General features: G+C 71.9%; 60 protein-coding genes and 2 tRNA genes (2 of these 62 only partly in view). 29 read left to right on the top strand and 33 right to left on the bottom strand.

The genetic code is table 11. From position 1 onward, the window contains the following. The 6 genes from AAME72_RS15520 to AAME72_RS15495 form a co-directional block, all read right to left on the bottom strand. Window positions 1-1,505, bottom strand: partial view of an Ig-like domain-containing protein gene (locus tag AAME72_RS15520; protein ID WP_348787451.1) — the beginning only. Its footprint begins 3,766 nt before the window's first position; only the first 1,505 of its 5,271 coding nucleotides appear in the window; the start codon lies at window positions 1,503-1,505; its stop codon lies off the left edge, out of view. A 115-nt stretch (window positions 1,506-1,620) separates the two neighbouring features. Next, the gene (locus AAME72_RS15515; RefSeq protein ID WP_348787450.1) at window positions 1,621-2,355 is read right to left on the bottom strand and encodes a hypothetical protein; all 735 of its coding nucleotides are present in this window, start codon (window positions 2,353-2,355) and stop codon (window positions 1,621-1,623) included. Next, the gene (locus AAME72_RS15510; protein WP_348787449.1) at window positions 2,343-3,971 is read right to left on the bottom strand and encodes a serine/threonine-protein kinase; all 1,629 of its coding nucleotides are present in this window, start codon (window positions 3,969-3,971) and stop codon (window positions 2,343-2,345) included. Before AAME72_RS15510 ends, AAME72_RS15515 begins: the two co-directional genes overlap by 13 nt. A 5-nt stretch (window positions 3,972-3,976) precedes the next feature. Then, window positions 3,977-5,269: an FHA domain-containing protein gene (locus tag AAME72_RS15505; RefSeq protein WP_348787448.1), complete on the bottom strand. Its 1,293-nt coding sequence runs from the start codon at window positions 5,267-5,269 to the stop codon at window positions 3,977-3,979. 7 nt (window positions 5,270-5,276) lie between these two features. Then, the gene (locus tag AAME72_RS15500; protein WP_348787447.1) at window positions 5,277-6,086 is read right to left on the bottom strand and encodes a protein phosphatase 2C domain-containing protein; all 810 of its coding nucleotides are present in this window, start codon (window positions 6,084-6,086) and stop codon (window positions 5,277-5,279) included. Further along, window positions 6,083-7,183, bottom strand: coding sequence for a TerC family protein (locus tag AAME72_RS15495; RefSeq protein ID WP_348787446.1), 1,101 nt, complete (start codon window positions 7,181-7,183; stop codon window positions 6,083-6,085). Before AAME72_RS15495 ends, AAME72_RS15500 begins: the two co-directional genes overlap by 4 nt. A gap of 183 nt (window positions 7,184-7,366) precedes the next feature. Between AAME72_RS15495 and AAME72_RS15490 the strand changes: the two genes are divergently transcribed. Next, window positions 7,367-7,588 (top strand): KTSC domain-containing protein, encoded by a 222-nt coding sequence (locus tag AAME72_RS15490; RefSeq protein ID WP_348787445.1) that lies wholly within the window; start codon window positions 7,367-7,369, stop codon window positions 7,586-7,588. Window positions 7,589-7,600: 12 nt separating this feature from the next. On the opposite strand, the gene AAME72_RS15485 is transcribed toward AAME72_RS15490, so the two are convergent. After that, on the bottom strand, window positions 7,601-8,257 hold the full coding sequence (locus AAME72_RS15485) for a TetR family transcriptional regulator (RefSeq protein WP_348787444.1): 657 nt from the start codon (window positions 8,255-8,257) through the stop codon (window positions 7,601-7,603). Window positions 8,258-8,327: 70 nt separating this feature from the next. Here AAME72_RS15485 and AAME72_RS15480 point away from each other — a divergent pair, with 70 nt between their 5' ends. After that, window positions 8,328-9,635: a nucleotide disphospho-sugar-binding domain-containing protein gene (locus AAME72_RS15480; protein WP_348787443.1), complete on the top strand. Its 1,308-nt coding sequence runs from the start codon at window positions 8,328-8,330 to the stop codon at window positions 9,633-9,635. Between the two features lie 137 nt (window positions 9,636-9,772). On the opposite strand, the gene AAME72_RS15475 is transcribed toward AAME72_RS15480, so the two are convergent. From AAME72_RS15475 to AAME72_RS15465, 3 genes are all read right to left on the bottom strand, one after another. Next, entirely contained in the window at window positions 9,773-10,303 is a 531-nt protein-coding gene (locus AAME72_RS15475) for a barstar family protein (RefSeq protein WP_348787442.1), read from the bottom strand. Window positions 10,304-10,480: 177 nt separating this feature from the next. After that, window positions 10,481-10,556 (bottom strand) — tRNA-Glu (locus AAME72_RS15470). Between the two features lie 106 nt (window positions 10,557-10,662). Continuing rightward, the gene (locus AAME72_RS15465; RefSeq protein WP_348787441.1) at window positions 10,663-11,583 is read right to left on the bottom strand and encodes a diacylglycerol kinase family protein; all 921 of its coding nucleotides are present in this window, start codon (window positions 11,581-11,583) and stop codon (window positions 10,663-10,665) included. A gap of 164 nt (window positions 11,584-11,747) precedes the next feature. On the opposite strand from AAME72_RS15465, the gene AAME72_RS15460 reads away from it, so the two are divergent. Together AAME72_RS15460 and AAME72_RS15455 are read left to right on the top strand one after the other, a co-directional pair. Further along, window positions 11,748-12,386: an MBL fold metallo-hydrolase gene (locus AAME72_RS15460; RefSeq protein ID WP_348787440.1), complete on the top strand. Its 639-nt coding sequence runs from the start codon at window positions 11,748-11,750 to the stop codon at window positions 12,384-12,386. Window positions 12,387-12,396: 10 nt separating this feature from the next. After that, a complete protein-coding gene (locus tag AAME72_RS15455) occupies window positions 12,397-13,788 on the top strand; it encodes a deoxyribodipyrimidine photo-lyase (protein ID WP_348787439.1) in 1,392 nt (463 codons plus the stop codon). Window positions 13,789-13,813: 25 nt separating this feature from the next. Here AAME72_RS15455 and AAME72_RS15450 read toward each other — a convergent pair whose 3' ends face one another. Next, window positions 13,814-14,077, bottom strand: coding sequence for a hypothetical protein (locus tag AAME72_RS15450; RefSeq protein WP_348787438.1), 264 nt, complete (start codon window positions 14,075-14,077; stop codon window positions 13,814-13,816). A gap of 80 nt (window positions 14,078-14,157) precedes the next feature. Between AAME72_RS15450 and AAME72_RS15445 the strand changes: the two genes are divergently transcribed. Both AAME72_RS15445 and AAME72_RS15440 read left to right on the top strand, forming a co-directional pair. Continuing rightward, window positions 14,158-14,352, top strand: coding sequence for a hypothetical protein (locus AAME72_RS15445; protein WP_348787437.1), 195 nt, complete (start codon window positions 14,158-14,160; stop codon window positions 14,350-14,352). Between the two features lie 64 nt (window positions 14,353-14,416). Next, window positions 14,417-15,193, top strand: coding sequence for a nuclease-related domain-containing protein (locus AAME72_RS15440; RefSeq protein WP_348787436.1), 777 nt, complete (start codon window positions 14,417-14,419; stop codon window positions 15,191-15,193). A gap of 15 nt (window positions 15,194-15,208) precedes the next feature. Here AAME72_RS15440 and AAME72_RS15435 read toward each other — a convergent pair whose 3' ends face one another. The 3 genes from AAME72_RS15435 to AAME72_RS15425 are packed head-to-tail and all read right to left on the bottom strand — an operon-like array spanning window position 15,209 to window position 19,132. Further along, on the bottom strand, window positions 15,209-16,087 hold the full coding sequence (locus AAME72_RS15435) for a metal-dependent hydrolase (RefSeq protein WP_348787435.1): 879 nt from the start codon (window positions 16,085-16,087) through the stop codon (window positions 15,209-15,211). A gap of 40 nt (window positions 16,088-16,127) precedes the next feature. Next, window positions 16,128-17,840 (bottom strand): ABC transporter permease/substrate binding protein, encoded by a 1,713-nt coding sequence (locus AAME72_RS15430; RefSeq protein ID WP_348787434.1) that lies wholly within the window; start codon window positions 17,838-17,840, stop codon window positions 16,128-16,130. Continuing rightward, window positions 17,837-19,132 (bottom strand): glycine betaine/L-proline ABC transporter ATP-binding protein, encoded by a 1,296-nt coding sequence (locus AAME72_RS15425; protein WP_348787433.1) that lies wholly within the window; start codon window positions 19,130-19,132, stop codon window positions 17,837-17,839. The genes AAME72_RS15430 and AAME72_RS15425 overlap by 4 nt, the downstream gene beginning before the upstream one ends. A gap of 361 nt (window positions 19,133-19,493) precedes the next feature. On the opposite strand from AAME72_RS15425, the gene AAME72_RS15420 reads away from it, so the two are divergent. After that, window positions 19,494-20,462 carry a Dyp-type peroxidase gene (locus tag AAME72_RS15420; protein ID WP_348787432.1) on the top strand — a complete coding sequence of 323 codons (969 nt, stop codon included), beginning with the start codon at window positions 19,494-19,496 and terminating at the stop codon, window positions 20,460-20,462. Here the strand turns inward: AAME72_RS15420 and AAME72_RS15415 are convergent. Then, window positions 20,372-21,283, bottom strand: coding sequence for an EamA family transporter (locus AAME72_RS15415; RefSeq protein WP_348787431.1), 912 nt, complete (start codon window positions 21,281-21,283; stop codon window positions 20,372-20,374). The two genes, AAME72_RS15420 and AAME72_RS15415, sit on opposite strands and share 91 nt — an antisense overlap. Here AAME72_RS15415 and AAME72_RS15410 point away from each other — a divergent pair. The 5 genes from AAME72_RS15410 (at window position 21,282) to AAME72_RS15390 (ending at window position 24,712) form a co-directional block, all read left to right on the top strand. Further along, window positions 21,282-21,818 carry a MarR family transcriptional regulator gene (locus tag AAME72_RS15410; protein ID WP_348790148.1) on the top strand — a complete coding sequence of 179 codons (537 nt, stop codon included), beginning with the start codon at window positions 21,282-21,284 and terminating at the stop codon, window positions 21,816-21,818. The genes AAME72_RS15415 and AAME72_RS15410 overlap by 2 nt on opposite strands. A 59-nt stretch (window positions 21,819-21,877) precedes the next feature. Continuing rightward, on the top strand, window positions 21,878-22,735 hold the full coding sequence (locus AAME72_RS15405; protein WP_348787430.1) for an ABC transporter substrate-binding protein: 858 nt from the start codon (window positions 21,878-21,880) through the stop codon (window positions 22,733-22,735). A 16-nt stretch (window positions 22,736-22,751) separates the two neighbouring features. After that, window positions 22,752-23,612, top strand: a complete 861-nt coding sequence (locus AAME72_RS15400) for an amino acid ABC transporter permease (protein ID WP_348787429.1) — start codon at window positions 22,752-22,754, stop codon at window positions 23,610-23,612. Beyond that, complete coding sequence (locus AAME72_RS15395) at window positions 23,609-24,355, top strand: amino acid ABC transporter ATP-binding protein (protein WP_348787428.1); 747 nt, start codon at window positions 23,609-23,611, stop codon at window positions 24,353-24,355. The genes AAME72_RS15400 and AAME72_RS15395 overlap by 4 nt, the downstream gene beginning before the upstream one ends. Before the next feature lie 75 nt (window positions 24,356-24,430). After that, entirely contained in the window at window positions 24,431-24,712 is a 282-nt protein-coding gene (locus AAME72_RS15390; RefSeq protein WP_348787427.1) for a hypothetical protein, read from the top strand. Window positions 24,713-24,719: 7 nt separating this feature from the next. Here AAME72_RS15390 and sufU read toward each other — a convergent pair whose 3' ends face one another. Beyond that, on the bottom strand, window positions 24,720-25,160 hold the full coding sequence (gene sufU / locus AAME72_RS15385; RefSeq protein WP_348787426.1) for a Fe-S cluster assembly sulfur transfer protein SufU: 441 nt from the start codon (window positions 25,158-25,160) through the stop codon (window positions 24,720-24,722). Further along, complete coding sequence (locus AAME72_RS15380; protein ID WP_348787425.1) at window positions 25,157-26,437, bottom strand: SufS family cysteine desulfurase; 1,281 nt, start codon at window positions 26,435-26,437, stop codon at window positions 25,157-25,159. Before AAME72_RS15380 ends, sufU begins: the two co-directional genes overlap by 4 nt. Window positions 26,438-26,567: 130 nt before the next feature. Here AAME72_RS15380 and AAME72_RS15375 point away from each other — a divergent pair, with 130 nt between their 5' ends. The 6 genes from AAME72_RS15375 (at window position 26,568) to AAME72_RS15350 (ending at window position 30,506) form a co-directional block, all read left to right on the top strand. Further along, on the top strand, window positions 26,568-28,244 hold the full coding sequence (locus tag AAME72_RS15375; RefSeq protein WP_348787424.1) for an HAD family acid phosphatase: 1,677 nt from the start codon (window positions 26,568-26,570) through the stop codon (window positions 28,242-28,244). Window positions 28,245-28,349: 105 nt separating this feature from the next. Then, complete coding sequence (locus AAME72_RS15370; protein WP_348787423.1) at window positions 28,350-28,547, top strand: hypothetical protein; 198 nt, start codon at window positions 28,350-28,352, stop codon at window positions 28,545-28,547. Between the two features lie 53 nt (window positions 28,548-28,600). Continuing rightward, on the top strand, window positions 28,601-28,939 hold the full coding sequence (locus tag AAME72_RS15365; protein ID WP_348787422.1) for a metalloregulator ArsR/SmtB family transcription factor: 339 nt from the start codon (window positions 28,601-28,603) through the stop codon (window positions 28,937-28,939). After that, window positions 28,936-29,460 (top strand): SRPBCC domain-containing protein, encoded by a 525-nt coding sequence (locus AAME72_RS15360; protein ID WP_348787421.1) that lies wholly within the window; start codon window positions 28,936-28,938, stop codon window positions 29,458-29,460. The genes AAME72_RS15365 and AAME72_RS15360 overlap by 4 nt, the downstream gene beginning before the upstream one ends. A 26-nt stretch (window positions 29,461-29,486) precedes the next feature. Then, a complete protein-coding gene (locus AAME72_RS15355; RefSeq protein WP_348787420.1) occupies window positions 29,487-30,278 on the top strand; it encodes an alpha/beta fold hydrolase in 792 nt (263 codons plus the stop codon). Between the two features lie 90 nt (window positions 30,279-30,368). Beyond that, window positions 30,369-30,506: a hypothetical protein gene (locus tag AAME72_RS15350; protein ID WP_348787419.1), complete on the top strand. Its 138-nt coding sequence runs from the start codon at window positions 30,369-30,371 to the stop codon at window positions 30,504-30,506. 57 nt (window positions 30,507-30,563) lie between these two features. Here the strand turns inward: AAME72_RS15350 and AAME72_RS15345 are convergent, their stop codons facing one another. Next, window positions 30,564-31,010, bottom strand: a complete 447-nt coding sequence (locus tag AAME72_RS15345) for a hypothetical protein (protein ID WP_348787418.1) — start codon at window positions 31,008-31,010, stop codon at window positions 30,564-30,566. Window positions 31,011-31,074: 64 nt separating this feature from the next. Then, on the bottom strand, window positions 31,075-31,914 hold the full coding sequence (locus tag AAME72_RS15340) for an HAD hydrolase family protein (protein ID WP_348787417.1): 840 nt from the start codon (window positions 31,912-31,914) through the stop codon (window positions 31,075-31,077). A 180-nt stretch (window positions 31,915-32,094) separates the two neighbouring features. On the opposite strand from AAME72_RS15340, the gene AAME72_RS15335 reads away from it, so the two are divergent. The 9 genes from AAME72_RS15335 (at window position 32,095) to AAME72_RS15295 (ending at window position 39,051) form a co-directional block, all read left to right on the top strand. Beyond that, complete coding sequence (locus tag AAME72_RS15335; RefSeq protein WP_348787416.1) at window positions 32,095-32,928, top strand: hypothetical protein; 834 nt, start codon at window positions 32,095-32,097, stop codon at window positions 32,926-32,928. After that, window positions 32,925-33,341 (top strand): phage holin family protein, encoded by a 417-nt coding sequence (locus AAME72_RS15330; protein WP_348787415.1) that lies wholly within the window; start codon window positions 32,925-32,927, stop codon window positions 33,339-33,341. The genes AAME72_RS15335 and AAME72_RS15330 overlap by 4 nt, the downstream gene beginning before the upstream one ends. Then, window positions 33,338-33,928 (top strand): DUF3618 domain-containing protein, encoded by a 591-nt coding sequence (locus AAME72_RS15325; protein WP_348787414.1) that lies wholly within the window; start codon window positions 33,338-33,340, stop codon window positions 33,926-33,928. The genes AAME72_RS15330 and AAME72_RS15325 overlap by 4 nt, the downstream gene beginning before the upstream one ends. Before the next feature lie 106 nt (window positions 33,929-34,034). Next, on the top strand, window positions 34,035-35,132 hold the full coding sequence (locus AAME72_RS15320; RefSeq protein WP_348787413.1) for a YihY/virulence factor BrkB family protein: 1,098 nt from the start codon (window positions 34,035-34,037) through the stop codon (window positions 35,130-35,132). 120 nt (window positions 35,133-35,252) lie between these two features. Continuing rightward, window positions 35,253-36,086 (top strand): hypothetical protein, encoded by an 834-nt coding sequence (locus AAME72_RS15315; protein WP_348787412.1) that lies wholly within the window; start codon window positions 35,253-35,255, stop codon window positions 36,084-36,086. A 92-nt stretch (window positions 36,087-36,178) separates the two neighbouring features. Beyond that, window positions 36,179-36,760, top strand: coding sequence for a sigma-70 family RNA polymerase sigma factor (locus tag AAME72_RS15310; protein ID WP_348787411.1), 582 nt, complete (start codon window positions 36,179-36,181; stop codon window positions 36,758-36,760). An 11-nt stretch (window positions 36,761-36,771) separates the two neighbouring features. Further along, a complete protein-coding gene (locus AAME72_RS15305) occupies window positions 36,772-37,518 on the top strand; it encodes a hypothetical protein (protein WP_348787410.1) in 747 nt (248 codons plus the stop codon). A gap of 69 nt (window positions 37,519-37,587) precedes the next feature. Continuing rightward, window positions 37,588-38,034: a hypothetical protein gene (locus tag AAME72_RS15300; protein WP_348787409.1), complete on the top strand. Its 447-nt coding sequence runs from the start codon at window positions 37,588-37,590 to the stop codon at window positions 38,032-38,034. A 141-nt stretch (window positions 38,035-38,175) separates the two neighbouring features. Next, entirely contained in the window at window positions 38,176-39,051 is an 876-nt protein-coding gene (locus AAME72_RS15295) for a hypothetical protein (protein WP_348787408.1), read from the top strand. Window positions 39,052-39,064: 13 nt separating this feature from the next. On the opposite strand, the gene AAME72_RS15290 is transcribed toward AAME72_RS15295, so the two are convergent. From AAME72_RS15290 to AAME72_RS15260, 7 genes are all read right to left on the bottom strand, one after another. Beyond that, window positions 39,065-39,502, bottom strand: a complete 438-nt coding sequence (locus AAME72_RS15290; protein ID WP_348787407.1) for a hypothetical protein — start codon at window positions 39,500-39,502, stop codon at window positions 39,065-39,067. Between the two features lie 98 nt (window positions 39,503-39,600). Further along, window positions 39,601-39,672, bottom strand: a tRNA-Gln gene (locus tag AAME72_RS15285). A gap of 58 nt (window positions 39,673-39,730) precedes the next feature. Beyond that, a complete protein-coding gene (locus AAME72_RS15280; protein ID WP_348787406.1) occupies window positions 39,731-40,669 on the bottom strand; it encodes an NAD(P)/FAD-dependent oxidoreductase in 939 nt (312 codons plus the stop codon). A 6-nt stretch (window positions 40,670-40,675) separates the two neighbouring features. Further along, on the bottom strand, window positions 40,676-42,193 hold the full coding sequence (gltX, locus tag AAME72_RS15275; protein ID WP_348787405.1) for a glutamate--tRNA ligase: 1,518 nt from the start codon (window positions 42,191-42,193) through the stop codon (window positions 40,676-40,678). Between the two features lie 13 nt (window positions 42,194-42,206). Continuing rightward, a complete protein-coding gene (locus AAME72_RS15270) occupies window positions 42,207-42,974 on the bottom strand; it encodes a fumarylacetoacetate hydrolase family protein (RefSeq protein WP_348787404.1) in 768 nt (255 codons plus the stop codon). 119 nt (window positions 42,975-43,093) lie between these two features. After that, a complete protein-coding gene (locus tag AAME72_RS15265; protein WP_348787403.1) occupies window positions 43,094-43,969 on the bottom strand; it encodes a 2-dehydropantoate 2-reductase in 876 nt (291 codons plus the stop codon). A 20-nt stretch (window positions 43,970-43,989) separates the two neighbouring features. Then, on the bottom strand, window positions 43,990-44,931 hold the full coding sequence (locus AAME72_RS15260) for a LysR family transcriptional regulator (RefSeq protein ID WP_348787402.1): 942 nt from the start codon (window positions 44,929-44,931) through the stop codon (window positions 43,990-43,992). A gap of 82 nt (window positions 44,932-45,013) precedes the next feature. On the opposite strand from AAME72_RS15260, the gene AAME72_RS15255 reads away from it, so the two are divergent. Beyond that, entirely contained in the window at window positions 45,014-46,072 is a 1,059-nt protein-coding gene (locus AAME72_RS15255; protein WP_348787401.1) for an aminotransferase class V-fold PLP-dependent enzyme, read from the top strand. Window positions 46,073-46,075: 3 nt separating this feature from the next. On the opposite strand, the gene AAME72_RS15250 is transcribed toward AAME72_RS15255, so the two are convergent. The 3 genes from AAME72_RS15250 to AAME72_RS15240 all read right to left on the bottom strand — a co-directional run bounded on the left by AAME72_RS15250 (window position 46,076) and on the right by AAME72_RS15240 (window position 49,896). Then, a complete protein-coding gene (locus AAME72_RS15250) occupies window positions 46,076-47,206 on the bottom strand; it encodes a branched-chain amino acid aminotransferase (RefSeq protein WP_348787400.1) in 1,131 nt (376 codons plus the stop codon). 22 nt (window positions 47,207-47,228) lie between these two features. Next, on the bottom strand, window positions 47,229-48,284 hold the full coding sequence (locus AAME72_RS15245; protein WP_348787399.1) for a 3-isopropylmalate dehydrogenase: 1,056 nt from the start codon (window positions 48,282-48,284) through the stop codon (window positions 47,229-47,231). A 76-nt stretch (window positions 48,285-48,360) separates the two neighbouring features. Next, entirely contained in the window at window positions 48,361-49,896 is a 1,536-nt protein-coding gene (locus AAME72_RS15240) for an MFS transporter (RefSeq protein WP_348787398.1), read from the bottom strand. Between the two features lie 186 nt (window positions 49,897-50,082). Between AAME72_RS15240 and AAME72_RS15235 the strand changes: the two genes are divergently transcribed. Then, window positions 50,083-50,649: a helix-turn-helix domain-containing protein gene (locus tag AAME72_RS15235; protein WP_348787397.1), complete on the top strand. Its 567-nt coding sequence runs from the start codon at window positions 50,083-50,085 to the stop codon at window positions 50,647-50,649. A 28-nt stretch (window positions 50,650-50,677) separates the two neighbouring features. On the opposite strand, the gene AAME72_RS15230 is transcribed toward AAME72_RS15235, so the two are convergent. The 4 genes from AAME72_RS15230 to AAME72_RS15215 all read right to left on the bottom strand — a co-directional run. Then, complete coding sequence (locus AAME72_RS15230) at window positions 50,678-51,907, bottom strand: sigma-70 family RNA polymerase sigma factor (RefSeq protein ID WP_348787396.1); 1,230 nt, start codon at window positions 51,905-51,907, stop codon at window positions 50,678-50,680. Then, window positions 51,908-52,273: a YciI family protein gene (locus tag AAME72_RS15225; RefSeq protein ID WP_348787395.1), complete on the bottom strand. Its 366-nt coding sequence runs from the start codon at window positions 52,271-52,273 to the stop codon at window positions 51,908-51,910. 100 nt (window positions 52,274-52,373) lie between these two features. Further along, window positions 52,374-53,966, bottom strand: coding sequence for a phosphoglycerate dehydrogenase (gene serA / locus AAME72_RS15220; protein WP_348787394.1), 1,593 nt, complete (start codon window positions 53,964-53,966; stop codon window positions 52,374-52,376). 203 nt (window positions 53,967-54,169) lie between these two features. Next, window positions 54,170-54,703: the 3' portion of a copper homeostasis protein CutC gene (locus AAME72_RS15215; protein WP_348787393.1), read on the bottom strand. Its footprint extends 210 nt past the window's final position; 534 of the gene's 744 nt are visible here — the last part of the coding sequence; the start codon falls outside the window, past its right edge — the gene reads right to left on this strand; the stop codon is at window positions 54,170-54,172.

The following is a 54,703-nucleotide window of genomic DNA, read 5'->3' as shown; positions in this document are numbered from 1 at the left end:
GTCTGAGCGGTGCTCGGACGGGTGGCGGCGGGCGGATCGTTCTGGGCGGGCTGGCGCAGCGTCGCATCCACCTGCGCCGACGATGTGCCGCCGCGGCCGTCGTCGATCGAGTAGCGGAAGCTGATGGTGCCGCTGAGGCCCTCCTTCGGCGTGAACTGGATGGCGCGGCCGCCCTCGACGAGTGTCAACCGCCCCTGGTCGGCCGGCAGGGCGGACACCTCGGTGATGCCGAGCACATCCCCGTCCGGGTCCGTGTCGTTGGAGAGCACGTGCAGCACCGTCGACCGGCCCGGCCGGACGCCGAAGCTGTCGTTCACGGCGGTCGGCGGCCTGTTGACGTCGGTGCGCTGGGCGAGCGTGTCCGCGAAGGACTGCACGACAGGCTTCTCCTCGCCGGTCTCGCCCTCGACGGTGGTGTCGTTCGGCTTCAGCTGCGCCCAGTTCTGCACCAGCCGCATCGTGGACGACACGACCCACGCGTTCCCGTCGCGCAGGTTGTTGAGCGCGATCACGCCGTGGTTGACGCGGAACTCCAGGTCGTCGCCGGCGACCGGCTGGTCGATGTCCTGGGCGATCGGCTTCGCGCCGTCGCAGGAGTAGAGGTAGCGGGCGGAGCCGGCCCACGCCGCGTACGAGCAGGTCCCGAGCCGCACCGGCGCCGAGACCTGCTTCGCGTCGGACGTCCCATCGCCTCCGGCGGCCGTCGCCGCCACCGTGCCGCCGCCCAACGGGACCGACAGCAGGCTGTTCCCCGTGGCCACCAGCGCCTCCGGCGCATCCGGTCCTGGCTGCTGCAGCCGGAGGCCCTTCGCCGGCAGGTCGACCGACTTCCCGTCGCCGGCGACCACCCGATTGGCCTGGGTGTCGAGCAGGACGGCCTCGTCGCCGACCGCCGAGAGCTGGAACGCCCCGGGGACCGGGAACGACGCGGTGGTCGGGGACGCCCCCGCGTGCTCCACCGTCACCAGCTTCTTGCCCTTCGGCGTGGCGACGAACGTCTTCCCACTCTTCGCCACGGCGAGCTCGGCGCCCGCGCCGACCTTCGCGGCCGGCTTGGTCTTCGTCTTGTCGAAGTCGAGACGGCCCGTGGCGTCGAGCACCCACAGAGCGCCGTCGGGCGAGAGCACCGAGAGCGTGTTTCCGCCGTAGCCGACCTGCGATCCCTCCGGCACCTGGATGCGACCGCCGAGCGAGACGAAGGCGGGGTCGATCCTGTCGATCGTGCCGTGCGGGAGGTCGGTCAGGAAATAGGACTGGCCGTCCTGGAGCACGTCGAGGTCGGCGGAGGATCCGGTGACCGCCGCATCCAGCTCGTCGATCTGGTGGTTCAGCCGGCCGCCCAGCAGCCGCTCGCCGTTGGTCACCCACACATCGCGGGTGTCGAGCTCGACCGCGTTCACCGGGAAGCCCTTGTGCAGCACGGCGATGGTGAGGGGGACACCGGCGACGACCGCGACGGCGGTTGCGATGGCGAGCGTCTTGCGCTCACGGAACCACGTGCTCAACGATGCCAAGACTCTGCTAATCCCCCGGGTGCGGAAACGGCTCCTACGCTAACACGACCCCCGAACGGGAGCGGAATGGGGAGGACTCCCCATCCCTGACGGTGACGCGCCGGGATCAGTCATCGACAGAATCCGCCGGGCCAGCGGATTCGTCAAGGTTCGCGTCCAGAAGCGGCAGGTCCTCGACGCCCACCAGCCGGGTGGTGACGGCGTACTCCACGAGCCGTGCGCGCCGATTGGTGGCGAGCTTCCCGCGGCCGCCGCGGAGCCCGGCGACGCCGAGCTTGTCGAGCTTGTCGCAGACGTTGTCGAGCTTCCGGTTGAAGGTGGTCATGCTCCAGCCCAGGCGCTGAGCGGCCTCCGCCGAGCTCGGGATGGTGCCCCGGCCGGGCACGGTCTGGGTGAGGACGCCCTCCGCGAGGGCGACGATGAGCTGCCGCTGGCTGGTGGTCAGCGTCACGGGAAGCACCGTGGTCGAGCCGCCCGAACCCTCGACGACAACCGAGGTGTTGAAGTAGTCGGCGTCGCTCGAGATGGTGAAGTCGTAGGTGGTCGCTCCCGCGCTGAACATCACGTGCAGCGTCTGGAAGACGATCGGCAGCTTCGCGCCGGGTGCGAGCCAGGCCTGCATGGTGCCGGAGGCGTCGGTGACGGTCGCGGTCAGCAGCGTCCCGACGTTGTTCAGCCACCACATCCCGAAGTCGTTCGTGATGGTCAGGAACCGGCGGTGCAGGTACGGGTTGTCGTCGAGCGAGAGGTCCGCCTCCCTGCCGATGCCGAACTCCGCCCCGTCGGCGATGGCGTACTCCTCGCCGCAGAACTCCACCGTCGGCGGCTTCACGATGCGCACGCCTTCAACGGCTCGGACGTGCGGCCGGAGCGGATGGTCGTCACGTCGATGCAGACCGGCGTCCCGGGGGTCAGGCCGGAGACGGTCACCTGCGGCCGGGTGGTGACCGCGGGGGCGTCCGTCGTGCCCTCGCGCACCCAGCTGTACTGGTCGCCCTCCTTCGGCGACGCGGTCTTCCAGACGATCGTGGCGGAGGCGCCGTCCGCACTGCGCTTCGCGGAGACCAGCACCGGCGCGGGGACGACCGTGACGGCGATGCTGCCGTCGTCCCCTCCGCCCTGTCTCGGGCTCGACGGGCTCCCCGGCGTGAGCGCGCCCGCGATCACCGCGGCGCCGATGCCGAGGACGACGACGGCGGCGGCGCCCGCGGCGATCCAGGCGGTGAGCCGGCGGCGGGTGGACGCGGGGGCGGGCTCGTCCGCGTCGGGGGCGTCGTCGTCGCCGTCCTGGACGCTGCTCGCGACGGCCGGGCGCAGCAGCGTGTGCTCGACCGGCTCCGAGTCGGCCGGCCGCGCGGAGACCGGGGCGACGCCGCGGATGCGCGTGGACTCGGGGGCGGCCTGCGAGTTCTCCGGCGCCGGCGGGTGCTCCTCCTTCGGCCGCGGCGCCGGCTGGGCGACGATCGTGGACACCGAGCGCGCGCGGGTGGCGTCCACGCCATCCTCCGCGGTGTGATCGGCCGAGCGGTCCTCGGTGACGTGCAGGTTGGGGACGTCGATGCTCGTCGGCGCGAGCCCGAGCTCCAGCTCGACGCGCTGCAGCGCTCGGGCGAACTCGACGGCGGAGCCGTAGCGGTCGTCGCGCCGCACCGCCATGCCCTTGCGCAGCGCCGCGGTGAGCGACGGCGGCAGGTCGGGACGGTCGAGTGGGGTGATCATGCCGCGCTCGATCCTGCCGATGAGGTCAAGCGTGCCGTTCGAGCGACCCGGGATCTCGAACGGCGTGCGTCCGGCGAGCAGCGTGTGCAGCGTCGCGGCCAGCGAGAAGATGTCGCTGCGCACATCCGGGTCGGGGTCGTCGGAGAACATCTCCGGCGGCGACCAGGGCACGCTGAGCCCGACCGAGCGGCTGCCCGTCGCCGTGTCGCTTCCCGCGCTGCGCAGCTCGGACAGCGACGTCGTGTGCACCGGGAGCTCCTCGAGAGCGGAGGCGATGCCGAAGTCGGTCAGCGCCGGCCAGCCGAACGCGTTGGTCAGCACGTTCGCCGGCTTGATGTCGCGGTGCAGGATCCCTGCACCGTGCGCGGTGGCGACCGCGCTGGAGAGCCGCACGCCGGTGCGAAGCGCGTCCTCGACAGGAATGCGTTCCCGCTTCAGCCGGTCGGCGAGCGACGGGCCCGAGCAGTACTCCATGACCAGATACGGGCGCTCGTCGCCGGACACGCCTGCATGGAAGATCGTCGCGATGAACGGGTGCGCGGAGAGCCGCGCCATCACGTTCGCCTCGGTGACGAACCGGCTGCGTGCGGCCTCGTCGACGCTGTCGGTGAGCAGCACCTTCACGGCGACGCTGCGCTTGGGCAGTTCCTGCTCGTACAGGAAGACGTCGGAGAAGCCGCCGGAGCCGAGCAGCCGGATGAAGTGGAAGCCGTCGAGCTCGGGAGGCGTCGACGCCATCCGCCTCATGCGCCGGCCTCGACGGTCAGCGTCGCTCCACTGCCCAGGTCCACGATGGTGCCGGCGACGACCGTGGTCGGCTCACCGGCCCGCAGCTTCTGCGGGGTCTTGCCGGGGAGCAGGACCATCGTGCCGTTGCGGGAGTGCAGGTCCGTGACCACGACCGTGTCGCCCTCGACGGCGATCGCCACGTGCGAGCGCGAGATGTCGTCCTCCGCGCCGGTCAGCGTGACCGGACGAGCGCCGCGCAGCGCGGGGAAGGCTCCGGCGCTCGGGGCGCGGCCGACGATCACGGGCGCGGCCAGCTCCTCGGTGCGGCCGTCCGAGAGGGAGAGCCGGTAGCGGATGGGCGCATCCACCACGGCGGGCGTCGCGCCGGGCTCGGTCGGTCGCCGCGGCGGGAGGTCTCCGCTGAACACCGTGAGGCCGTCGTGGTCGCCGACGGCGGACGGCGACGGGAACGAGTCGGTGATGAACCCGGGCAGGTCGATCCGTCCGGACTCCTGCCCCGCATCCTCGTCGGCGGCATCGGGGCGCACGGCGGCCTCCTCGATGCCGCGCATCATCGTCGCGCCGAAGAGGTGGTCGTAGCCGGGGTCGTGCTCCTCGGGCGCGTCGCGCTCGGGCGCCTCGGCGATCGTCGACTCCGGGATGCGCGTCGGCGCGTCCACGGCGGTCGCCTCCCCGGCGCCGACGGAGACCGGCTCGACCGAGACCGCGATCTGCGCGGGCACGTCGGCGGGCGTCGGATCTGCGGCGGCTGCGTGCTCGAGCGCCGGCTCGTCGTCCTTCGGCGCGTCGTCCTCGAACGCCTCCGCCTCCAGCAGCACCGGCTCGGTGATCCGGGTCTGCGTCGCGGGCGCCGGCGCGGGATCGGCCGCCTCCACCCGCCAGGCGACACCGTTCGCGCGCACGACGCCGTCGGCGAGCGGGAGGCCATCGCCGTCGATCGCGTCGCCGAGCGTGACCGACGCCGCTCGGTCGACCGGCGTCTCGAGCCACGACGACACGGTGGATGCGCGGAGCTCGCGCTCCCCCTCGGGCTCGCCGACGCGCGCGTGGACGGTCCCGCGGACCGCCAGCAGCGCGCCGGCACCGTTCGTCTCGAGGAGGCCGAACGCGGGCGTCCTGCTCAGTCCGTCCGCGACCAGCGCGTCCAAGGTCTCGGCGAAGCCGGTGCGCACGGCGCGGTGGAAGCGCACGAGTGCCGCGCGGTCCGTCGTCGCGACGAGCAGCGCCCGCCCTCCGGCGGCGACGACCGCCCACTCCCCGGCTGTCGCCTGCTGCACCTCGAACACGTGCGGACTACTCCCTCGGCTGCGTGTCGTCGAACGCCCGGCCGGTCGGCCTGTCGAGCGTGTCGGCAGGAGTCCGGGCGTCTTCCCCGGTCTCCGATTCAACCACGATCACGGTGACGTTGTCGTGGCCGCCGGCCTCCACGGCCGCATCGACCAGCGTCTGCGCCGGGTCGTCGGGGTGCTCGGCGAGGATCGCGCCGATGCGGGCGTTGCTCAGCTCCCTGGTCAGGCCGTCGGAGCAGATCAGGAACACCTGGCGGCCCGAGACCGGCAGGAACGTACTGTCCGTGTCGACGAAGTCCTCCGCTCCGAGGGCGCGCGTGATCACGTTGCGCTCGGGATGCACCGCCGCCTGTTCCTCGGTGATGAGCCCCGCGTCCACCAGCTCCTGCACCGCCGAGTGGTCGACGGTGAGCTGTCGCAGGTCGCGGCCGTCCCACTCGTAGACGCGGGAGTCGCCGACGTTGACGACCATCCACTCCTCGCTCGCGCGCTCGGGCACGCGGACGCGGACAACGCCGGTGAGCGTCGTGCCTGCGACCGCCGCGCCGGACTCGTCGGCGCTCGAGAGCGCCCGGACCGCGGCGTTCGCCTCGTCGACCGCGGCGATCACCTCGTCCGGCGTTGGCACGGTGCCCGACGACAGGGTCCTCGCCAGGCTCTCGACTGCGGTGCGGCTCGCAAGGTCGCCCCTGGCGTGCCCGCCCATGCCGTCGGCCACCACGAAGACGGGGTCCTCCGCCAGCATGCTGTCCTCGTTGACGTGCCTGACCGCCCCGGTGTCGCTGCGGCTGCTCACGCCGACGAGAGATGTCATGTGCTGGGGTCCTCCGGGGTGTGCTGCCGGGAGCGCTCCGCCTCCGGTCCCGTCGATCCGGTCCCGGCCGCAGCGCCGCCGTCGTCGTCGCTGCCGTCGCCGTGGATGGCCTCGGCGACGGTGGTTCCGCTGAGACGCAGCTTCACCAGACTTGCAATGGTAGCGACAACCATCGAGCCCACGATGACCGCGAGCGAGGTCCAGGTGTCGATGTCCGGCGCCCACTCGATGTGGTGACCGCCGTTGATGAAGGGCAGCTCGTTCTCGTGCATCGCGTGGAAGACCAGCTTGACCCCGATGAACGCCAGGATGAACGCGATGCCGTACTTGAGGTACACCAGCTTGTCGAGCAGGTGGCCGAGCAGGAAGTACAGCTGACGCAGACCCATCAGCGCGAAAACGTTCGCCGTGAACACGATGAACGGACTCTGGGTGATGCCGAAGATGGCAGGGATGGAGTCGAGGGCGAAGAGCAGGTCGGTCGTCCCGAGCGCGAGGAACACGATGATCAGCGGAGTGAACATCCGGCGCCCGTTGACGGTCGTGCGCAGCTTGTTGCCCTCGTACTGGTCGGACACCTTCAGGCGCTTGCGGCTGAACCGGACGAACCAGCTGTCCTTCGCACCCTCGTCGTCGTGGTCGCCGAACGCCTGGTTGAACGCGGTCCAGAGCAGGAACGCCCCGAACAGGTAGAAGATCGCGCTGAAGCTGGCGATCAGGCCCGCGCCGAGCAGGATGAACACGCCGCGGAACACCAGCGCCAGGATGATGCCCACCATGAGCACCTCCTGCTGGTACTTCCTCGGCACCGCGAACCTGCCCATGATGATGACGAAGACGAACAGGTTGTCGATGCTCAGGCTGTACTCGGTGAGCCAGCCGGCGAGGAACTGCCCGGCGTGCTCCGCGTCGCCGACCAGCAGCATGAGCAGCGCGAACACCAGGGCGAGGCCGACGTAGAACGCCACCCAGATCGCCGACTCCTTCGGGCTCGGGATATGCGGCCGCTTGTAGACGTAGAGCAGGTCGAACGCGAGCACGAGCAGGAGAACGACGAAGCTGCCGATCTCGAACCAGGCGGGGAGGGCGAGTTCCATGCGATGGAGCCTTTCGGAAGGGTCGGTGGACGAACCCGAAAGTCTCTCCCACGCCGCCGGCGCCGCTGTGCCCGGGTCGTGGAGACCGTGATGACGTACACAGCGCGGGCCCTGTCGGACCCTTCGGGATACTCCCCTTCGCGAGAGGCCAGTCTACCGGACGCGCGGGGGTATCGTCGCCGTGTGCACAGGGTGGCTTTCGACAGCTCGGCGATCGTCTCGGCCGGCTACGACACGGACACGAGCACCCTGGAGGTGGAGTTCACCTCTGGCGGCATCTACTGCTACCGGCTGGTGCCCGCGCGGGTGTGGCGCGAGCTGCGCGAGGCGCCGTCGCCCGGCCGCTACTTCTCGGAGCGGATCCGGGACGTGTACCCGGAGGAGTGGCTGCCGCACGCGACGTGACCCGGCGGCCGCTCAGTCCGTTCCGGCCGCGGCGACGAGCGTCCGGACCGCGTCGAGCAGCCAGTCGGTGTAGGCGCGGTGACTCCAGCCGCTCTCTCCGACGAGCTGCTGATGCCCCTCGGGGGACATGACGAACGAGAGCGCGTCGGCGAGTCGTCGCCTGTCTGCGGGCTTCAGCGCGGCCGCGCCCGCCATGCCGCGCTCGGCGAGCAGGTCGACCATGCGCCCGTAGTCGGCGTGCCGACGCTCCAGGAGCCCGGAGAGCGCGGCGCCCACCTCCGCGTCGTCCCGCGCCGCGGCCGTGAACGTCGCCCACAGACCGCTGGTGCGGGCGTTCGCATCGGCGATCACGGGCACCAGTGCCGCCAGCATCCCTTCCGGATCGAGGATGGCCGCGATCTCGGCGATCTCCGGACGCTCGGTGAGGGACGCCTCCCCCGCCTCGCCCCCGAAGGACAGCTCGAAGGAGGCGAGCAGCAGTGCCCGTTTCGGCCCGTGCACCTTCACGCTCTCCACCGAGACGCCGGCGGCGGCGGCGATGTCGGCGAGGGAGGCGCTCGCATAGCCGCGCGCGGAGAACACCTCGCCCGCCGCCTCGAGGATGCGCCGCCGGGTCTGCTGCGCCTGCTCCTGACGGAGCGAGGACCGGTAGGGACGGGTCGCTGCCACTATTGACTACCTTTCGCGTGTAGTGAATACTGTTGACGTTTATTCGACTCTACCCGAAAGAGGTCCGACCATGACCAGACGCCTCCGAATCCTCGTGTGCAGCACCCCCGTCCACGGCCACGTCACCCCGCTCCTCGCGGTGAGCAGGGCCCTCGTCGAGCGCGGCCACGACGTCCACTTCCTCACCGGCGCGCGCTACCTGAGCCGTGCGGCGGCCACCGGCGCCCGCGTCCAGCCGCTGCCGCCGGCGGCGGACTACGACGACACCGACATCGACGCCGCGTTCCCCGGCCGGGTCGGCCTCACCGGGCCAGCCGGCATCCGCTACGACATGACCGAGATCTTCCTGCGGCCCGCCCTGGCACAGCTGGAGGCGGTGGATGCGGCCGTGCGCGGCCTCGGCATCGACGTCGTGCTCGCCGAGAGCCTGTTCCTCGGCGCCGCCTTCCTCACGGCCCGGCCGCGCGACTCCCGCCCCGCCGTCCTGAACCTCGGAATCGTGCCGCTCGGCCTGAAGAGCCGCGACACCGCACCGTTCGGCCTCGGCATCCCGCCGCGCCCCGGCCCGCTCGGACGGACGCGCAACGCCGCGCTCACGGTGGTCGCCGAGCGCGTGGTGTTCGCGCCGGTGCAGCGCGCGGCACGGCGGGTCGGGGCGGAGGCCGGCACCGGCCTGGACGGGTTCGTGCTCGACTGGCCGTCCCACGCGGACGGCGTCGTGCAGTTCACCGTCCCGGAGTTCGAGTACCCGCGGATGGACGTCCGCGTCCCGCTGCACTTCGTCGGACCGGTCTCCCGCACCCAGGCGTCGGATGCGCCGCTCCCCGCGTGGTGGGGCGACCTCGACGACGGCCGCCCGATCGTCCACGTGACCCAGGGTACGGTCGCGAACCGGGACTTCGGCGAGCTCGTGCTGCCGACCATCCGCGCGCTCGCCGGCGAAGACGTGTGGGTCGTCGCGAGCACCGGCGGCAGGGAGGTGTCCGTTCTGGACGCGGACCTGCCCGCGAACGCGCGGGTCGCGCCGTACCTGCCGTACGACCGGCTGCTCCCCCGCACCTCCGCCTACGTGACGAACGGCGGCTACGGCGGCATCCACTACGCGATGGAGCACGGCGTGCCGATCGTGGTCGCCGGCACCACCGAGGACAAGACCGAGGTCTCCGCGCGCGTCGCGTGGTCGGGCGTCGGTGTCGCGCTCGGCACCAACCACCCGCAGCCGGCACAGATCGCCACGGCGGTGCGGACGGTGCTCGGTTCCCCCGCCTACGCCGAGCGATCGGCCGCGATCGGCGCGGCCATCCGGTCCGCGTCCGGCCTCGACGGCCTGGAGCGCGCGGTGCTGGAGGCGGCGGGGGCGCGGGTCACGGTCGGCTGAGCGGCGCCGCTACGCGGCGACCGCTGCGACCGTCCTCGTCCGGTACGACTGCCCCCGCTCGAACAAGGTCGAGTCGTTCCGAACCGGCACAGTCGCGAGAACGGCGACGTCAGGCGGGAGCATGCGTTCCGGCGGCGCTACGCGTCCGGCGACCGGCGCGAGCGCAGCCACTCGGCCGGGTTCCACTGCACGGCTCGGCCGCCGACAGGCGCGAGCTTGATGTCGGGATCATCGGAGTGGACGAGGCACAGGAGCCGATTGCCGAACAGCGCCGCACGGCGACCCGCGTCCTCCACCATGTCGAGAATCGCGCCCGCGGTCGCCGCGTCGGCCAGCTGGAAGGCGTCGAAGCGGTCGAGGACCAGCACCAGACCCCGGTCGGCGGCCGTCCAGCCGTACGCGAGTTCCGCCACGTCACCCAGGCAGTCGTTGAGCGCGTCCAGGTTGCGTCCGTAATAGCCGGGGAAGTCGAGGCCGGCGGCGACGTCGTCGTGAAGGACTCGAGGATCCACCCACCCCGCCGCGTCGAACCGGACGATCCGATCACCGCTCTGGGCCAGCCACGCAACGGCCTCATCGAGGACGGTGCGGCGATGGAACGCCGAGCAGAAGCCGTTCTGCGCGAGCTGCCAGTCGAGTCCGCTCTCACTCGTCGCCCACACCGCCATGGCGTGAGGCTACCGGACAGACTCCCGGCGGACCGCGCGACGCGTACCGCTCGCGCGCGCGACACAGCGTCCGCCCGTGCGTGTCACGTCTGCGGAACCAACGGGCTGCACACGGGAAGCGGAACCGGGCATGAAAAAAGCCCGCTTCCCTCGACGAATCGAAGGGAAGCGGGCTGTTGGTGACCCCAGCGGGATTTGAACCCGCGTTACCGCCGTGAGAGGGCGACGTCCTAGGCCGCTAGACGATGGGGCCGTTTTGCAACTCAATGATCATGCCACAGGTGGCCCGGTTGGACCAAAACGAGAGGGCTATCCCGGGTGTGTCGCAGGAGTCTCCCAGGTGCGAGCGAGTCGGCGGGTCAGGCGAGGACGCGTAGCGCGCCGGGCATGACCGTCACCTCGACCGGCAGCGGGCCGATGCGCTCGCCGTCCGCGTAGGCGACGACGCCGTCGGCCTCGATGCGGACCGATCGCAGCGCGCGGAACGAGACCTCCTCGAGGCCGGTGTGCTCGCCGCGGAACACCTTCGGGAACATCCGCAGGAACCGCGGCCGCGACATCCGGGTCACCACGAACAGGTCGAGCTCACCGTCGGCGAGGTCCGCGTGCGGGACGATGCGCATCCCTCCGCCGAGCGACCGGTTGTTGGCGACCGACACGAGCATGGCGTCGGTGCGGATGGTCTCGCCGTCGGCGACGATCGTGTAGGGCCGTGGGCGCAGCGTCGCGAGCTCGAAGAGCAGTGCGAACACGTAGCGGCTCGGGCCCTTCGGCCGCGTCATGTGGTTGGCCCGCTCGTTGACCGTCGCGTCGAACCCCGCCGACAACACCGCGCCGAACCACGTGCTCAGCCCGCCGTGCCGGATGAGGCCGGCGTCGATCCGTCGCGGCTCACCGGCCAGCGCACCGAGCAGCGCGTCCACCGCGGCCTCCGTGTCGCCGACGGGGATGCCGAGGCCGTCGGCGAGGTCGTTGCCCGTCCCGCTCGGCACGATCCCGAGCGGAACCTCGGTGCCGGCGACGATGTTGATGCCGAGGTTCGCCATCCCGTCGCCGCCGACGACCACGAGGGCGTCGGCGCCCTGCTCCACCGCCAGAGCGGCCTCACGGCGGAGCAGCTCGATGTTGGGGGCGCCGATGTCGACGACCGTGTGGCCAGCCGCCCGCAGCCGCTCGACGACCCGCGGACCGACCTCGCGGCGGCGGCCGAACGACGCCATGGGGTTGACGGCGACGACGATGGTGCGCGAGGGGGCGGACGCGGCGGATGGTTCGGACACAGTGCTGACGACTATGACACACGGGGACACGGTCGGACGGTCGGTCGGAGACGACAGCACCGATTCCGGTACCCGCAGGGGTATTCACCCGCACCCCGTTTCCCGGATTCGATGGTGTCGGCCCGGCTACGGGACCCGCCGGCGCATGGGAGAGGATTACCGCTATGAGACTGACCAAGTTCGAACACTCCGCTCTGCTTCTCGAGGACTCCGGGAAGAAGCTGTTCGTCGACCCGGGGAACTTCACCTCGCCGCTCACCGACACCGCCAACACCGTCGCCGTGGTGATCACCCACGAGCACGCCGATCACTGGACCCCGGAGCAGCTGAAGCGCATCCTCGACCTCAACTCCGACGTGCCGATCTTCGCGCCGGAGGGCGTCGCCACCGCGGCGACCGACTTCGACGTGACCGTCGTGCACGCCGGTGACAGCGTCGAGGCGGGGCCGTTCACCCTCCGGTTCTTCGGCGGCACGCACGCCGTCATCCACGAGAGCATCCCCGTCGTCGACAACCTGGGTGTGCTGATCAACGACCAGCTGTACTACGCGGGCGACTCGTTCGTCGTGCCCGAGGGCGTCGAGGTCGACGTGCTCGCGGCCCCCGCCGGGGCGCCGTGGATGAAGATGGCCGAGACGATGGACTACGTGCTCGCGGTGAAGCCGAAACGCAGCTTCGCCACACACGAGATGGTGCTCTCCCGCGCGGGCAAGGACCTCGCCGGCTCCCGGATCCAGTGGGCGACCGAGCAGAACGGCGGAGAGTACCTGGCGCTCGAACCCGGCGATTCGATCGACCTGTGACGGCCGGCCTGTGACCGCGGCGGGCGGCGGCGCGACCGACCGGAGGCCCGTGGTCGTCTGGTTCAGGGACGACCTGCGGATGGCCGACAACCCGGCGCTGCGTGCCGCGGCCGACTCCGGCCGCCCCGTGCTGTGCGTCTACGTCTGGGACGCCGAGTCCGCCGGGGTCCGGCCGCCGGGTGCCGCGGCCCGCTGGTGGCTACACCACAGCCTCGCCTCGCTCGCCGCCGACCTGGAGGACGCCGGCGCCGGTCTGCTGCTGCGCAGCGGGCCGGCCGAGCACGTGGTCCGGGACCTGCTCGCGGAGGTCGACGCCGCCGCCGTCTACTGGAACCGGCGCTACGGGGGCGCCGAACGCCGCATCGATGAAGCGGTCAAGACGGCCGCCCGTGCGTCCGGCATCGAGGCGACGAGCTTCGCAGCGTCGCTACTCCACGAGCCGTGGACGATCCGCACCGGCTCCGGCACCGCGTTCTCGGTCTACACGCCGTTCTGGCGCGCGTGCCTGGCGGCGCCCGAACCCCGGCGACCGCTCCCGCGGCCTCGCGAGCTCGCCCCCGCCGCCCTGCCGCAGGGCGTCGAGCTGGACGCGCTCGGCCTGCTGCCGACGCATCCCGACTGGGCCGGGGGCCTGCGCGAGACGTGGACGCCAGGGGAGGCGGAGGCGCATCGGGACCTCGACGCGTTCCTGGCCGACGGCGTCGCCGACTACCGCAGGGACAGGGACGTGCCCGGGATCGCCGCGACCTCGCGCCTCTCCCCCCGCCTGCGCTGGGGAGAACTGAGCCCGCACCAGGTGTGGCACGCGACGGCGCAGGCGAGGCGGGGCGTGCCGGGCGACGGCCCCGCCACCTTCCTCTCCGAGCTCGGCTGGCGCGAGTTCGCCTATCACACGCTCTTCGAGCACCCCGACCTTGCGACCGTGAACATCCATCGCGAGTACGACTCCTTCCCGTGGCCCCGCCTGCATCCGGCGTCGTTGCGGGCCTGGCAGCAGGGTCGCACGGGCATCCCGCTCGTCGACGCCGGGATGCGGGAACTGTGGAGAACCGGAACCATGCACAACCGCGTGCGGATGGTCACCGCGTCCTTCCTCGTCAAGAACCTGCTCATCGACTGGCGCCGCGGCGAACAGTGGTTCTGGGACACGCTGGTGGACGCCGACCCGGCGAGCAACCCGTTCAACTGGCAGTGGATCGCCGGCTCGGGAGCGGACGCTGCGCCCTACTTCCGCGTCTTCAACCCGGAGCTGCAGCGCGAGAAGTTCGACCGGAACGGCGACTATGTGCGGCGGTGGGTGCCCGAGTGGGACACGCAGGAGTACCCCGAGCCGATCGTGGACCTCGGCGAGACCCGGCGGGCGGCTCTCGCCGCCTACGACGTCGTCAAGCGCTCGCGCTGAGCGCCCATCGCCGGCGGCGCACCGGTCAGCGACCGTGCTCGGCCAGGATCTGGTCCACGTCGATACGCTGCAGCAGCTCGGGCCAGTCGATGGCCCGCGCCTCGGCCGCCCGCTCCTCGTCGGCGAGCACGCGCCCGCTGCGCTCCACCACGATGCCGGAGGGCAGCATCCGGTTGAGTTCCGCGAGGATCGCGTCGTCCACCGCCTCGGTGTCGAAGTCGGCGCCGACGCGGGCGTAGTAGTCGCCGGAGAGCGTGTAGGAGACGATCCCGGTTTCGATGCGGCTCATGGCTCGCATCGTAGCCCGCCGCTTCCACGGGACGTCAAGATGCGCTGCGTCCCCGCCCGACCCGGCGTAGAGTGCGCCGCATGACCGACCGGCCAGAAGACACGCAGAACGACCGCCCGCGCGACGCCGACGAGCTCGGCGAGGCCGTCGCCGATCTCGGCGAGAACCCGGAGGACCGTCTCGAGACGGTCGCCGAGCGCAACGACTCGCTGGAGGAGCGCCTGCCCGGCGACGAGGACCTGCCCCGCACCAAGGGGGCACCCGGCCAGGGGTAGGCCGCGGCGGCCGTCCCCCAGCTGGGACTGGGATGCCGCGCGGCGGCGTCCGTACGCTGGCTCGGTGGAACGGACCGGAGGGCGTGCAGAGCGGATGAGCGACCGCGCTCCCGGCGCCGCCGTCATGGAGCAGGTGGTCCGCCTCCAGGAGGCCGCACCGCCGCGGACCGCGCTCGCGCGCGCGTTCGGCGTCACCCCGCTGGACGACGACGCCCGGCCGTGGTTCGCCGGCGCCGTCGGCGAGCGCCGGGTCGGCGAGCTGCTGGCCGGGCTGCCCGGTGGCTGGCGCGTCTTCCACGCTCTCCCGGTCGGCTCGGGCGAGGCGGACGTCGACCATCTGGTCGTCGGCCCGGGCGGCGTCTTCGTGGTCAATACGAAGCACCACCGCGGCCAGCGCGTCTGGGTCGGCGAGCGCGCCCTGCTCGTCGCCGGTCAGAAGAAGCCGTACCTGCGCAACTCGGACCTGGAGGCGTCCCGCGTGCGCGGCGTGCTCGCCCGGGCCGGAGTCGCGGCACCGGTGAGCGCGGTCGTGGCGCTCGTCGGGGCGCGGGAGGTGACGGTGCGTCAGCAGCCGCGCCGTGTCGCGGTCGTGCGAGCCGAGACGCTGGTGCGCTGGCTGACGCGCCGTCCATCCGTGCTGGATGCGGGGACCGTCGCCGCGGTCGTCCGCCTGGTCGACGACCCGGCGACGTGGCGGCCGGTCGCGTACGCAGCTGAGACCGAGGCGCGCTTCGCCCGGATCGAGCGCGAGGTGCGCGCGGCGCACCTCGTCCGGCTCGGCTGGTGCCTTGCCGCGGCCCTCGGCATCCTCGCCGTCTCGCTCCCCCTGCTTCCGCACTGAACCGCGCGCGGACGGCTACGCGGGCGTCGCCGTGGTCCGCATCGTGAGAGCGAGGGCGCCGTCGCCCTCCGCGAGCTCCAGTTCCACGGCGATGGCGGTGAGCTCGGCGAGCGAGCGCAGGTGCGTTCCGCCGCACGGGATCTCGACGACCCCGTCCGGGAGGCCGGCGCGCCAGCGCCGCCGCTCCCCCAGGCCGTCGCCGTCGCGGACGATCGCGATCGGGACGTCCGCGCCCGCGGACACCCACGAGGCGAGCAGCGCGTTCGCCGCGTCGGCGACCTCCCCCACGCGCGCGGGAAACTCCGCGGCCGCGAAGCCCTTCTTGCGCAGGCTCTTGCCGATCCGGTACTCGTCGACCGAGCCGTCCGGGAGGATGCGCGAGGACGTGATCGCGAGCTGGTCGAAGTTCGGCCTCCCGCGCCCGTCGGACGGCACGTCCTTCGTCCACACTCCCGCGAGGGCATCGTTCAGCGCGAGCGAGGCCAGGTGGCAGGCCGTGTGCCCGGCCGAGAGCGCGCGACGCGCCTCGGCGTCAACGGTCACCGTGACCGGCGTCCCCGGCTCGAGGCCCGTCGCGTCGTCGACCAGATGGCAGACCACGAACGTCCAGCCCTCGGTGCCGGTGCGCACCGGCGCGTCGCCCACGTGCAGCACGGTGCCGTCGGTCGCGCCGACCACCGCGTCCACGACGGGCCTGCTCGCGCCGTCGACGGCGATCGTTCCGGTGTCCGCCGGCTGATCCGGCCAGACCGGGTCGACAGGGTGGAACGCCGTGCGGTCGAGGATCACCGCGCTCCGGCCGTCCGGCAGGGCCTCGACGTGGACGACGGTTCCGGTGGAGACGACGTCGCCGTCGGGATAGCCGACGACGGTGTCCGTGCTGGGCAGGCTCATGCCTCCAGCCTACGGGCCGCCGCCGGCCGTCCCGCGCCGGTCATCCCGCGGTCAGCGAGTCGACGTACGAGGAGTGCTCGTCCATCCACTTCGAGACGATGCGGTCGTAGTCCTTCGCGTCCGCTCCGCTGTTGAACATCGCGTTCTCGAGCGAGTACAGCAGGTCGGACTTCAGCCGGAACTTCTTCACCCAGCCCGCGACCTCCGGGAACTTCGTCGGGAACGCCGTGCTGCCGATCGAATGGATGGACTCCGCGGTGCCGAGCGCGTTCTTCGGGTCCTTCAGGTCCTTCAGGTCGAACTCGTCGTACGCCCAGTGCGGACGCCACAAGGTCACCGCGATGTCGTCGCCCTTCTTCATGGCCGCGGTCAGCTCGGCGAGCATCGCGGGGGTGGAGGAGGTGACGAAATCCATCTTCCCGAGGCCGTACTGCGGGATGACCTTCTTCTGCGTCGCCTCGGTGAGGCCCGCTCCGGGCTCGATGCCGACCAGGCGGTCGCCGACGTCGCCCGCGTGCGAGGCGAGCTGGTCGAGCGAGTCGATCGGGGCGTCCTTGTTGACCGCGATGGTCAGCTTGGCCTCGTCGTTCCAGGCGCCCAGGTCGGTGAGGTTCGTGTCGTACTTCTTCATGTACTCGGCGTGCGTCGTCGGCAGCCAGCCGTCGAACGCGACGTCGTAGTCGCCGGTGCTGAGGCCGGCGAAGGCGGGACCTGCGTCCGCGTACTCGAAGTCGACCGAGTAGCCCTGGCGCTCGAGCACGTGCTTCCACAGGTACGAGGCGGCCTCGCCCTCCGGCCAGCCGTTGAACACGGCGACCTTCACGGTGCCCTTGTCGCCGCCCGCGGTGGAGGCCGCGGTCACCGCGGTGCCGCCGATCACGACGAGCAGGCCGGCGCCGAGCACCGCGAGCGCGCGCTTCGGCATCCGGACCCGGGCCCGGCCGACGGCGGCGGTCAGCCGGTCGAGGATGATCGCGAGGATGACGACCGCGACGCCCGCCTCGAAGCCGAGGCCGACATCCACGCGGCTGAGCGCCTGGACGATGTCACGGCCCAAACCGCCCGCGCCGACCATGCCGGCGATGACGACCATCGACAGCGAGAGCATGATCACCTGGTTCACGCCGGCGAGGATGGACGGCATCGCCAGCGGCAGCTGGATCTGGCGCAGGATGCGGCGCGGCGGCGATCCGAACGCACGGCCGGCCTCGACCAGCTCGCGGTCGACGCCGCGGATGCCGAGCTCGGTGAGCCGCACGCCGGGCGCCATCGCGAACACGATGGTCGCGACCATGCCGGGCACGACGCCGACGCGGAACAGGATGAGCGCCGGGATGAGGTACACGAACGCGGGCATCGTCTGCATGAAGTCCAGCACCGGCCGGATGATCGCCGACGCCGCCTTCGACCGGGCTGCGAGGATGCCGAGCGGCACGCTCAGCGCGATCGCGATGACGGCGGATACCAGCACGAGCGCGAGGGTGTCCATCGCGTTGTCCCACTGGTCGATCCCGGCGATCACCAGCAGGCCGACGACGGTTCCCGCTCCGAACAGCCAGCCGCGCAGCCACACGGCGAGGATCGCGATGATGAGGATGACGCCCCAGAGCGGCGGCGTCTGCAGCAGCCAGTCCATCCCGTCGTAGAGGCCGGTGAACACCAGCCGCACGACGTCGAAGAAGCCGCCGAGGGTGGTCGTGATGAAGTCGACGACGTGCGACGCCCAGTCGCCGAGGGGGATGCGGACGTTCACGCGGTCACCTCCTCGGTCTCGCCGGCCGTCTCTCTCAGGGCGAGGGTCATCGCATCGACGGGCACGGTCGCGGGCGGCTCCACGATCACCGGGATCTCGGTGGTGTCGCTGGAGACGTTGCCGAGGGCGGCGAGCAGCGTGACGCGCGGGATGACGCCGAGCAGCCGCGCCTTGTCGTCGACCACCGCGAGCGGCAGGTCGCTGCCGACCGAGGGCTCCACGAGCTCGCTCAGCACCTCGTCGCGTGCGACGGAGGCGATGTCCTCGCGGATGACCTCGGAGAGGTCGCTGCGGCCGTCGCGCACCTGGCGCATGACGTCGCGGTCGCGGACCGCGCCGAGCAGTCGCCTGCCCTGACCGACGACGAACGCCGCGGAGGTCTGCAGGTCGCGCATGGTGCGCATCGCCGCGCGGGGGCCGCCCGCGACGGTGACGAGCGCACGGGCCGGCTCCATCACGCTCGCGGCGGTGAGCACGCGGGCGCGGTCGACGTCCTCGACGAAGCTCGCGACGTAGTCGTTCGCCGGGTCGGTGAGGATCTCCTCCGGTGTTCCGGTCTGCACGATCCGGCCGTCGCGCATCACGGCGATGCGGTCGCCGAGGAACATGGCCTCGTTGAGGTCGTGGGTGATGAACACGATCGTCTTCCCGAGCTTCGCCTGCAGCTCGATCAGCTGCTCCTGCATCTCGCGGCGGATGAGCGGGTCGAGGGCCGAGAACGCCTCGTCCATCAGCAGCACGTCCGTGTCGGCCGCCAGCGCCCTGCCGAGGCCGACGCGCTGCTGCATCCCGCCGGAGAGCTGCGCGGGGAGCTTGTCGCCCCAGCCCGCCAGCCCGACGAGCTCGAGCACCTCCTGGGCCTTCGCGCGGCGCTCCGCCGCCGAGACGCCCTTCACCTCGAGCCCGTAGGCGATGTTGTCGAGCACGGTGCGGTGCGGAAGCAGTGCGAAGTGCTGGAAGACCATCGAGATGTGGCGCTGCCGGATCTCGCGGAGGCGCTTGGCCGGGACGCCGGTGATGGTGGTCCCCATCACGGCGACCTCGCCGGCGGTCGGCTCCAGCAGGCCGTTCAGCAGCCGGATCAGGGTCGACTTGCCGGAACCCGAGAGCCCCATCACGACGAAGATCTCGCCGCGGTTGACGGTCAGGTCCGCATCGATGACGGCCGCCGTTCCGAGGGCCGACACCTCTCCCCTGCTCGCTCCGTCGCGCAGGCGGCGCACGGCCTCCTGCGGTTTGCGTCCGAAGACTTTGAAGACATTCCTCGCCTCGACGGCGACAGACTCGCTCACGTTCACTCCGCGGCGCGCGCACACCCTGCGGCGGCACGCGCTCAGTGGTTGCGCCCGGGTCGGAGCGTGCGGCGGTGACGGGACTCGAGCGCGGGCTCTCCGCGCGAATCCCTCCGCTGGCGCGACCATCGGGGTGCGCCCACGCCAGCCGACCGTACGTTCTCCGACCGGGCCACCTGTGCGGCCACGCGGACGGGGATCGCGGGCTGGTTCACGGCCCCGTCCCGTGCCGTGCGGCACACCGGGGCGGCTTCGACGTTATCAGGATGCTCGCAGCGAGCGCGAATCGAACGTGTGAGGATGCACATCCCGCGAGCCCGCCGGTTGGCGATCCGGCGCGGTTCTCCGGCAGAGTGTGCTCATGGCGAACAGCACCGGCGATCACCCCTGGCAGCGCGTACCGATCGAGCCGCAGAGCGTGGATGCCCCGCTCTCCCGCGCGGCCGTCTTCCTGGTGCTCACGGTCGCGCCGACCGACGAGGCGGCGGCCACGGTGAAGGACGTGCTGTCGGACATCTCCGGGCTCGTGAAGACCGTCGGATTCCGCGACCTGAACGCCCACCTCTCCTGCAATACGGGCATCGGGGCCGAGCTGTGGAGGCGCATCACAGACGCGACGCCGCCGCGCGAGCTGCACCCGTTCCGCGAGATCGCAGGTCCCGTGCACACCGCCGTCGCCACTCCCGGCGACCTGCTGTTCCACATCCGCGCCGAGCGCGGCGACTTCTGCTTCGAGTTCGAGCGGCAGCTGCTGGACGCGCTCGGCGACGCGGTGACCGTCGTCGACGAGGTCTCCGGCTTCCGCTACTTCGACTCCCGCGACCTGCTCGGCTTCGTCGACGGCACCGCGAACCCGACGGGAGGCGACATGGCCTCCGCCGCGATCGTGGGCGACGAGGACCCCGACCACGCCGGCGGCAGCTACGTCGTCGTGCAGAAGTACCTGCACGACCTGACCGCGTGGAACGCGCTGCCTGTGCCATCGCAGGAGAGCGTGATCGGGCGCACCAAGGTCGAGAACATCGAGCTGGACGACGTGGAGCACGGCCAGAAGGCGCACAAGACGCTCGCGACGATCACCGACGAGGCGGGCGTCGAGCACGACATCCTGCGCGACAATATGCCGTTCGGCGCGCCCGGCAGGGGCGAGTTCGGCACGTACTTCATCGGCTACTCCCGGGCGCTCTGGGTGATCGAGCGGATGCTGGAGAGGATGTTCGTCGGCGAGCCGGCCGGCAGCTACGACCGCATCCTCGACTTCTCGACGGCCGCGACCGGCACCACGTTCTTCGTTCCGACCCGCGGCTTCCTGGAGGCGCTGGCCGACTGACCGACGGCGATGCCGGCCAGCACGATCGCGAGCCCGAGCAGCTGCCGGAGCGTGAGCGACTCCCCCGCGACGAGCGCGCCGAGCACCACTCCGGTGACCGGGTTCAGCAGGCCGATCAGCCCGGCGGTGGCGGGCCCCAGCCTGCGGAGCCCGGAGAACCAGGCGAGGAAGGCCACGGCCGTCGCCAGGAGCGACACGTAGGCGAAGCCGGCCAGCGCCGGCCCGTCGAGCGCGGGAGGCGGTCCCTCCACGATCAGCGCGGCGGGCAGCACCAGGAGGCCGCCCGCGACGAGCTGCCACGAGGTCGAGGTGAGCACGTCGACATCGCTCCAGCGCGTCGCGAGCACGTAGCCGATGGCGGAGAGCGTCATCGCCGCCAGCGCCGCGACCACGCCGAGTGGGTCGACCGCCTGCCCACCGAGCAGCATGACCGCGACACCGGCCGCGCCGACCAGGCCGCCGGCGAGCGCGAGCGCCCGCGGCCTGCGGCCGAGCAGCAGCCAGCCGAAGCCCATCATCGCCAGCGGCGAGGCGGCCATCACGGTCGCGGCGATCCCGGAGGGAAGCCGCTGGGCCACTGCGTAGACGAGCACGAAGAAGCCGCCGGTGTTGAGCACGCCGAGCAGCGCGGCGCGCCACCACCACGCGCCCTTCGGCAGCCTCCTCGCCAGCGCCAGCAGGAGCAGCCCGGCGGGCAGCGCGCGCAGCACGGCTCCCCAGAGCGGTTCATCTGGCAGCACGGCCCTGGTCACGACGTACGTCGAGCCCCAGGCGATCGGTGCGAGTGCGGTGACGGCCATCCAGCGCCATTTAGCTTCCATGGAAGCTACTATAGCTTCCCGGGAAGCTATAGTGGACAGGGTGACCGAGACCCCAGACCACGTCGCCCGCATCCAGGAGGAGTGGCGCCGCGAGCGCCCCGACCTCGACGTCGCCCCGCAGGGCGTGATCGGCCGCCTGCACCGCGTCGCGGCGCGACTCACCGACGAGCTCGTCGCCGTCTACCGCGAGCACGACCTCGGCGAGGGCGACTTCGACGTGCTCGCCACCCTCCGCCGCGCCGGAGCGCCGTACGAGCGGACCCCCGGCGAGCTGGCCGGGCACACCATGATCACGACCGGCGGGATGACCAAGCGCATCGACCGGCTGGAGGCGGCGGGGCTGGTCACCCGTCGCGCCGCCGCGGACGACGGGCGCGGCAGGGTCGTCGCGCTCACCGACGCGGGCCGCGAGCGGATCGACGCCGCGATGACCGCCCACCTCGCGAACGAGCGACGACTGCTCGACGAGCTGGATGCCGCAGACGCGGCCGAGCTGGAGCGCATCCTCACCGTGTGGCTGGCGCGGCTGGCGTGACGGCGTAACACGGCGAGAAGAAGTTGCCCGCCTTACGGCCGGTGCGGGAAGCTCGGAGGATGACCCGAACCCGTCGCATCCTCGTCGCCGCAGCGGCCGCAGCCGCCGCACTCGCCCTCGCCGGCTGCTCCTCCGGCGGCTCCGGGTCCGGCGCGGGCGCGAGCACCACCTCGGCCGACTTCGGCTACGTGAACGCGGGCAAGCTGACGATCGCCACCGCCGAGCCGGCGTACTCGCCGTGGGTGCAGGACGACAAGCCGGAATCCGGCAAGGGATTCGAGGCGGCCGTCGCGTACGCCGTCGCCGGCAAGCTCGGCTTCGCGAAGGGTGACGTGACCTGGGTGCGGACCACCTTCGACCAGGCGATCGCTCCCGGCCCCAAGACCTTCGACGTCAATCTGCAGCAGTTCTCGATCACGGACGAGCGCAAGAAGGCGGTCGACTTCTCCTCCCCGTACTACGAGACCACGCAGGCGGTCGTGACCACCGAGGACTCCCCCGCCGCCAAGGCGACCTCGCTCGCCGACCTGAAGAAGCTCACGATCGGCGCGCAGTCGGCGACCACCAGCTTCGACGCCGCCGAGAAGTCCATCGCGCCCGCGGGCGGAGTGCAGGCGTTCAACTCCAACGACGACGCCAAGCTGGCGCTGGAGAGCAAGCAGGTGGACGCGATCGTCGTCGACCTGCCGACCGCCTTCTACCTGCGCGACGCGGAGCTGAAGAAGGGCGTGATCGTGGGCCAGCTGCCGAAGGTGGCCGGTGCGAAGGGCGACGAGTTCGGCCTGGTGCTCGCCAAGGGCAGCCCGCTGACGAAGAAGGTGTCCGCAGCGGTCGACGCCCTCCGCGCCGACGGGACGCTCGACGAGCTCGCGCAGAAGTGGCTGGCGGCCGACGGCGACGCGCCGGTGCTGAAGTAGCCGCTACCGTGGCACGGTGAGCACAGTCCCCTCCGCCGTCGCGCCGAGCGCGATCGAGCTCGACCGGCGGCGCTTCCGCAAGCGCCAGACGACGCGCTCGGTGCTGATCAGCCTGATCAGCACGCTCGTCGTCGCCGTCCTCGCGTGGGTGTTCGTCATCAACACTCCCGGGTGGGCGCGAGTCCAGCAGACGTTCCTCGATCCCGCCGTCGCCGTGGAGGCGTGGCCGCGGGTGTTCGACGGGCTGCTGCTGAACATCCGGGTGCTGATCTTCTCCGCGATCGGCGTGCTCATCGTGAGCATCGTGCTGGCGTCGCTGCGCACGCTCCGCGGGCCGATCTTCTTCCCGTTGCGCGCGCTCGCGGCCGGCTACACCGACCTGTTCCGCGGGATGCCGCTCATCATCGTGCTCTACCTTGTCGGCTTCGGTCTGCCCGGCCTCGGCGTCTTCCCGCGGATGCCACCCGAGTTCTGGGGCACGATCGCGCTGGTGCTCGTCTACTCGGCGTACGTGTCGGAGGTCTTCCGCGCGGGCATCGAGGCCGTGCACCCGTCGCAGCGGCTTGCCGCCCGCGGGCTCGGCCTCAGCCACGCCCAGACCCTGCGGCTGGTGATCCTGCCGCAGGCGGTGCGGAAGGTGACCCCGGCGCTGATGAACGACTTCGTCGCCATGCAGAAGGACGTCGGACTGATCTCCGTGCTCGGCGCGGTGGATGCGGTCCGCGCCGCGCAGATCGAGACCGCGGCGACCTACAACTTCACGCCGTACGTGCTGGCCGGGCTGCTGTTCGTCGTGCTCGCCCTGCCGATGATCCGCCTCACCGACTGGTACTCGGCGCGGGTCCGCAGCCGCGAGCAGATCGGGAGCATCGTATGAGCGGGGCCGTGCTGGAGCTGATCGGCGTGCGCAAGCGGTTCGGCGACACGGACGTGCTGCGCGGCATCGACCTCTCGGTGAACCGTCACGAGGTCGTCGCGCTGATCGGCGCCTCCGGGTCGGGCAAGTCGACGCTGCTGCGCACCGTCAACCTGCTGGAGCGGATCGACGACGGGCAGATCCTGCTCGGCGGCGAGGACATCAGCGACCCGCGGGTGGACGCGGACCGGGTCCGCGCCCGCATCGGCGTGGTGTTCCAGCACTACAACCTGTTCCCGCACCTCTCCGTGCTCGACAACGTGACGCTCGCCTCCCGGCGGGTGCACCGCATCCCGCGCGCTCAGGCGGAGGAGACCGGAAGGCGACTGCTGAACGACATCGGGCTGGGAGAGAAGGCGAAGGAGTTCCCCGACCGGCTCTCCGGCGGCCAGCAGCAGCGCGCCGCGATCGTACGCGCGATCGCCACGAATCCGGAGGTCCTCCTCCTCGACGAGGTGACCAGCGCGCTCGACCCCGAACTCGTCGGCGAGGTGCTGGAGCTCGTCCGGCAGCTCAAGGCCTCCGGCACGACGATCGTCATGGCCACCCACGAGATGGCGTTCGCGCGGGATGTCGCCGACCGGGTCGTGTTCCTCGACGCCGGCGTGATCGCCGAGCAGGGACCGCCGGAGCAGCTCTTCGAGGCGCCCCGCGAGCAGCGCACCAGAGCCTTCCTGTCGCGGTTCTCCGGCTGGGTCGCGTAGCACCGCGCAACGTGCCGCAACAGGTCGTCATCTTCATGGCGACGGGGATCGTGGACGCGGTAGAACAAGGCGATCATGTCGCGCATCTTCACGAGCAAGTTCAACCCCGGCCGCGCCCGCTGGGAGCTGGTCGTCAGCCCGCAGGGCGACGTCTACGCGTTCCCGCTCACGCTCCCGATCGCGCAGCGGCAGGTGCTCGGCGGCCACCGCAGGTACCTCGTGGGGCGCGTGGCGCGCGGCGCCCAGACGTGGACGGCCGCCGGCCCGTCCGGCCTCGTCTACGGCACCACGTTCCCGTCGCTGCCGTCCGCCCTGGAGGCGATCGCCGACGAGGTGGACCTGGCGCCCGTCCCCTGAGCGTCGGTCAGAGGGAGGACTTGGCCAGCGCGTCCTCGAGGGCGACCCAGGGCAGCATCGCGCACTTCACGCGCGTGACGTACTTGGAGACGCCGGCCAGCGCGACCGCGTCGCCGAGCACCTCCTCGTCGCCCTCCAGCGCGCCCTTCGACTGCATGAGCTCGCGGAACGCGGCGACGGCCGTCGCCAGTTCGGCGCGGCCGGCGTCGTGGACGAGGTCGCTGAGCAGCGACGCCGACGCCGTGGAGATGGAGCAACCGTGGCCGTCCCAGCTGATCGACTCGATGCGGCCGTCTGCCCCGGGATGCACGCCGAGCGTGACCTCGTCCCCGCAGGTCGGGTTGTACTGGTGCGAGACCGCCGCGGCGTCCTCGCGCAGGCCGAAGCCGTGCTTCTCGCGCGCGTGGTCGAGGATCACCTGCTGGTAGAGGTTCTGCAGGTCGCTCATGCCTCGAGCACCCCGAAGAACGCGCGGGCGTCGGCGACGGCGGCGACCGCCGCATCCACCTCGTCGGCAGTGTTGTAGAGGTAGGCGCTGATCCGCGTGCTCGCGGTGGCGCCGAATCGCCGGTGCACCGGCTGGGCGCAGTGATGGCCGACGCGCACCGCGATGCCGCGGTCGTCCAGGAACTGGCCCACGTCGTGCGCGTGGATGCCCTCCACCACGAAGCTGGCGAGTCCGACGCGCGGGGTCCCGGCTCCGGGACCGAGCACGCGGACGCCCGGGATCTCCGCGAGGCCCGCGAGCATGCGCGCTCCGAGCGCCTCCTCGTGCTCCTCGATCGCTCGCATCCCGACGCCGTCGAGGTAGTCGACGGCAGCGGCTAGCGCGACCGCCTGGGAGACCCGCTGAGTGCCCGCCTCGAACCGCTGGGGCGCCGGCAGGTACTCGGCCTTCTCGAGCGTGACCGTCGTGATCATGGACCCGCCCGTCAGGAACGGCGGGAGCGCGTTCAGGAGCTCGGAGCGGCCGTAGAGAGCGCCGACGCCCGTCGGCCCGAGCATCTTGTGACCGGAGAAGACGGCGAAGTCGACGTCGAGCGCGGCCAGGTCGACCGCCAGGTGCGGCACCGACTGGCAGGCGTCGAGCACCACGAGCGCACCGTGCTCGTGCGCCAGTGCGACAAGGTCGGCGACGGGGGCGATGGCGCCGAGCACGTTCGAGACGTGCGCGAACGCGACCACTTTCGTCCGCGGCCCGATCAGCTCTGCGGCCTCATCGAGGCGCAGCAGTCCGTCGTCCGTGAGCCCGATCACACGCAGCGTGGCGCCGGTGCGCGCGGCGAGCTCCTGCCACGGGATGAGGTTGGCGTGGTGCTCGGCCTCGGTCACGACGATCTCGTCGCCCTCGCCGAGGCGGAAGCGCTCGGCCTCCCGGCCGCCGCGGCCGAGCGAGGCGTTGGACATCGCGTAGGCGATGAGGTTGATGCCCTCGGTCGCGTTGGAGGTCCAGACCAGTTCGCCCGGCCGGACGCCGACGAAGCCGGCGACGCGCGCCCGCGCGTCCTCGAAGATCTCGGTCGCCTCGCCCGCGACCGTGTGCGCGCCGCGGTGCACGGCGGAGGTGTAGCGCTCCGTGAACGCGCGTTCCGCATCCAGCACCTGCAGCGGTTTCTGCGAGGTCGCCCCGGAGTCGAGGTACACGAACGGGTGGCCGTTCACCTCGCGGGAGAAGATCGGGAAGTCCGCGCGGAGACGGACCGGGTCCAGGGTTTCGGTGCGCATACGGTCCTCAACACTACCGGGCGCTCCTGCAATCCCGCCGTGGGTATTGCGGCACCCGTCCGCCCTGCTGATAGCCTCGCTTCGGCCCCCGTTCGGGGGCCGACCGTCTCGACGAAGGTGTGGTGACGCCGTGCTGACCGATTCCCCCTCCCCCGCTCGTCCGCGCCGGACCCGGCTGCGCACGATCGCCGCCGCCGCGTCGGCGACCGTGGCGCTGGCGCTCGGCGGCGCCCTCACCGCGACCCCCGCGCAGGCCTGGGATCCCGGGCACGGCCCCGGGGGCGATCGGCAGCTCGCGCCGCGCACCAGCTTCGTCATGGCGCCCGACGGCTCCAGCGGCGCCACTCAGGGCGGCGAGGGCATCCCGAACATCGACTCTGTCAAGAAGACGATCGCCACCTACTACGGCGACCCCGGGACCGGTATCGCCGACAAGACGCACTCCCCCTACATCAGCGAGCTCACCGGGATCCTCGCCCGCGAGAAGGCCCAGTTGAAGGGGATGTACGACCGCGCCGTGCACCGCGGCCAGAAGCCTGCGATCGTCTTCGACGCCGACGACACGACGCTGTGGACCTACGACATGGAAGTCGCGGACATGCACTTCACCTTCGACCCTGCAGAGCAGGACGTCTGGGTGCAGGACCAGCGCTTCCCGGCGACGCCCGGCATGGTGTCGTTCGTCGACCAGGCGGCAGCGATGGGCTTCACGGTCTTCGGCCTGACCGGGCGCAACGACGGCCAGAAGGCGGCGACCCTCGGCAACCTGGCGAAGGACGGCTACACGGCGTTCACGAGCGACCGGTTCTTCACCAAGTGGACGGGAGTGGGCGCCTCCCAGCAGCCCTCGTACATCCACTGCGCGGCGGCGAAGTGCACGACGGTCGAGTACAAGGCGCTCACCCGCAAGCACATCCAGGACCTCGGTTACACGATCACGCTCAATGTCGGCGACCAGTTCTCCGACCTGCAGGGCGGGTACGCGCAGCGGTCGCTGAAGCTGCCGAACCCCACCTACTACCTGCCGTCGCCCGACCTGCCCGGGCTCCACGAGCCGCAGCTCGCTCCGCGCAGCCACTTCCGGATGGCGCCGGACGGCTCCAGCGGAGCCACCCAGGGCGGCGAGGGCATCCCGAACATCGACTCGGTGAAGTCCACGATCGCCACCTACTACGGCGACCCCGGCACCGGCATCGCGGACAAGACGTCCTCGCCGTACATCCGGGAACTGCGCTCCATCGTCGCGCGCACCCTCCCCGCGCTCGCGGCCACCTGTGCGGTCGAGAAGCGGTTGCACAAGAACCCCGCCATCGTTCTGGACACCGACGACACGACGCTGTGGACCTACGACATGGAGGTGGCGGACATGCACTTCACCTTCGACCCGGCCGAGCAGGACGTCTGGGTGCAGGACCAGCGCTTCCCGGCGACGCCCTCGATGACCGTGCTGGCGAACCTGGCGCAGAAGTCGGGATGCACGATCATCGGGCTGACCGGACGCAACGACGACCAGAAGGCGGCGACCCTCGGCAACCTCGCGAAGGTCGGTTACACCGGCTTCACGGCCGCGAACTTCTACACCAAGTGGACGGGCGTCGGCGCCTCGCAGCAGCCGTCGTACATCCACTGCGCCGCCGCGAAGTGCACGACCATCGAGTACAAGTCGCAGACCCGCGCGCACATCGAGTCCGCGGCCGGCGGCCGCTACGACATCGTGGCGAACGTCGGCGACCAGTACAGCGACCTCATCGGCGGTTCGGCCGACCGCTCCATCAAGCTCCCGAACCCCACGTACTACCTCCCCTGACGCGCAACCGCCGAGTACGCGGACATTCCGCGTGCTCGGCGGTATTCGTGTCACTTTCTGCGTACTCGCGTGTGGGCGCGTGGATGCGTCGAATAGTCTCGAAGTATGGTCGAGCGCACGAACGGGTCCCCGTGGTTCTTCATCCTCGGCATCGCGCTCGTGGTGGTGGGCCTTGCCGGGCCTCTCGTCGTGGACGCGATGACCGGTGAAGTGCAGTGGATCGTGCGCGGCGCCGGCGTGCTCGTCGCGATCGGCGGCGGCGTGCTCATCGGCTTCGGGCTGCGCAGGCGCCGCGGCCGCTGAAGCGGCTCACGCGCCACTTGCGGCCGAGCACCCCTGCGGCGTATTTTCCTCGTATGGAAAGTACGGTCGTTGACATCGGCGCGGTGTTCGGCGCGCTCGCGGACCCCGTCCGCAGGCGGATCGTCGCCGAGCTGCGCGCCGGGGACGCGACCGTCGGCGAGCTCGCCGGCAGCATCGGCGCCGGGATGCCGGCCGTCTCCAAGCACCTGACGGTCCTGGAGAACGCGGGGCTGGTCTCCCGGCACCGCGAGGCGCAATGGCGTCGCTGCCGGCTCGAAGCCGTCGCGTTCGAGGAGCTGCAGGCCTGGCTGAACCACTACACCGAGCTGTGGACCGGGAGCCTCGACCGGCTCGACGCGCTCCTCGCCGACGAGGGCGGAGCGGCCTCGTGACCGGCGCGACGACCGTCACGAGGGACGGCAGGACGCTGACGCTCGAGCGCGTGTTCGCCGCGTCCCCCGATCGACTCTGGCACGCCCTCACCGACCCCGACGAGCTGATGCGCTGGTGGGGCCCTCCTGGGTACCCGGTGGTGCACTGCACGACGGACGTGCGTCCCGGCGGCGTCTGGCACTACTGCCTGCGCGGCCTGCGGACCGGGCGCGAGGTGTGGGCGAGGGCGGTCTATCAGGATGTCGTGCCTCCCGAGCGCCTGACCTACCTGGAGTGCTCCTCCACGCCAACGGGCGAGATCACCGACGAACGTCCCGGCGCGTTCGGGACGATCACGCTCGCACCGGACGGCCACGGCGCGCGGTTCCGCGCCGTGCTCCGCTGGGTGGACGACCTCGACCGAGATCGGGCACTTCGCGCCGGGGTCGCCGAGGGCTTCTCGGCGGCGCTCGACCTCCTGCAGACGCATCTCGACGAGGCAGGCTCGCCGCACGGCCCGACCGACCGCCCCACACCATGAACCCCCAGACGCGAAGGAACGCGACCATGGCAGCACTCACCTCCCCCGACGGCACCGTCATCGACTACGAGATCGCCGGCCCGGACGATGCACCCGCCGTCGTCCTCGTCGACGGCGCGATGTGCTTCCGCGACTCCGGGCCGATGCGCTCGATCGCGGATGCCCTCGCTCCCGAGCTGCGGGTCGTGCTCTACGACCGGCGCGGGCGCGGCGCCAGCACCGACACGGTTCCGTTCTCCGTGCACCGCGAGGTCGAGGACATCGCGGCCCTGGTGGACGCGGTCGGCGGCCGTGCCGCGGTCTTCGGGATGTCCTCCGGCGGTGCGCTCGCGCTCGCGGCGGCCTCGGAGCTCGGCCAGGGCCGCGTGACGAAAGTCGCGGTCTACGAGCCGCCGTTCATGCCCGAACCGGCCATCCCCGCCGCCGCCGCGTACACGGAAGAGCTGACCGCGACCCTGGCCGCCGGTGACCGCGAGCGCGCCGTCGAGTTCTTCTTGCGCCGCGTCGGCGTCCCGGACGCGGGCATCGAGGGGATGCGCGGCTCCCCCACGTGGGCGGCGACCGTCGCCCTCGCGCCGACGCTCGCGTACGACGACGCGGCCCTCGGCGACAGCCGGGTGCCCGCCGAGCTCCTGCGCGACCTCCCCGTCCCGGTGCTGGCACTCGCCGGCGGCGCGAGCCCCGAGTTCCTGCGCTTCGGAGCGGAGCGCGTGGCCGAGGAGGCGCGGGACGGCCGTTACGCCGTCGTCGACGGCCAGACGCACGACGTGGGGGCGGCCCCTCTCGCCGCTCACCTGCTCGCGTTCCTGCGCCCGTAAGGGAGCGTCTTCCCAGTACGGGAGCGGGCGGTGGAGGGGTTAGCCTGTCCGAGGGCATCGCTGCGGCGGTCCATCTCATCCGGGGGGAACATGAGTCGACGTCAGGCCGTCACGGCCTCCATCCTGCTCGCGCTGATCGCCGCGGCACTGATCGGTTTCGGCACGGCGACCGTCGTGGACTCGCTGAGCGGTCAGCCTGCGCAGCACGGCGGCGGCCTGCACCGCTGACCTCGCGGGAGACCGGCGGGACGTGCCGCCCGTGAGACCGCGACGCTGCCCCTCCCGTCAGGTCGCGGCCTCGCGCAGCTCGTCCCGCAGTGCGGTGAGCGCCGTCGCGGCGGTCCCCGACTCCGGTCGTCCGCCGCGGATGGCGATGTGCCGGCTGCCGGAGGGCACGAACGTCGCATCCAGCGCCGTCGACACCATCAGCAGGTAGTACCGGATCAGGCACGCCGCGTGGTCGCGGAGCAGCAGCTGGTCGCCCGGGCACGGCATCCCCTCGATCCACCGCGAGAGCTGGGTGAACGCCACGCGCAGGGCAAGCCCGGCGCGCGCGTCGGCGGCCCCGAGCCGCTGGCCGCTCGAGCAGCGTTCGAGGAGGCCTTCGGCGCGGTCGGCGTTGGCGACCGCCTCGTCGAGCACCGCGAGCAGTGCGAGGACGCCGAGCGAGTCGTCCTCGCGCAGCACCGACTCCGGCTCCGGCTGCGCTCGTCCCGCGCCGAACCACCGCATCCCGCACCTCCCCTCGCGAGGTGGCCCGATTGTACGCCCGCAGCATGCCGGCACGGGGGCCGGATCAGGTGCGGAAGGGGCGAGTCGTCGGGAACTGCGCCCGCAGCATGACGCCGACGCCGTCCTCGTCGTTCGTCAGCGTTCGCAGGACCCGCGGGGACGCGTCGAGCGCCGGCGACGCGTTGCCCATCAGCACGCCGACCCCGGCGTGCTCGAGCAGCTCGAGGTCCGACAGCGTGTCGCCGAAGGCGATCACCTCGTCGAGTCCCGCGCCGAGGTGAGCGGCGAGCGTGCGCAGGGCGGGCAGCTTGACGGCCGACGCCGGCACGATCTCGATCACGTTCGGCACCCGGTGCAGGAAGATCCCGCTCGCGGCCGCGCGCAGGTCCGTCTCGAGCGCGGTCAGGCGCTCCGCGTCGCCGCGGAACATCAGCTTGAAGACGCCCGCACCGTCCGGCGCCCCGAGCAGCTCCCCCTCCACGCCGACGGCGTCCGGCCAGACGGAGGTGTTCCTCGCCTCGCGGAGGCCCCAGTAGTCGAGCCGGTTCACGAACCAGCCACCGCGTGTGTAGACCCCGGTGTGCACATCGTGCCCGGTGCTCGCGGTCAGGATGGCGCGCACGGATGCCGGATCGAGCGGCGTCTCGGAGAGTTCGGTGAACGAGCCGTCCGGCTCCCTCGCCCACACCAGCGACCCGCCGAAGGTGCAGTACGACGCGGGCACACCGAGCTGCTCCTCGATGATCGCCGTCGACTGCGGCCCACGCGCCGTCACCAGCACGACGTGGACGCCGGACTCCTCGGCCACGCGCCGCACCTCCGACGCGGTGAAGGCGGGAATCCGTTTGTCCGAGCCGATCAGCGTGCCGTCGATGTCGAGGGCGAGGATGCGCGCTGCGCTCATTCGGGCGACACTCCACTCGCGCTCGTGATCCGGGACCGTCCCAGCCTAGCGAGCCGCGCGCACACTCCTACCCCGCTTATCCCCGCAGTCGGGCTCCCTGTCAATCGGCTGTGCCCGCCTCTTTTCCGGGGGGTGGATGGACCGCACACGATACGAAACCCTACGGAAGGGAGCCGGAGCATGACGATCTCGGACGATGACGCCGAAGGCACTCCGATCTTCGAGAGCACACGCCAGACCCACGACGAGCCCATCACGTCGGGCACCATCCCGGGCAGCGGCCCGGGCGTCGCAGCGGGCGTGAGCGCGGGAGGCAGCGGAAGCGTCGGAAGCAGCGGAAGCGTCGGAAGCAGCGGAGGCGTCGGCGACAAGGCCGAAGCCGCGAAGCAGGAAGCCGGCCGCGTGGCCGACTCCGCGATGGAGGCGGGCAAGGATGTCGCCGGCGTCGCGAAGGAGGAGGCCAGGAACGTCGCCACGGAGACCAAGAGCCAGGCGCAGGATCTGTACCGCCAGACGCAGCAGGAGCTGCGCGAGCAGGCGGCCGTCCAGCAGGAGCGCGTTGCGAACGGCCTGCGCTCGATCGGCGACGAGCTGGAGCAGATGGCGAGCGCCTCGGAGTCGCAGGGCGTCGCCAGCGACCTCGTCGGGCAGGCGGCACGGCGCACGCACGCCGTTGCGGGCTGGCTCGACGCGCGCGACCCCGGGTCGCTGCTACAGGAGGTGAAGTCGTATGCGCGGCGCAACCCCGGCACATTCATCGCGGCCGCCGCGGTGGCCGGCGCGCTCGCCGGGCGGCTGACCAGGGCGCTCGCCTCGGGCGGAGACAAAGACGGCGACGGTGGCAGCACGGGCAGCGCCAGCGGCCGCGCAGCCGGCCGAGCCGGCGTCACGCCGGGCACCGCACCCGTCGGCAGCACCGTCACCGGCGCACCGGCTCCGACCTTCCCGCCCGGCGACGGGACCGTGGGCGGCAGCGCCGTCCCCGGCGGCACCATCGCGGGAGGCCCGCAGTGACCGACGAACCCACCCCCTCGGAGGAACGGGCGGCAACGACCTCCCTCGGCGACCTGCTCGCCGAGGTGTCGCGCGACCTCTCGACGCTCATCCGCCAGGAGATGGACCTCGCCAAGGCGGAGCTGCGGCAGACCGCCACCCGCGCAGGCAAGGGCGCGGGGATGCTGGGCGGCGCCGGCTACGCGGCGCTGATGGCGGTGTTCTTCCTGTCGATCGCCCTCTGGTGGGCGCTCGGCTACCTGGTGGGCAACGCCTGGTCCGGCGTGATCGTCGCCGTGATCTGGGCGATCATCGCGCTGATCCTCTACCTGGTCGGCCGCAAGCAGCTGAAGACCGTACAAGGGATGCCACGGACCGTCGAGACGGTCAAGGAGATCCCGGACACCCTGAAACGAAACGGAGAGAACCGATGAGTGACGACCCCGATGTGATCCGCGCCGAGATCGAAGCCACACGCCGCGACCTGAGCGGCGACGTGGATGCGCTGGCCGACAAGGTCACGCCGAGCAAGATCGCGCACCGCCAGAGCCGGCGCGTGAAGGGAGCCTTCCACTCCCTGAGCGAGCGCGTGATGGGATCCGACGACAGCGGCCACCGCTCACTCGGCGAAGCGGCGGGCGACCGGCTGGGCGACGCCGCCGACGCGACGGCCGACGCCGGTCGCCGTGTCGTGGCGAAGGCGGAGGGCAATCCGCTCGCCGTCGGCCTGATCGCCTTCGGCGTCGGCTGGCTCGCCGCCTCCCTCATTCCGGCGAGCGAGAAGGAGCAGGAACTCGCCTCCGCCGCGAAGGATGCGGCGCAACCGATGCTCCACGAGGCCGCCGAGGTGGGCAAGCAGATCGCCGACGATCTGAAGGAGCCGGCCCAGGAGGCGGTGCAGGCGGTCAAGGAGACCGCACAGGACTCGGTCGAGACGGTCAAGGCCGAGGCGACCGACCGCGCGGGCGACGTGCGTGACGACGCCGCGGACGCCGGTCGGCGTCTGCAGGACGGCGCCTGAGCGAACGACCGACGACGGCGCGGAGGAGGGTGACCCTCCCTCCGCGCCGTCGCTGATTCTCCGGACACCGACACGGACACGGACACCGACACCAAGGAGCGACAGCATGAGCGACATCGGAGCCAGCGAGAGACTCGCGGACGCCCCCTCCCCCGACGACCCGCGCAAACCGGAGAGCCCGAAGGAGCTGCACCGGCCCTCCTGGAAGCTGGTCCTGAAGCGGACCGTCCGCGAGTTCAGCACGGACAAGTGCACGGACCTGGCCGCGGCGCTCACCTACTTCGCCGTGCTGTCGCTCTTCCCCGGCCTGCTGGCGCTGGTCTCGCTGCTGGGTGTGATCGGCCAGGGTCGGGCGGCGACGGACGCCCTGGTGCGCATCCTGCAGGAGGTGGCGCCGGGAGAGACGGCGAACCTGCTGAAGGGCCCGCTCGAGAATGCGGCGAACTCGCCCGCGTCCGGTGTCGCGCTCGTCCTCGGGATCGTGCTCGCGATCTGGTCGGCCTCCGGCTACATCGGCGCCTTCTCCCGGGCCATGAACCGCATCTACGACCTGGACGAGGGCCGGCCGTTCTGGAAGCTCAAGCCGGCGCAGCTGCTCGTGACGATCATCTCGCTGGTGCTGGTCGCTCTGGTGGCCCTCATGCTCGTGATCTCCGGTCCGGTCACCCGCGCGGTCGGCGGTGCGCTCGGCCTCGGCACGGTGCCGCAGACGGTCTGGGAGATCGTGAAGTGGCCGGTGATGCTGTTCGTCGTCGTCCTCATCATCGCGGTGCTCTACTACGCGTCGCCGAACGCCAAGCAGCCGAAGTTCCGGTGGATCAGCATGGGGGCGATCGTCGCCATCCTGGTGCTCGCGATCGCGACCTTCCTGTTCGGGCTGTACGTCGCGACGTTCGCGAACTACTCGAAGACATACGGTCCTCTGGCCGGCGTGATCGTCTTCCTGCTGTGGGTGTGGATCGCGAACCTGGCGCTGCTGTTCGGTGCGGAGCTGGACGCGGAGACCGAGCGCGGCCGCGAGCTGCAGGCCGGGATCGCCGCGGAGGAGGACATCCAGCTGCCGCCGCGCGACACCCGGGTCAGCGAGAAGTCGGTGGAGAAGGAGCGGAAGCTGGTGGAGGAGGCGGCGGCGCTGCGCGCGGACGCGGACGGGCAGACGGACGGCGACGAGAACGGCGACCATCGGGACCACCGCACGCGCTGACCGCTTACCCCCGTGCGCCCACCGGCGCAACGGTCTGTGCCCCCCTCTCGTGGCCGCCTACGCTGCCTACGCAGATCGAACCGACCCGCCCGCACGGCGGACAGAGGGAAGAGGGACGACATGACCGACAGAACGCCCGCATCGGGAGATCCCGCATACGACGGCCGCAGCGTGGACGGCCGACCCGTCGACGAAGCGCCCGCCGCCGAGCATCGGCTGGACGCCCCGGTGGATGCGCGACCGGTCGACGAACGCCCGGTGGATGCTCGCCCGGTCGATGACCGCCCGGTGGCGGACCGCCCCGTCACCGACCGCACCCGAACGCTCCCCCGCACCGACGACGACCGTGCCGCGGTGCCCGTCGCCCCCGCGGTGGACCCCGCCGTCGCCGCGGACGTCGTCGACCGCGAGCACCGCGAGTTCGGAGGCATGAAGTTCGGCTCCGCCTTCTTCGGCTGGCTGACCGCCACAGGGATGGCCGTGGTGCTCACCGCGCTCGTCGCGGCCATCGGCGCCGGCGTCGGCCTCGGGGCCACCGGCAGCGCGGACGAGGCAGCGAACCAGGCGAACCGCAACGCCGCCACCGTCGGACTCGTGGGCGCGATCGCGCTCGTGGTCATCCTCTTCATCTCGTACTTCTGCGGCGGCTACGTCGCCGGCAGGATGGCGCGCTTCGACGGCGCCCGGCAGGGCATCGCGGTGTGGATCTGGGCGGTGATCATCGCCGTTGTCGTCGCCGTGCTGAGCCTCATCCTGGGTGCCCAGTACAACATCCTCGGCAACCTGAACAGCTTCCCGCGCATCCCGCTGAACGAGGGCACGGTGACGCTGACCGGCATCATCACCGCGGTGGCCGTCGCGATCGTGAGCCTGGTGGGCGCCATCCTCGGCGGCCTGGCCGGGATGCGCTACCACCGCCGCGTCGACCGCGTGGGCCTCGGCGTCCGGCCGTGACCGTCGATCCGGCCGCGGCCCCGCGGCCGGATCGACGCCACGCGCGACCCGCGGCGCTGTAACGCTCGGCCGCGTCCCGGACAATGCAGGGTATGGGGGACGCTGACCGCTCGGAGGCCGCGCTGTGGTCGCGCGCAGGGCAGGGCGATGCCGACGCGTTCGGCGGCATCTTCGACCTGCACCGTGACCGCGTGTTCCGTCACGCGTACGGGCTGCTGCGCAACCGCGCCGACGCCGAGGACGCCGCCGGCGCGGCGTTCCTGGAGTTGTGGCGGCGTCGCTCCGCCGTCCGCAGCGTGAACGGGTCCGTGCTGCCCTGGCTGCTCGTCTCGGTCACCAACGTGTGCCGGAACCTGGAGCGCTCGCGCCGGCGTCACCGGCGTCTGCTGGATGCGCTCCCGCACGGCGACGACCACCCGTCTGCGGAGGAGACCGCGCTCGGCGACCTCACGATGGATGCGGGACTCGCCGCCGCGCTGGCCGCGCTGCCGCCGGCGGATGCCGCCCTGTTCGCGCTCATCGCGCTGGAGGATCACCCCGTTGCCGAGGCAGCGGCCGTTCTCGGCATCCGGCCGGGAGCCGCGCGGACCCGTCTGCACCGCATCCGAGCGCGGCTGCAGCGCGACCTCGGCCAGACCAGCCTGGCCGGCTACCTCGAAGGCAGGACGATATGAGCAGCGCACGGATGAGCGACGAATTCGCCGACGCGTTCCGGGACCGCGTCACGGAGCACATTCGCTCCGGACCGGCACCGCTGGCGCACCGGCGCGTGCTGATCGGCGCCGGTGTGGCGCTCGGCCTCGTCGTGGGCGGCGCGGCGGCCGCGACCGCGACGGGCCTCCTCGCGACTCCTGGGGCCCAGGTGACCACACCGCTCCAGGAGTCCCGGACCGTCACGTCCACCGGCTCCGGATCCGTGGAGCTCGGCGCGATGCCGAAGGACGCGACAGGAGCCACGCTCTCCTTCCGCTGTCTCTCGCTCGGCACGTTCGTCTTCGACGACGGCGCCGGCGTCACGTGCACCAGGACGGACGATTTCCGCCGGCCGACGACGTACTTTCTGGGGCGGTCCGCCATCCACGGCGGCCGGGTGACGGTGACAACGAGCGAGGGGGCGGGATGGACGCTCACCGCCGCGTACGCGTCCTCGGAGACGACCGCGTGGGGCGTGAACGACTCCGGCCAGTCCTACGGCGCCATCAACGACCGCGGGGCACCGGACCTCGTCGCGGTCACGGCGACCAACGGCCGCGACGGCTTCGTGCGCCGCACCGACCTCGAGGACGCCGACGGCACCACTGCCGCCCGGAGCTTCACCTCCCCCGCGGACGCGCTGCGCTGGCAGGAGCAGAATCGCGGCGTCGTGCACCGCATCCCCGTCTTCGAGGCGGACGGGACCACCCGGGTCGGCGAGTTCGCGATCGGAGGGTGACCAGGTGCGGCCTGCGCTCGGCGCCGTCTGCTAGCCTCCCCTCAGCCGACGGCCGACGAGGGGGATCGAGTGACACCGGACAGCACGCTGCCGCTCGCCGTGCGGAACCGGACACCGACCACCCGGTGGTGGCGGCGCCGGCCGCCCGCCGGCCTGTCCGGGTTCGCCCGCGGTGTGTGGTGGACCGGCCACGCCCAGCTGTTCGTCTCCGCCGCGCTCTGGGTGATCGGCCCCGCCTCCTTCGCGCTCGCGTGGCTGCCGTACAACGCGCTCACCGGGACCTTCGGGATGACCGCCTGGTTCGGGACCGCGATGGCGCTGCCCTTCGCGACGTCCGGGATGATGCTGCGCGCCTACGCGGTGCGCTGGGCGTCGCGCGAGGGCCCGCTGTTCGAGCGGAGCATCGAACTCGCCGTCACTGTCGTTCTGATCGCCTTGATCTCCATCGCCTTCGTCTGGCTGCTCGCGCTGGCGATCGCCCTCGCCGCCGTGGCACTGACCTCCCGGCCCGCGTGACGGCGGAGCGCTAACGGTCGGCGGCGCGCGGACGACAGGTACCGGTAGGGCGCCGTCGTGCGCCGCCTCATTCCGTCGGGCGCAGCGTCGCCGACGATGCCGCTCGCGCGCTGCGCGAAGACCCGGGAGAAGAGAACCGTCATGAGCCGTGCACCGATGAGCCGGAGCCGGAAGCGCCGCATCGCCATCGTGATCGCCGCGGCGATCGTCATCGCGGGCGGGGCCGTCGCCTCCGTCAGCGTGGCGAACGCCGTCGCGGCGGAGACCGCTCGGCAGTGCTCCGCCGCGCTGAAGGGCAGCGCGGCGGCGTCCGCGACCGTCTCCTCCTCGATCGCCCGGGCGGCCGCGGCGCTCGACGCCGCCGCGAGCACCGCGCTGCCAGGCACTGAAGGCTGGAAGACCACGCGGTACGCCGACCGCCCGGCGCGGGCGGAAGTGAAGGCCTCTCCCACCGGCGGCGGCGTCGCCGCCGTCGCCGCGAAACCAGCCCGGCCGAGCGGCGCCGACCTGATCGGCACCGTCAGCACCGGTCGCGACGCGCTCGCGAAGGCGAAGCGGGCGACGACCTGCGCCGACCGGGATGCCGCCGTCGCGATCACGGCGGCGACCAGAGCGTCGAACACCGCGGCCGAAGCGCTCGACCGTGATGTCGCCGCCCTCACCGGCGACTTCGCCGACTTCCAGGCCGAGGAGCGGACCCGTCTCGCCGCGGACGCGGAGGCGGCGCGCAAGAGGGCCGAGGAAGAGGCAGCGCGGAAGAAGGCGGAGGAAGCGGCGGCCGCCGAGGAGGCCGCCCGTCAGGCGGCCGCCGAGCAGGCGGCGCGCAGCGGGGACTCGGACGGCTCCACTCGCCCGGGCGACGGCGGCGGCTCGGTTCCGCAGCAACCGGGCGGGGGCTCCGGCGGCGGCTCCGTCGGCGGCGGCCTCGGCGGCAGCGTGGGGGCCGGCAGCGGCGACAACAACGGCTGGTGCCAGAAGTCGAACGGGATGGGCGGGACGACCCGCTACCGCTGCTGACCCGAGGATCTCCTCACCGGATCGTGAAGTACGCGGCGTAGCCCGCGCAGGACCCGCCGCCGTCGTCGCAGTCGTCGTACGGGCTGCCGTGCACATCCACGACGGCGTCGCCCGCGGGGAAGTCGGCCGGCACGGTCACCTCGGCCTGGAATCGTCCGTCCGTCCCCACGCGGATCGTCGTCTGCGGCGAGCGATGCATCGGCATCAGGACCTCCACCGTGTACGTATGTCCCTCCCTGTAGCCGAGGTCGCACGCCGCGGCGCCCGAGGACACGGTGAGGACCGTGCCGGGGCTCGCGACGGCGGGCGTCACCTCCAGCGGCGACGGGAGACACCTCCGCACGGTGATCAGCCCCGAGTCCGAGCACCCCGACAGGGCCGCGGTCACCGCCAACAGCACGGCTGCGGCCATCCCGGCCACCGGCCGCCTCCCCCGAGTCCGGTCCCCCATCGCGCCCTCCCGCCACGATCGTAGCGGGAGGTTCGCGAGCCGTCCCCGGACAGCGAAAAACCCCGGCGGATGACCGGGGTTTCGTCTGGAATTTCTTGCTGGGGTACCTGGACTCGAACCAAGAACAACTGAACCAGAATCAGCCGTGTTGCCAATTACACCATACCCCAAGGGCTTCGGGCCAAGGCCCGGGCACGAGAATCAACTCTAGCCTATCGGCGTCCGCTTCTACAAAACGGCCACGCCGTCGACGGCGATCCCGATGAGGTCGCGGTTGACCGCCGCGGCGACCACCGCGCCGGAGCCCGCCGCGACCACGAGTTGCTGCGGTCCGGGAGCGCGCGTCTCGCCCGCGGCATACACGCCGGGCGTCGAGGTGCGACCCTGCGCGTCCGTCAGCAGGTAGCCGTCGGAGTCGCGGTCCAGGTCGAGCGCGTCCGCGAAGCCCAGGGCCGGCGACCACACGGGGCGCACGAATCCTCCCGCTCGCGGGACCACCGTGCCGTCGGCCAGGCGGACGCCGGTCATGACGCCCCTCTCCCCCACCACGTCGTCGATCGGCCGCCGCTCCACGCGCACGCCGAGCCGGGCCAGGGCCCGCTCCTCGTCGTCGCTCACCGGCGCGACACCGTTCGTGAAGACGATCAGATCGTCCGTCCACTGGGTGAGCAGCAGCGCGCGCTCGGCCAGGTCGGCCGTCTCGCCGATCAGCGCGAGCGGCTCGCCCGCCTTCTCGTTGCCGTCGCACTCCACGCAGCTGTGCAGCTGAGTGCCGTAGTAGGCGCGCAGACTCGGGATGGCCGGCATCGCCTCGGTCACGCCGGTCGCGAGCACGACCGTCTGCGCGAGCTCATCCACATCGGGGGCGCCGCGCACTCCGCGCCCGCGCACCCGGAAACCGTCGCCCTCGACGCCGATCGCGTCGACCTGGGCGAACGTGACCCGGCCGGACTCGTAGCCCTCGACCTCCTCGCGGCCGAGCCGGCGCAGCTCCGACGGCGGGACGCCGTCCCGCGTCAGAAAGCCGTGAGCTTTGAGCGTCGCCGCGTGCCGGGGACGATTGCCGTCCACGACAAGCACCCGGCGCCGCGCACGGGCGAGGTTCAGCGCGGCGGTCAGCCCCGCGGGGCCTCCGCCGACGACGATGACTTCGGTCTCGGCCGTCACGAGCGGCTACCCGAGCGTCGCCGAGAGCCTGTCGAGACGCGCGATGGTCTCGGTCTTGCCCAGGATCTCCATGGACTCGAACAGCGGCGGGGACACCCGGCGACCGGAGACCGCAACGCGCAGCGGCCCGAAGGCGACGCGCGGCTTCAGGCCGAGCACCTCCACGAGAGCATCGCGCAGAGCCGCCTCGATCGACGCGTGGGTCCACTCGGCCTCCGGGATGAGCTCCAGGGCTCCGAGGGAGGCGGCGAGCACCTCGCCGGCGTTCGCGGGCAGGGAGGCGAGCGCGTCCTCCTGCAGCTCGAGCGACGCCGCGTCGGTGAAGAGGAAGCCCAGCATCCCCGGGGTCTCGCCGAGCAGCTGCACGCGCTCCTGGACGAGCGGGGCGGCCGCGTCGAGCGTCGCGCGCTGCTCGTCGGTCAGCGGCTCGGAGAGCACGCCGGCCGCGACGAGGTACGGGACGGTGCGCTCGGCGAAGTCGGCGACATCCAGCAGCCGGATGTGGTCGCCGTTGATCGACTCGGCCTTCTTCTGGTCGAAGCGGGCCGGGTTCGGGTTCACGTCGGCGACGTCGAACGCCGCGACCATCTCCTCGATCGAGAACACGTCGCGGTCGTGGCTGAGCGACCAGCCGAGCAGCGCAAGGTAGTTCACCAGGCCCTCGGGGATGAACCCGCGGTCGCGGTGGTGGAACAGGTTGGACTCCGGGTCGCGCTTGGAGAGCTTCTTGTTGCCCTCGCCCATCACGTACGGCAGGTGCCCGAAGCGCGGCACGAACGTGGTGACGCCCGCGTCGATGAGCGCGTGGTACAGCGCGATCTGCCGGGGCGTCGACGAGAGCAGGTCCTCGCCGCGCAGCACGTGCGTGACGCCCATCAGCGCGTCGTCCACCGGGTTCACGAAGGTATAGAGCGGGTGGCCGTTCGGGCGCACGACGACGAAGTCGCTGAACGAGCCGGCGGGGAAGGTGATCTCCCCGCGCACCAGGTCGTCGAAGCTGAGGTCGTCGTCCGGCACGCGCAGGCGCAGGGCGGGCTCGCGTCCCTCTGCGCGGTACGCGGCCTTCTGGTCCTCGGTCAGGTCGCGCTCGAAGTTGTCGTAGCCGAGCTTCGGGTCGCGGCCGAGCGAGACGTTGCGCGCCTCGATCTCCTCACCCGTGGCGAAGCTCTCGTAGATGTGTCCCGAGGCCTTCAGCTTCTCGATGAGCTCGCGGTAGACGTCGTACCGCTGCGACTGCCGGTACGGACCGTGCGGACCGCCGACGTCGATCCCCTCGTCCCAGTCGAGGCGCAGCCAGGTGAGCGCCTCGATGATCTGCGCATAGCTCTCCTCGCTGTCGCGGGCCGCATCGGTGTCCTCGATGCGGAAGATGAGCTTGCCGCCGGTGTGCCGCGCGTACGCCCAGTTGAACAGGGCGGTGCGGATCAGGCCGACGTGCGGGGTGCCGGTGGGCGACGGGCAGAACCGGACGCGCACATCGGCGCCGGTCGCGGTCGTGAAGGGGTGGGGAGCGTTGTCTGACATACCGGTCACAATCCTACTTGGCGGCGCGCACCGGGTTCACCAGCGAGCCGACCCCGTCGATCTCCACCTCGACCGTGTCCCCGGCCGTCATCCTCCCGATGCCGGAGGGCGTGCCGGTGAGGATCACGTCGCCGGGCAGCAGCGTGAACACGCTCGACGCGTACGCGATGATCGAGGGGATGTCGTGCACCATGTCGCTGATCGGCGCCTCCTGCTTCAGCTCGCCGTTCAGACGTGTGCGCAGTACGGCGTCCGGCGCGAGCTCCGTCTCGATCACCGGGCCGAGCGGGCAGAACGTGTCGAAGCCCTTGGCGCGCGTCCACTGGCCGTCCTTCTCCTGGAGGTCGCGCGCGGTCACGTCGTTGGCGACGGTGTACCCGAAGATGTGACCGGCCGCGTCCGCCTCGGAGACGTTGCGCGCGATCTTCCCGATGACGACGGCCAGCTCGCCCTCGAAGTCGACCCGCTCCGACTGCGGCGGGATCACGATGGGATCGCCGAGACCGATGACGGCGGTGTTGGGCTTCAGGAACAGCAGCGGCTCCTCCGGTGCGTCACCGCCCATCTCCGCCGCGTGCTCCCGGTAGTTCTTGCCGACGGCGACCACCTTCGAGCGCGGGATGACCGGTGCGAGCAGCGACCCGACCTTGCCGAGCGGGACCCGCTCCCCCGTGGTGTCGAAACCGGCGAACAGCGGGTCGCCCGCGAGCACGACGAGGGCGTCCTCGTCGACGATCCCGTAGTCGATGGATCCGCCATGGCTGAAACGTGCGATCTTCACGCCACGAGCCTACGGGCTCCCACCGCGTTTCCGCCCGTCGCATCCGGCGAGCGGCCGCGACACGCCGCCACGCTCCGGCCGTGACGGCGAGTCGCGACCGGTCGCCACCGGCGGCGACCTCAGGCGGTGAGCGTCGCGACGATCCGCGCGATGGCGGGCGTCGCGATGCCGTGCCGCTCCCCCACCCGGAGAAGCGCGCCGCCGATCGCGTCGAGCTCGCTCGGGCGGCCCGCGGCGAGGTCCTCCTGCAGCGAGGTGCGCATCCCGCCGGGGACGCTGTGCAGCGCCCGCACGAGGTCGAGCGCGGACGCGGCGACGCCCTCCGCGCTCGAGCACGCGACGATTTCGGAGACGACCGCCTCCGTCAGCTCGGGGTCCTCGGCCAGCGCCGGTTCCGCCGCCTGCCGCCAGTACGACGTGAGCAGCGCGAGGGCGGCGAGCAGCCGGAACTTCGCCCACAGCACCTCCGCCTCGGTGCCGCCGATCCGGACCCGGGGGCCGGCCGAGGCGAGGGCGCGCACCGCGGAAAACGCGGCCGCGGCCTCCGGCGCCTCGATGTTCACGAACGGGCTGCGGTGGTCGATGACCGTCGTGGATGCGCGCAGCGCGGAGACCGCGACGGATGCGCCGGCCACCGGCACACCCGGCAGCGCCGCGCGCAGCGGTGCCATGTGCTCGACGCCGTTCAGGAACGAGACGACCTCCGCGGGTCGCGCGGCGGCGATCCCGGGAAGCACATCCTCGAGCCCGTATGCCTTCGTGGCCAGGATGACGGCGGCGCCCTCCGGCACCTCCGTCGCGGCCGGGATGCGCTCCACCGCGTCGCCGAGCGCGGCGCTTCGCACCGTGAGCCCCTCCGCCCGGATCGCCTCGACGGTGGCCGGACGGCCCACGGCCACGACGCGATGCCCGGCCCGCTGCAGCAGCCAGGCGAACAGGCCGCCGACGGCGCCCGGGCCGACGACGGCGAAGGTGACGGACTCGGCATCGCTCATGCCACGATGCTACCCACGGCTCAGAGCCCGGCGAGACCCCAGCGCGCACCGTCGAGGTCGATCAGCGCGGCCGCGGTCGCGGCGATCGCCGGCACCGCGTCCGAGCCCGCCGCGGCGACCAGGTTGATCGTGCGGTGGTCGCGGTTCGCCGTCGGCCGCAGCACCACACCGGGCACGGCGCCCGCGGACGCGACCGCGAGGGAAGGGAGCAGCGCGACGCCGACGCCCTCCGCGACCATCCGCAGGACGGCGACGAAGTTGTCCGTCTCGTACGCGATGCGCGGCTCGTAGCCGCAGGCGTCGGCCAGCTCGAGGAGGTGACCGCGGCAGCGCGGACAGCCGCCGATCCAGGCCGCGTCCGCGAGCCCGGCGAGGTCGACGCTCCGGGCACGAGCGAGTGGATCGTCGTCACGCAGGGCGACGAGCATCTCGTCCCGCCAGAGCGGCACCACCGCGAGCCCCTTCGCGCTCTCCCGGTGCGCGTCGACGCGGTCGCCCGGATAGCCGAACGTGATGGCGAGGTCGGCCGAGCGCTCGCGCACGGCGGCGACGGCCTCGGGTGGCTCCGCCTCCAGGTAGGTGATCCGCACGCCGGGATGCGACGACTCCATGCTGCTCAGCAGGCTCGGCACCAGCGAGGAGGACGCGGAGGGGAAGCCCGCGAGCCGCACGCGGCCGGTGCGCAGCCCGCGCAGGTCGGCGAGTTCGCCGGCGGCGGCGTCGAGCGCCGTCGTCACCGTCTTCGCGTGCCGCGCCAGCACCCGCCCGGCCTCCGTCAGCCGGACGCCGCGCCCCGCGCGGGAGACCACCGGCATCCCGACCCTGGCCTCCAGCCGGCGCAGGTGCTGGCTGATCGCGGGCTGGCTGTAGCCGAGCGCCTCCGCGGCGCGGGTGATCGAGCCGGTGTCGGCGATGGCGCGCACCACCCGCAGGCTGTGGGAGTCGATGTCGTCGAGCTGCACCCACGAATCATAACCGCGCCGAATGCTTTCGATTCAATACCTGCTCTGGTGTGATGGATGGCCTCGCCAGCAGTCTTGACCCATGCCTCCCACCACGTCCTCCGCGCTCGCCGTCCACGACCGCTTCGCCGCGGGCAGCGGCTACCTGGCCGCCTGCACCCAGGGACTCCCCACCCGGGAGACGGTCGCGGCGACCCGCACCGACCTCGAGAACTGGTCGAGCGGGGAGGCATCGCCGCTCGACTACGACGCCGCCATCGACCGATCGCGCGACGCCTTCTCCCGCATCGCCGGGGTGGACGTCGACGCGATCGCGATCGGGTCGCAGGTCTCGGTCCTCGCCTCCCTCGCCGCCGGCTCCGCCCCCGACGGCGCCCGCGTGCTCTGCGTCGAGGGCGACTTCGCGTCCGTCGTCGCGCCGTTCCACGCGCAGGCGCACCGCGGCGTCACGGTCCGCGAGGCGCCGCTTGCGGAGCTCGCGGACGCCGTGGACGACGAGACCTGGCTCGTCGCCTTCTCCGTCGTGCAGTCGGCCACCGGGGAGCACGCGGACATCGAGGCGATCCTCGCCGCCTGCGCCCGCACCGGCGCGCTCTCGTTCGCCGACCTCACCCAGGCGCTCGGCTGGCTGCCGGTGGACGCGTCGCGGTTCGACCTCACGGTCACCCACGCCTACAAGTGGCTGTGCGCGCCTCGCGGCAGCGCCTTCCTCACCGTGCGGGAGGGGATCCGGGATGCGCTCCTCCCGCTGCACGCGGGCTGGTTCGCGGGCGAGGATCCGTGGGCGTCGTGCTACGGCCCGCTCGCCGCGCCCGCGCGCTCGGCCCGCCGCTTCGACGTGTCCCCGGCGTGGCCGGTATGGCCGGGAACCGCCGCGGCGCTGGAGTTCTTCGCCGCGCTCGACCTCGCCGCGGTGCACGCGCACGACACCGCGCTCGGCGACCGGTTCGCGGAGGCGCTCGGCCTCGACGCCCGCGGTCGCGCCATCCACACCTGGCCGGACCCGGACGGCGCCGACCTGGCAGCGCTCACCGCCGCGGGGCTTCGCGCCTCGGGCCGAGCCGGCCGGGCGCGGGTCGCCTTCCACGTCTGGAACACCGAGGACGACGTCGATCGCGCCGTCGCCGCCCTCGGCCGCTGACGGTTACGCGTCCAGGCGGTACATCCAGCCGTGACGGTCGCGCTCGCGGCCGTACTGGATGTCCGTGAGCTCCTTGCGCAGCGACATGGTCAGCTCCCCGGGAGGCGCCGTGATGTCGCCCACCGTGAAGGTGTCGGACTTCAGTTCTCCGATCGGGGTGATGACGGCGGCGGTGCCGCACGCGAACACCTCGACGATGTCGCCGGACTCGACGCCGTCGCGCCACTCGTCGATCGTCACCCGGCGGCGCTCCACCGTGTGGCCGCGGTCGCGGGCCAGCTGGAGGACGGAGTCGACGGTGATGCCCTCGAGGATGCTGTCGGAGTCCGGGGTCACGAGCGTGCCGTCCTTGTAGACGAGCACCACATTCATCCCACCGAGCTCCTCGATGTACTTCCCCTCGACCGAGTCGAGGAACAGCACCTGGGCGCAACCGTGCTCGTAGGCCTCGGCCTGCGGCAGCAGGCTGGACGCGTAGTTGCCTCCGGTCTTCGCGGCACCGGTACCGCCGTGGCCCGCGCGCGACCAGTGGTCGCTCAGCCAGATCGAGACGGGAGCCACGCCGCTCGGGAAGTAGGCGCCCGCGGGGCTCGCGATCAGGTAGTACGCCACCTTGTTCGCCGGGCGCACACCGAGGAACGCCTCCTTCGCGAACATGAAGGGACGCAGGTACAGGCTGGTCTCTCCGCCTTCCGGCACCCAGTCGCCGTCGACCGCGATGAGCTGTTTCAGCGAATCGAGGAAGTGCTCGACCGGCAGCTCCGGCAACGCGAGGCGATAGGCGGAACGCTGCATGCGGGCCGCGTTCGCCTCCGGGCGGAAGCCCCAGATCGAGCCGTCCGCGTGCCGGTAGGCCTTCAGTCCCTCGAAGATCTCCTGCGCGTAGTGCAGGACGGCGGCCGACGGCTCAAGCTGGATCGGCCCGTACGGCGAGACGCGCGGCCGGTGCCAGCCGCCCTTGGCCGACCAGCACAGGTCGACCATGTGGTCGGTGAAGTAGTTGCCGAATCCGGGGTTCGCCAGGATCTCCGCACGCTCGGCGGCGCTGCGCGCCTCCTCGTTGCGGGTGACGTTCCAGAGGAGTCCGGCGGTCTCGGTCGGGCCGGAGGTGAGGTTGATGCTGGTCGAGGTCATGAGAGTCCTTTGCTGCGATACGTCAATTCTGCGCCACGCGGGCCGCGATCGCGTCGCCGATCTGAGCGGTCGTCCGTGTCGCGCCGCTGCGCGCGGCGAGGTCGGCGGTCACCGCCTGCTCCACGCGCTCCGCGAGGTCCCTGCTGCCGAGGTGGCGGAGCAGGAGAGCCACGGAGAGGATCGCGGCGGTGGGGTCGGCCTTCTGCTGGCCGGCGATGTCGGGGGCCGATCCGTGAACCGGTTCGAACATGCTCGGGAATTCGCCTGCGGGGTTGATGTTGCCGGAGGCGGCCAGTCCGATGCCGCCGCTGATTGCGGCCGCGAGGTCGGTGAGGATGTCGCCGAAGAGGTTGTCCGTGACGATCACATCAAATCTAGCAGGATCCGTGACCAGGAAGATCGTGGCGGCGTCGACGTGCAGGTAGTCGACCGCGACGTCGGGATGCTCGGCGGCCACCGCGTCCACGATCCGCTTCCACAGGCCGCCTGCGAACGTGAGCACGTTCGTCTTGTGGACGAGGGTCAGCTTCTGCCGCCGCTGCTCCGCCTGCTCGAACGCGAAGCGGACGACGCGCTCGACGCCGTAGGCCGTGTTCACCGACACCTCATTGGCGATCTCGTGCGGCGTCCCCTGGCGGATCGCGCCGCCGTTGCCGACGTACGGGCCCTCCGTGCCCTCCCGGACGACCACGAAGTCCACGTCGCCGGGGTTCGCGAGCGGGCTGGCGATACCGGGAAACAGCGTCGTCGGGCGCAGGTTCACGTAGTGGTCGAGCGAGAACCGCAGCTTCAGCAGCAGCCCGCGCTCGATGTTGGCGCCGGCGAGACGCGGGTCCCCCGGCACCCCGCCGACAGCGCCGAGCAGGATGGCGTCGTGCCGCTTGATCGCGTCGAGGTCCTCGTCCGTCAGCACGTCGCCGGTGGCGAGGAAGCGATCGGCGCCGAGCGAGAAGTGCGTCTTCTCGAAGGCGAGGTCGCTCCCGGCGGTCACCGCGTCAAGCACCTTGACCGCCTCGGCGATCACCTCCGGCCCGATTCCGTCTCCGGGGATGACGGCGAGTTGGACGGTTGTGCTCATGACGCTCCTGCACTGATCGGTGGGCGGACGGTGTAGCTACACACTATCGCCGTGCCGCCCACCGGCCGCGCGCGGGTCAGGCCCGCACGCGCCGGAGGGCGATCAGGGCCAGCGCGGCGGCCGTGAGCATCAACCCCACGCCGATGGAGGCGGTGACACCCACCCCGCTGTCGAAGGCGTGCCGCGCGGAGGCGAGCAGCTCGGCCGCGGCGCCGGCCGGAAGCGCCTCGGCGACCTTCACCGCTCCGCCGAGGGTGTCGCCCGCCGCCGCGGCCTGGCCGGCGGCGAGCCCGGCCGGCAGCTCGATCGCCGCGCGGTAGGAGGCGATGATGATGCTGCCGAGCGTCGCCGTGCCGAGCACGGCACCCAGCTCGTACGCGGTCTCGGACACCGCCGACGCGGCCCCCGCCTTCTCCGCGGGCGCCGTCGAGATGATGAGCTCGTTCGAGACCGTCTCGGCGGCCCCGATGCCCGCGCCGAGCAGCACGAACGCCGCCAGCAGCATGCCCCAGGACGCGTCGCCTCCGGTCAGCGCGATCAGCAGGTAGCCGCACGCGGACACGCACAGCCCCGCCGCGATCACGAGCCCCGGCCGCAGCCGCCGTGCGACGGGCACGACGAGCAACCCGGAGACGATCATGGTCGCGAGCCCCGGAAGCAGCACCATCCCGGCCTGCACGGGCGGCATCCCGAGCACCAGTTGGAGGTGCTGGGACACGAAGAACAGGAAGCCGACCAGCGAGACGACGCTCAGCAGGTTGATGACCACCGCGCCGCTGAACGCCGGCCGGCGGAACAGCCGCATGTCGAGCATCGGGACGGGGCGGCGCAGCTGCCTGCGGACGAACACGGCTCCGGCGGCGATGCCGACCAGGATGGCCAGCACCGGCAGCGGCGCGAGACCGTGCACCGCGAGCTCCTTGATGCCGAAGACGATCGGCGCCATCGTGACCAGCGAGAGCAGGATGCTCGGCACGTCGACGGGGCCGGGCGCGGGATCCTTCGACTCGCGCACCAGCAGCGGCGTGAGCACCAGCAGCGGGATGAGCACGGGCACGGCCAGCAGGAAGACCGAGCCCCACCAGAAGTGCTCGATCAGCAGGCCGCCGACGATCGGCCCGAGCGCGGAGCCCGCGGCGAAGCCGGAGGCCCAGATCGCGATGGCGACGCGGCGCTGGTCGCGGTCCTGGAAGACGCTGCGCAGCAGCGAGAGCGTCGAGGGCATCAGCATCGCGCCGAAGAAGCCGAGCACGGCCCGGGCGGCGATGAGCAGCTCCGCCGTCGGGGCGAAGGCCGCGGCGACGGACACGCCGGCGAAGCCGGTCGCGCCGATCAGCAGGACCGTTCGGCGGCCGATGCGGTCGCCGAGACTGCCCATCGCGACGAGCAGGCCGGCGAGGACGAGCGGGTAGACGTCGACGATCCACAGCATCCCGGTCGCGGACGGCTGCAGAGCCTCCGAGATCGCGGGAAGGGCGAAGCTGAGCACGGTGTTATCGACCGAGACGAGCAGCACCGGAAGCATGAGCACGACGAGCGCCGCCCAGCCGCGGGCGCCGGCGCGGACGGGGGTCGTGACGGGTGCGAGGTCGGTGGGTGCGGTCGTGGACATGCTTCTACTGTACCGTCTGGACGGTACAGTAGCAAGATGATGCGCCTCGGACTGCCCGGGCTGTCGGCGCTGCTCCCCCAACCGAACATTTGTGCCAAATCGTGGTCGTGACGTTGTCGGAGCCACGATTTGCCGCAAATCTTGGCGGAGCACGCTCCGCTCCGGCGGACGGCTAGCATGGGCCACATGTCCTCCCCCGCCCCCTCCGGTGCCTCGGCACGCTCGGCCCGCGACCGCATCCTCGACGCCTTCGAGGAACTGCTCGCCGAGCACAGCGAGCGGGCGGCGACGCTCGACGCGGTCGCGGCCAGGGCCGGCGTCTCCAAGGGCGGGCTGCTCTACCACTTCGCCTCGAAGGACGCGCTCGTCGACGGCATCCTCGAGCGGTTCACCGCCGACATCGCGGAGGACATCGAGCGGATGCGCACCGCGCCCGCCGGACCTGTCGACTACTTCCTGCGCACGTCGATCCCCGCCGACAACCACCTCGAACGCGAGATCGTCGCCGTCGCGCGCCTGGCCCAGGCCTCCGACGCGCGGGCGAGCGACGCGCTCGGCGACGCCCAGCGCCGCTGGCTCGCCGAGCTGGAGGAGGCGGTCGGCGACCGGATGATCGCCCGCACGATCATGCTGATCGGCGACGGGATGTACTACAACAGCGCCCTGCTGCCCGCGGCCAACACGGTGCTGCGCGACGAGACGGACGTCAGCGAGCTGGTCGCGCTCGTGCAGGGCCTCTCCGCGCGCCGCTGACCCGCCACGGACCCGTGCGGCGCCCGCGTCACTCCAGCGCCGCGAGCAGCCGCTGCAGGGACCGGCGCACCCGATCGTCCCCCGACGCGTCGATCGCGAGCTCCAGCGCCTCCGCCGACGCGTGTGCACGACCGGCGAGCCGCAGCAGTTCGGCGCGCGCCGCGTACGCCTGCGCCGCCATGACGCCGTCGAAGAGAGCCTCGTCGGCGGTCAGCTCCGCGAGCCCGACCTCGGGTCCGGCATCCGGGCTGTGGCCGAGCGCCACGATCCGGCCGAGCCGCGCCGACGCGCTCGGCCACTGCCGCACCAGCCCGTCGTAGAGCCGGACGATCGCCGGCCAGTCCGTGTTCTGCCAGGTCGGCGCGATCGCGTGCAGCCCGGCGATCCCGGCCTGCAGCCCGTAGCGGCCGTCCCCCGACAGCGCCTCGGTCGCCAGAGCCTCGCCCTCCGCGAGCAGGCGGGCGTCCCACCGGGATCGGTCCGCCTCGCGCAGCGGCGCGAACTCGTCGTCGCCGGTCAGCCACGTGGAGCTGCGCGCCTCGGTCAGCAGCAGCAGACCGAGCAGCCCCGCCGACTCCGGCGTGGAGACGACGCGGTGCGCGTCCCGCGCGAGTGCGATCGCGTCCGCGCGGAGGGAGCCGTCAGCGGTGGCGTAGCCCGCGGTGTAGAGCAGGTAGATCGTGGTGAGCGCATCCGGCATCCGCTCGGCGACCGCGGCACGATCGTCGACGGCGAACCGCATCCCTGCGCTGTGGATGCGCTTCTTCGCGCGGGTGAGCCGCGCCGCCATCGTCGCCTCCGGCACCAGGAACGCGTCGGCGATCCGCGCCGTCGGCAGCCCGCACACGAAGCGGAGCGCGAGCGCGACCCTCGCCTCCGGGGCGAGCGCCGGGTGCGCGACGAGCAGGATCAGCTCCAGCCGCTCGTCGCCGGTGAACACCGGGACCACGCCCCTCTCTGCGTCGTCGACGCCGGCCTGCTCGGCCCTCTCCGCCTCCGCCGCGAGCATCGGGGCCACCCGCCGGGTCGCCCGCTCCCGACGCAGCGCGTCGAGCGCCACCCGGCGCGCGACGGTGGTGATCCACGCCGCCGGGTTCTGCGGGGCGCGCCCACGCGCCGCCTCCGCGATGGCACGGGCGAACGCCTCCTGCACCGCCTCCTCGGCGAGCAGGAGGTCGCCCGTCGTGCGGGCGACCGCGCCCAGGATGCGCGGCGCATCCTCACGGAATGCGCGCTCGATCCCGGGGTCGGCCGTCACTCAGCGCACCGCGTCCAGCACCAGCACCGGGTACAGCTCGATCCAGCCGTCGGTCGGCACCAGCGCCGCCAGCTCCCTGGCCTTCTCCGGCGTCTCCGCGGTGAAGGAGTAGAAGCCGGTGATCGTCTCGCGCGTCTCTCCGAACGGGCCGTCGGTGAACAACGGGGCGTCGCCGGTGCGCGGCGTGATCTTGACGGCGCGAGAGGGCGACTGCAGGGCGCTGCTCGCGACGATGCGCTCGCCGGCGGCGGCGACCGCCTCCTGGAACGCCTTGTGGCCGGCCATGCCGGCCTGCCACTGCTCGGCGGTCATGGCCTCCGGGTCCCACTCGGGCTCCCGGATCAGCAGAATGTACTCGTCGGACATCGTGTCTCCTCACTTCGAATGGATATCGACATCCACACGACGCAAGTCAACCGCCGAAATCGACAGCCGGCGAGAAATACTTTCCCGCCGGCCGCACGAGTCAGGACTCGGTGATGTCGATCTCCTGCAGAAGGTCGGCGTCGATGGCGACGCGCACCTTCTCCAGCAGCCCCTCCGGCACCCGGGAGTCGACGGTCAGGACGCTGAGCGCCTTGCCGCCGGCCGAGGTGCGCGCGATCTGCATGCCCGCGATGTTGATGTCGGCCTCGCCGAACTCCTGGCCGTAGACCGCGACGATGCCGGGGCGGTCGTCGTAGACCATCACGATGAGGTGCTCTGCGACCGGCACCTCCACGTCGTAGCCGTTGATCTCGACGACCTTCTCGATCTGCTTGGTGCCGGTCAGGGTGCCGGACACCGACACCTGCGAGCCGTCGCTCAGGGCGCCGCGCAGGGTGATCAGGTTGCGGTACTCCTCGCTCACCGAGTCGGTGATGAGGCGCACCTCGATGCCGCGCTGCTCCGCGAGGAGGGGCGCGTTCACGTACGAAACGGTCTCGCTGACGATGTTGGTGAAGATGCCCTTGAGCGCGGCCAGCTTCAGCACGCTGACGTCGTAGTCGACGAGCTCGCCGCGCACCTCGACGTCGATGCTGGTGAGCGGGCTGTGCGCGAGACCGGAGAACACCTGGCCGAGCTTCTCGACCAGCGGGATGCCCGGGCGCACGTACGGGTCGATGACACCGCCCGCGACGTTGACCGCATCCGGCACGAGCTCGCCGGAGAGCGCGAGGCGCACCGACTTGGCGACCGAGACGCCCGCCTTCTCCTGCGCCTCGTCGGTGGAGGCGCCGAGGTGCGGGGTGACGACGACGTTCTCGAGCGCGAGCAGCGGCGAGTCGGTGGGCGGCTCGCTCACGAACACGTCGAGGCCGGCGCCGGCGATGCTGTTCGTGGAGAGCGCGCGGTAGAGGGCGTCCTCGTCGATCAGGCCGCCGCGGGCAACGTTGACGACGAACGCGGTCGGCTTCATCTGCGCCAGCTGGTCGTCCGAGATCATCCCGGTGGTCTCCGGCGTCTTCGGCATGTGGATGGTGACGAAGTCCGCCTCGGTGAGCAGCTCGTCGAGGCTCACCAGCTGCACGCCGAGCTGCTGCGCCCTGGCGCTCGTGACATAGGGGTCGTAGGCGATGACCTTCGTGCCGAACGCCTGCAGGCGGGCGGTGATCAGCGCGCCGATGCGGCCGAGGCCGATGATGCCGACGGTCTTCTCGTAGAGCTCCACACCGGTGTACTTGGAGCGCTTCCACTGGCCCTGCGCGAGCGCGTTGTGGGCCGCGGGGATGTGACGCGCCAGGCTCAGGATGTGGCCGACCGTGAGCTCGGCCGCCGAGATGATGTTGGAGGTCGGCGCGTTCACGACCATGACTCCCGCGTTGGTGGCGGTCTTGATGTCCACGTTGTCGAGCCCGACGCCCGCGCGGGCGATCACCTTCAGCTGCGGTGCGGCGCCGATGACCTCGGCATCCACCTTCGTCGCGGAGCGCACCAGGATCGCGTCCGCGTCCGCCACGGCGGAGAGCAGGGCGGGCCGGTCGGTGCCGTCGACGTTGCGGATCTCGAAGTCCGGCCCGAGGGCGTCGACGGTGGCGGGCGAAAGTTCTTCGGCGATCAGCACGACCGGCTTTGTCACGTGGCAGTTCCTAACAGAGTGCGAGGCTGGCTTGGGAGCGGTGCGCAGCAGTCGTCGGTGCGCGAGTGGGTTAACTCTAGCGGTCGGTCAAGCCCCTCTTTCGCCGCGTTACGGGCGGCTCACGGCGCACGACGCACCCGGGGAGTGACCCGGTTCGGCACGATTGACCCTGCGCGAGCAGGGGGCGAACGTTCCGAGAGGGGTCAGTCGCGGCGGGCCGCGGAGGCGGCGGCCGCGACAGCGGCGCGCACCGTGCCGGGGTCGGTGATGTCGTAGGCGTCGTCGCCGCCGCCCGGGCCGCTCGGGTCGCCCTGCACGCGCAGGCGCGCGGACAGGTGGACGGCGTCGACGCCGGAGGCGACGAGAGCGGGGATATCGTCCACCGCCACTCCCCCGCCTGCCATGATCTGCAGCGCGCCGGAGAAGCGCTGGGCCAGCGCCCGCAGGCCGTCGACGCCGTCGATGCTGCGCGCCGCGCCACCGGAGGTGAGGATGCGCGCGACGCCGAGCTCGAGGAGCGTCTCCGCCGCGGCGACCGGGTCCGCGACCGTGTCGATCGCCCGGTGGAAGGTCACCTGCATGCCCTCCGCCGCGTCCACGAACCGGGCCACAGCGTCCGCGTCCACCCGGCCGGCGTCGGTCAAGGCCCCGATGACGACGCCCGCAGCCCCGGCCTCGCGCGCGAAGCGGATGTCCTGCAGCGTCGTGGCGATCTCCCCGGCGTCGTAGGCGAAGCC

Origin of the sequence: Leifsonia sp. NPDC080035, assembly GCF_040050925.1 — a bacterium.
Taxonomy (GTDB): domain Bacteria; phylum Actinomycetota; class Actinomycetes; order Actinomycetales; family Microbacteriaceae; genus Leifsonia.
This window is presented reverse-complemented; position numbering and strand designations above follow the sequence as displayed.

Excerpts from the sequence above, each read along its gene's own strand:
- AAME72_RS15415 (WP_348787431.1), bottom strand. The coding sequence starts at position 21,283 with ATGGAAGCTAAATGGCGCTGGATGGCCGTCACCGCACTCGCACCGATC.
- AAME72_RS15320 (WP_348787413.1), top strand. The coding sequence starts at position 34,035 with ATGAGCGACATCGGAGCCAGCGAGAGACTCGCGGACGCCCCCTCCCCC.
- AAME72_RS15340 (WP_348787417.1), bottom strand. The coding sequence starts at position 31,914 with ATGAGCGCAGCGCGCATCCTCGCCCTCGACATCGACGGCACGCTGATC.
- sufU (WP_348787426.1), bottom strand. The coding sequence starts at position 25,160 with ATGAGCGACCTGCAGAACCTCTACCAGCAGGTGATCCTCGACCACGCG.
- AAME72_RS15235 (WP_348787397.1), top strand. The coding sequence starts at position 50,083 with ATGTCCTCCCCCGCCCCCTCCGGTGCCTCGGCACGCTCGGCCCGCGAC.
- AAME72_RS15250 (WP_348787400.1), bottom strand. The coding sequence starts at position 47,206 with ATGACCTCGACCAGCATCAACCTCACCTCCGGCCCGACCGAGACCGCC.
- AAME72_RS15390 (WP_348787427.1), top strand. The coding sequence starts at position 24,431 with ATGTCGCGCATCTTCACGAGCAAGTTCAACCCCGGCCGCGCCCGCTGG.
- AAME72_RS15475 (WP_348787442.1), bottom strand. The coding sequence starts at position 10,303 with ATGGCGGTGTGGGCGACGAGTGAGAGCGGACTCGACTGGCAGCTCGCG.
- AAME72_RS15380 (WP_348787425.1), bottom strand. The coding sequence starts at position 26,437 with ATGCGCACCGAAACCCTGGACCCGGTCCGTCTCCGCGCGGACTTCCCG.
- AAME72_RS15480 (WP_348787443.1), top strand. The coding sequence starts at position 8,328 with ATGACCAGACGCCTCCGAATCCTCGTGTGCAGCACCCCCGTCCACGGC.
- AAME72_RS15245 (WP_348787399.1), bottom strand. The coding sequence starts at position 48,284 with ATGAGCACAACCGTCCAACTCGCCGTCATCCCCGGAGACGGAATCGGG.
- AAME72_RS15370 (WP_348787423.1), top strand. The coding sequence starts at position 28,350 with ATGGTCGAGCGCACGAACGGGTCCCCGTGGTTCTTCATCCTCGGCATC.
- AAME72_RS15310 (WP_348787411.1), top strand. The coding sequence starts at position 36,179 with ATGGGGGACGCTGACCGCTCGGAGGCCGCGCTGTGGTCGCGCGCAGGG.
- AAME72_RS15295 (WP_348787408.1), top strand. The coding sequence starts at position 38,176 with ATGAGCCGTGCACCGATGAGCCGGAGCCGGAAGCGCCGCATCGCCATC.
- AAME72_RS15460 (WP_348787440.1), top strand. The coding sequence starts at position 11,748 with ATGAGACTGACCAAGTTCGAACACTCCGCTCTGCTTCTCGAGGACTCC.
- AAME72_RS15265 (WP_348787403.1), bottom strand. The coding sequence starts at position 43,969 with ATGAGCGATGCCGAGTCCGTCACCTTCGCCGTCGTCGGCCCGGGCGCC.
- AAME72_RS15255 (WP_348787401.1), top strand. The coding sequence starts at position 45,014 with ATGCCTCCCACCACGTCCTCCGCGCTCGCCGTCCACGACCGCTTCGCC.
- AAME72_RS15290 (WP_348787407.1), bottom strand. The coding sequence starts at position 39,502 with ATGGGGGACCGGACTCGGGGGAGGCGGCCGGTGGCCGGGATGGCCGCA.
- AAME72_RS15225 (WP_348787395.1), bottom strand. The coding sequence starts at position 52,273 with ATGTCCGACGAGTACATTCTGCTGATCCGGGAGCCCGAGTGGGACCCG.
- AAME72_RS15305 (WP_348787410.1), top strand. The coding sequence starts at position 36,772 with ATGAGCGACGAATTCGCCGACGCGTTCCGGGACCGCGTCACGGAGCAC.
- AAME72_RS15435 (WP_348787435.1), bottom strand. The coding sequence starts at position 16,087 with ATGAGCCTGCCCAGCACGGACACCGTCGTCGGCTATCCCGACGGCGAC.
- AAME72_RS15345 (WP_348787418.1), bottom strand. The coding sequence starts at position 31,010 with ATGCGGTGGTTCGGCGCGGGACGAGCGCAGCCGGAGCCGGAGTCGGTG.
- AAME72_RS15450 (WP_348787438.1), bottom strand. The coding sequence starts at position 14,077 with ATGAGCCGCATCGAAACCGGGATCGTCTCCTACACGCTCTCCGGCGAC.
- AAME72_RS15500 (WP_348787447.1), bottom strand. The coding sequence starts at position 6,086 with ATGACATCTCTCGTCGGCGTGAGCAGCCGCAGCGACACCGGGGCGGTC.
- AAME72_RS15350 (WP_348787419.1), top strand. The coding sequence starts at position 30,369 with ATGAGTCGACGTCAGGCCGTCACGGCCTCCATCCTGCTCGCGCTGATC.
- AAME72_RS15405 (WP_348787430.1), top strand. The coding sequence starts at position 21,878 with ATGACCCGAACCCGTCGCATCCTCGTCGCCGCAGCGGCCGCAGCCGCC.
- AAME72_RS15365 (WP_348787422.1), top strand. The coding sequence starts at position 28,601 with ATGGAAAGTACGGTCGTTGACATCGGCGCGGTGTTCGGCGCGCTCGCG.
- AAME72_RS15410 (WP_348790148.1), top strand. The coding sequence starts at position 21,282 with ATGGAAGCTACTATAGCTTCCCGGGAAGCTATAGTGGACAGGGTGACC.
- AAME72_RS15325 (WP_348787414.1), top strand. The coding sequence starts at position 33,338 with ATGAGTGACGACCCCGATGTGATCCGCGCCGAGATCGAAGCCACACGC.
- AAME72_RS15315 (WP_348787412.1), top strand. The coding sequence starts at position 35,253 with ATGACCGACAGAACGCCCGCATCGGGAGATCCCGCATACGACGGCCGC.
- AAME72_RS15445 (WP_348787437.1), top strand. The coding sequence starts at position 14,158 with ATGACCGACCGGCCAGAAGACACGCAGAACGACCGCCCGCGCGACGCC.
- AAME72_RS15240 (WP_348787398.1), bottom strand. The coding sequence starts at position 49,896 with ATGTCCACGACCGCACCCACCGACCTCGCACCCGTCACGACCCCCGTC.
- AAME72_RS15495 (WP_348787446.1), bottom strand. The coding sequence starts at position 7,183 with ATGGAACTCGCCCTCCCCGCCTGGTTCGAGATCGGCAGCTTCGTCGTT.
- AAME72_RS15395 (WP_348787428.1), top strand. The coding sequence starts at position 23,609 with ATGAGCGGGGCCGTGCTGGAGCTGATCGGCGTGCGCAAGCGGTTCGGC.
- AAME72_RS15510 (WP_348787449.1), bottom strand. The coding sequence starts at position 3,971 with ATGGCGTCGACGCCTCCCGAGCTCGACGGCTTCCACTTCATCCGGCTG.
- gltX (WP_348787405.1), bottom strand. The coding sequence starts at position 42,193 with ATGTCAGACAACGCTCCCCACCCCTTCACGACCGCGACCGGCGCCGAT.
- AAME72_RS15420 (WP_348787432.1), top strand. The coding sequence starts at position 19,494 with ATGGCGAACAGCACCGGCGATCACCCCTGGCAGCGCGTACCGATCGAG.
- AAME72_RS15335 (WP_348787416.1), top strand. The coding sequence starts at position 32,095 with ATGACGATCTCGGACGATGACGCCGAAGGCACTCCGATCTTCGAGAGC.
- AAME72_RS15355 (WP_348787420.1), top strand. The coding sequence starts at position 29,487 with ATGGCAGCACTCACCTCCCCCGACGGCACCGTCATCGACTACGAGATC.